44 protein-coding genes (1 of these 44 running past the window's edge) are annotated in these 57,671 nt (G+C 71.9%); 18 read left to right on the top strand and 26 right to left on the bottom strand.

Going from position 1 to position 57,671, the window contains the following annotated elements:
* From recF to D0D28_RS09835, 4 genes are all read right to left on the bottom strand, one after another.
* Positions 1–51, bottom strand: partial view of a DNA replication/repair protein RecF gene (recF, locus tag D0D28_RS09850; protein WP_116110421.1) — the start only. The gene continues 1,107 nt to the left of window position 1, outside the view; the window shows 51 of its 1,158 coding nt (coding positions 1–51); its start codon is at positions 49–51; the stop codon falls past the left edge of the window.
* A gap of 10 nt (positions 52–61) precedes the next feature.
* A complete protein-coding gene (gene gnd / locus D0D28_RS09845) occupies positions 62–952 on the bottom strand; it encodes a phosphogluconate dehydrogenase (NAD(+)-dependent, decarboxylating) (RefSeq protein WP_094003326.1) in 891 nt (296 codons plus the stop codon).
* A 31-nt stretch (positions 953–983) separates the two neighbouring features.
* A complete protein-coding gene (gene dnaN, locus D0D28_RS09840) occupies positions 984–2,117 on the bottom strand; it encodes a DNA polymerase III subunit beta (protein ID WP_094003325.1) in 1,134 nt (377 codons plus the stop codon).
* 587 nt (positions 2,118–2,704) lie between these two features.
* Positions 2,705–3,517, bottom strand: a complete 813-nt coding sequence (locus D0D28_RS09835; RefSeq protein WP_116110420.1) for an EamA family transporter — start codon at positions 3,515–3,517, stop codon at positions 2,705–2,707.
* Between the two features lie 74 nt (positions 3,518–3,591).
* On the opposite strand from D0D28_RS09835, the gene D0D28_RS09830 reads away from it, so the two are divergent.
* Complete coding sequence (locus D0D28_RS09830) at positions 3,592–4,512, top strand: LysR family transcriptional regulator (RefSeq protein ID WP_116110419.1); 921 nt, start codon at positions 3,592–3,594, stop codon at positions 4,510–4,512.
* Here the strand turns inward: D0D28_RS09830 and dnaA are convergent.
* On the bottom strand, positions 4,490–6,103 hold the full coding sequence (gene dnaA / locus D0D28_RS09825) for a chromosomal replication initiator protein DnaA (RefSeq protein WP_094003322.1): 1,614 nt from the start codon (positions 6,101–6,103) through the stop codon (positions 4,490–4,492). The genes D0D28_RS09830 and dnaA overlap by 23 nt on opposite strands.
* 521 nt (positions 6,104–6,624) lie before the next feature.
* Here dnaA and rpmH point away from each other — a divergent pair.
* The 8 genes from rpmH to D0D28_RS09785 all read left to right on the top strand — a co-directional run bounded on the left by rpmH (position 6,625) and on the right by D0D28_RS09785 (position 12,835).
* Entirely contained in the window at positions 6,625–6,768 is a 144-nt protein-coding gene (gene rpmH / locus D0D28_RS09820; protein WP_017985946.1) for a 50S ribosomal protein L34, read from the top strand.
* Between the two features lie 22 nt (positions 6,769–6,790).
* Entirely contained in the window at positions 6,791–7,210 is a 420-nt protein-coding gene (gene rnpA / locus D0D28_RS09815; protein ID WP_094003321.1) for a ribonuclease P protein component, read from the top strand.
* Positions 7,203–7,511, top strand: coding sequence for a membrane protein insertion efficiency factor YidD (yidD, locus tag D0D28_RS09810; protein WP_094003320.1), 309 nt, complete (start codon positions 7,203–7,205; stop codon positions 7,509–7,511). Before rnpA ends, yidD begins: the two co-directional genes overlap by 8 nt.
* Before the next feature lie 4 nt (positions 7,512–7,515).
* On the top strand, positions 7,516–8,601 hold the full coding sequence (gene yidC, locus D0D28_RS09805; protein ID WP_094003319.1) for a membrane protein insertase YidC: 1,086 nt from the start codon (positions 7,516–7,518) through the stop codon (positions 8,599–8,601).
* 29 nt (positions 8,602–8,630) lie between these two features.
* Complete coding sequence (locus tag D0D28_RS09800; RefSeq protein ID WP_017985942.1) at positions 8,631–9,167, top strand: protein jag; 537 nt, start codon at positions 8,631–8,633, stop codon at positions 9,165–9,167.
* Positions 9,168–10,190: 1,023 nt separating this feature from the next.
* Entirely contained in the window at positions 10,191–10,847 is a 657-nt protein-coding gene (rsmG, locus tag D0D28_RS09795; RefSeq protein WP_116110418.1) for a 16S rRNA (guanine(527)-N(7))-methyltransferase RsmG, read from the top strand.
* A gap of 90 nt (positions 10,848–10,937) precedes the next feature.
* Positions 10,938–11,840, top strand: coding sequence for a ParA family protein (locus tag D0D28_RS09790; protein ID WP_162830490.1), 903 nt, complete (start codon positions 10,938–10,940; stop codon positions 11,838–11,840).
* Positions 11,837–12,835 (top strand): ParB/RepB/Spo0J family partition protein, encoded by a 999-nt coding sequence (locus D0D28_RS09785; protein WP_116110417.1) that lies wholly within the window; start codon positions 11,837–11,839, stop codon positions 12,833–12,835. The genes D0D28_RS09790 and D0D28_RS09785 overlap by 4 nt, the downstream gene beginning before the upstream one ends.
* Before the next feature lie 96 nt (positions 12,836–12,931).
* On the opposite strand, the gene D0D28_RS09780 is transcribed toward D0D28_RS09785, so the two are convergent.
* Together D0D28_RS09780 and D0D28_RS09775 are read right to left on the bottom strand one after the other, a co-directional pair.
* On the bottom strand, positions 12,932–13,882 hold the full coding sequence (locus D0D28_RS09780; protein ID WP_094003315.1) for a D-alanine--D-alanine ligase family protein: 951 nt from the start codon (positions 13,880–13,882) through the stop codon (positions 12,932–12,934).
* Between the two features lie 51 nt (positions 13,883–13,933).
* On the bottom strand, positions 13,934–15,247 hold the full coding sequence (locus D0D28_RS09775; RefSeq protein ID WP_094003314.1) for a PLP-dependent aminotransferase family protein: 1,314 nt from the start codon (positions 15,245–15,247) through the stop codon (positions 13,934–13,936).
* A gap of 180 nt (positions 15,248–15,427) precedes the next feature.
* On the opposite strand from D0D28_RS09775, the gene D0D28_RS09770 reads away from it, so the two are divergent.
* A complete protein-coding gene (locus D0D28_RS09770; RefSeq protein ID WP_027933192.1) occupies positions 15,428–16,075 on the top strand; it encodes a GNAT family N-acetyltransferase in 648 nt (215 codons plus the stop codon).
* Positions 16,076–16,153: 78 nt separating this feature from the next.
* On the opposite strand, the gene D0D28_RS09765 is transcribed toward D0D28_RS09770, so the two are convergent.
* From D0D28_RS09765 to D0D28_RS09725, 9 genes are all read right to left on the bottom strand, one after another.
* The gene (locus D0D28_RS09765; protein ID WP_094003313.1) at positions 16,154–17,287 is read right to left on the bottom strand and encodes an N-acetylmuramoyl-L-alanine amidase; all 1,134 of its coding nucleotides are present in this window, start codon (positions 17,285–17,287) and stop codon (positions 16,154–16,156) included.
* 203 nt (positions 17,288–17,490) lie between these two features.
* Positions 17,491–17,817, bottom strand: coding sequence for a thioredoxin (trxA, locus tag D0D28_RS09760; protein WP_094003312.1), 327 nt, complete (start codon positions 17,815–17,817; stop codon positions 17,491–17,493).
* A 35-nt stretch (positions 17,818–17,852) separates the two neighbouring features.
* Entirely contained in the window at positions 17,853–18,845 is a 993-nt protein-coding gene (gene trxB / locus D0D28_RS09755; RefSeq protein WP_094003311.1) for a thioredoxin-disulfide reductase, read from the bottom strand.
* Positions 18,846–18,946: 101 nt separating this feature from the next.
* Complete coding sequence (locus tag D0D28_RS09750; protein ID WP_116110416.1) at positions 18,947–19,711, bottom strand: hypothetical protein; 765 nt, start codon at positions 19,709–19,711, stop codon at positions 18,947–18,949.
* Positions 19,708–20,343: an RNA polymerase sigma factor SigM gene (gene sigM, locus D0D28_RS09745; RefSeq protein ID WP_094003369.1), complete on the bottom strand. Its 636-nt coding sequence runs from the start codon at positions 20,341–20,343 to the stop codon at positions 19,708–19,710. The genes D0D28_RS09750 and sigM overlap by 4 nt, the downstream gene beginning before the upstream one ends.
* Positions 20,344–20,353: 10 nt before the next feature.
* Positions 20,354–21,943, bottom strand: coding sequence for a protein kinase family protein (locus tag D0D28_RS09740; protein WP_116110415.1), 1,590 nt, complete (start codon positions 21,941–21,943; stop codon positions 20,354–20,356).
* Positions 21,944–22,022: 79 nt separating this feature from the next.
* Positions 22,023–23,858 (bottom strand): murein biosynthesis integral membrane protein MurJ, encoded by a 1,836-nt coding sequence (gene murJ, locus D0D28_RS09735; protein ID WP_116110414.1) that lies wholly within the window; start codon positions 23,856–23,858, stop codon positions 22,023–22,025.
* Positions 23,859–24,213: 355 nt separating this feature from the next.
* Positions 24,214–26,343 (bottom strand): DUF6049 family protein, encoded by a 2,130-nt coding sequence (locus D0D28_RS09730; RefSeq protein ID WP_116110413.1) that lies wholly within the window; start codon positions 26,341–26,343, stop codon positions 24,214–24,216.
* Complete coding sequence (locus D0D28_RS09725) at positions 26,340–26,864, bottom strand: NUDIX hydrolase (protein WP_162830491.1); 525 nt, start codon at positions 26,862–26,864, stop codon at positions 26,340–26,342. The genes D0D28_RS09730 and D0D28_RS09725 overlap by 4 nt, the downstream gene beginning before the upstream one ends.
* A gap of 131 nt (positions 26,865–26,995) precedes the next feature.
* On the opposite strand from D0D28_RS09725, the gene D0D28_RS09720 reads away from it, so the two are divergent.
* From D0D28_RS09720 to D0D28_RS09710, 3 genes are all read left to right on the top strand, one after another.
* Entirely contained in the window at positions 26,996–28,429 is a 1,434-nt protein-coding gene (locus D0D28_RS09720; RefSeq protein ID WP_116110412.1) for a CCA tRNA nucleotidyltransferase, read from the top strand.
* 34 nt (positions 28,430–28,463) lie between these two features.
* Positions 28,464–29,753: a sensor histidine kinase gene (locus D0D28_RS09715; RefSeq protein ID WP_094003305.1), complete on the top strand. Its 1,290-nt coding sequence runs from the start codon at positions 28,464–28,466 to the stop codon at positions 29,751–29,753.
* A 72-nt stretch (positions 29,754–29,825) separates the two neighbouring features.
* Positions 29,826–30,218 carry a hypothetical protein gene (locus D0D28_RS09710; protein ID WP_116110411.1) on the top strand — a complete coding sequence of 131 codons (393 nt, stop codon included), beginning with the start codon at positions 29,826–29,828 and terminating at the stop codon, positions 30,216–30,218.
* Here D0D28_RS09710 and D0D28_RS09705 read toward each other — a convergent pair.
* The 8 genes from D0D28_RS09705 to D0D28_RS09670 are packed head-to-tail and all read right to left on the bottom strand — an operon-like array spanning position 30,215 to position 48,460.
* Positions 30,215–32,062: a TNT domain-containing protein gene (locus D0D28_RS09705; protein ID WP_240323147.1), complete on the bottom strand. Its 1,848-nt coding sequence runs from the start codon at positions 32,060–32,062 to the stop codon at positions 30,215–30,217. The two genes, D0D28_RS09710 and D0D28_RS09705, sit on opposite strands and share 4 nt — an antisense overlap.
* 5 nt (positions 32,063–32,067) lie before the next feature.
* Entirely contained in the window at positions 32,068–33,852 is a 1,785-nt protein-coding gene (locus D0D28_RS09700; protein WP_116110409.1) for an ADP-ribosylglycohydrolase family protein, read from the bottom strand.
* Complete coding sequence (locus tag D0D28_RS09695; protein ID WP_116110408.1) at positions 33,819–35,927, bottom strand: ADP-ribosylglycohydrolase family protein; 2,109 nt, start codon at positions 35,925–35,927, stop codon at positions 33,819–33,821. Before D0D28_RS09695 ends, D0D28_RS09700 begins: the two co-directional genes overlap by 34 nt.
* The gene (locus tag D0D28_RS09690) at positions 35,927–37,435 is read right to left on the bottom strand and encodes a TNT domain-containing protein (protein ID WP_116110407.1); all 1,509 of its coding nucleotides are present in this window, start codon (positions 37,433–37,435) and stop codon (positions 35,927–35,929) included. The genes D0D28_RS09695 and D0D28_RS09690 overlap by 1 nt, the downstream gene beginning before the upstream one ends.
* 28 nt (positions 37,436–37,463) lie before the next feature.
* Positions 37,464–46,250, bottom strand: a complete 8,787-nt coding sequence (locus tag D0D28_RS37310) for a toxin glutamine deamidase domain-containing protein (protein WP_116110406.1) — start codon at positions 46,248–46,250, stop codon at positions 37,464–37,466.
* Positions 46,251–46,252: 2 nt separating this feature from the next.
* Positions 46,253–46,585 carry a hypothetical protein gene (locus D0D28_RS09680; protein ID WP_167481520.1) on the bottom strand — a complete coding sequence of 111 codons (333 nt, stop codon included), beginning with the start codon at positions 46,583–46,585 and terminating at the stop codon, positions 46,253–46,255.
* The gene (locus tag D0D28_RS09675) at positions 46,582–47,166 is read right to left on the bottom strand and encodes a YbaB/EbfC family nucleoid-associated protein (RefSeq protein ID WP_116110405.1); all 585 of its coding nucleotides are present in this window, start codon (positions 47,164–47,166) and stop codon (positions 46,582–46,584) included. Before D0D28_RS09675 ends, D0D28_RS09680 begins: the two co-directional genes overlap by 4 nt.
* A gap of 55 nt (positions 47,167–47,221) precedes the next feature.
* The gene (locus D0D28_RS09670; RefSeq protein ID WP_116110404.1) at positions 47,222–48,460 is read right to left on the bottom strand and encodes an MFS transporter; all 1,239 of its coding nucleotides are present in this window, start codon (positions 48,458–48,460) and stop codon (positions 47,222–47,224) included.
* Between the two features lie 270 nt (positions 48,461–48,730).
* On the opposite strand from D0D28_RS09670, the gene D0D28_RS09665 reads away from it, so the two are divergent.
* On the top strand, positions 48,731–49,327 hold the full coding sequence (locus D0D28_RS09665) for a YqgE/AlgH family protein (RefSeq protein WP_275895895.1): 597 nt from the start codon (positions 48,731–48,733) through the stop codon (positions 49,325–49,327).
* 40 nt (positions 49,328–49,367) lie between these two features.
* On the opposite strand, the gene D0D28_RS09660 is transcribed toward D0D28_RS09665, so the two are convergent.
* Positions 49,368–49,769: an SdpI family protein gene (locus tag D0D28_RS09660; RefSeq protein WP_094003299.1), complete on the bottom strand. Its 402-nt coding sequence runs from the start codon at positions 49,767–49,769 to the stop codon at positions 49,368–49,370.
* Positions 49,770–49,835: 66 nt separating this feature from the next.
* On the opposite strand from D0D28_RS09660, the gene D0D28_RS09655 reads away from it, so the two are divergent.
* Positions 49,836–50,918 (top strand): esterase-like activity of phytase family protein, encoded by a 1,083-nt coding sequence (locus D0D28_RS09655; RefSeq protein WP_116110443.1) that lies wholly within the window; start codon positions 49,836–49,838, stop codon positions 50,916–50,918.
* Positions 50,919–50,949: 31 nt separating this feature from the next.
* Positions 50,950–53,805 carry a leucine--tRNA ligase gene (gene leuS / locus D0D28_RS09650; RefSeq protein WP_116110402.1) on the top strand — a complete coding sequence of 952 codons (2,856 nt, stop codon included), beginning with the start codon at positions 50,950–50,952 and terminating at the stop codon, positions 53,803–53,805.
* Here leuS and D0D28_RS09645 read toward each other — a convergent pair.
* The gene (locus D0D28_RS09645) at positions 53,802–54,545 is read right to left on the bottom strand and encodes a TetR/AcrR family transcriptional regulator (RefSeq protein ID WP_094003286.1); all 744 of its coding nucleotides are present in this window, start codon (positions 54,543–54,545) and stop codon (positions 53,802–53,804) included. The two genes, leuS and D0D28_RS09645, sit on opposite strands and share 4 nt — an antisense overlap.
* A gap of 282 nt (positions 54,546–54,827) precedes the next feature.
* On the opposite strand from D0D28_RS09645, the gene D0D28_RS09640 reads away from it, so the two are divergent.
* Both D0D28_RS09640 and ptsP read left to right on the top strand, forming a co-directional pair.
* Entirely contained in the window at positions 54,828–55,700 is an 873-nt protein-coding gene (locus D0D28_RS09640; protein ID WP_116110401.1) for a ribokinase, read from the top strand.
* Positions 55,701–55,743: 43 nt separating this feature from the next.
* Positions 55,744–57,375 carry a phosphoenolpyruvate--protein phosphotransferase gene (gene ptsP, locus D0D28_RS09635; protein WP_116110400.1) on the top strand — a complete coding sequence of 544 codons (1,632 nt, stop codon included), beginning with the start codon at positions 55,744–55,746 and terminating at the stop codon, positions 57,373–57,375.
* Positions 57,376–57,671: the final 296 nt, after the last annotated feature.

Genomic DNA, 57,671 nt, shown 5'->3' with positions numbered 1-57,671 from the left:
CGCGTGCTCCCAGGAACGGAAGTCGGTGACCTGCAGATGCCGTACGTGCACGGCGCAGTGCCTACTCGCCGACCTTCTTCACGGCGTGACCGCCGAACTGGTTGCGCAGCGCGGCGACCGCCCGCATCGCGGACGAGTCCTTCCGCCGCGAGGCGAACCGCGCGAACAGGGCGGCCGAGATGACCGGCGCCGGCACCGCGTGGTTGATGGCCTCCTCCAGGGTCCAGCGGCCCTCGCCGGAGTCCTCGACGTAACCCTCGAGGTCGTCCAGCTCGGGGTCCTCGTCCAGGGCGCGCACCAGCAGGTCGAGCAGCCAGGACCGGACGACGGTGCCGCGCTGCCAGCCCTTGATCACGGCCGGCACGTCCTCGACCACCTTCGCGGCTTCGAGCAGCTCGAAGCCCTCGGCGTAGGCCTGCATCAGGCCGTACTCGATGCCGTTGTGGATCATCTTCGCGTAGTGACCGGCGCCGACCGAGCCGGCGTGCGAGAAGCCCTCCTCGCGGGGACCGTCCGGGCGCAGCGCGTCGAAGATCGGCATGGCGCGCTCGACGAGCGCCTTGTCACCGCCGACCATCAGGCCGTAGCCGTTCTCCTTGCCCCACACGCCACCGGAGACACCGCAGTCGAGGTAGCCGATGCCCTTCGCGGACAGCACCTCGGCGTTGTGCTTGTCGTCGGTGAACCGGGAGTTGCCGCCGTCGATCACCAGATCGCCCTCGGCGAGCAGCTCGCCGAGCTCGGCCACCGTCTCGCGGGTCGGCCCGCCCGCCGGGACCATCACCCAGACGATGCGCGTCGCGTCCAGTTTGGACACCATGTCGGCGAGCGAGGTCGAGTCCGAGACCGCCTGGTTGCGGTCGTAGCCGACCACCTCGTGCCCGGCGGCGCGCAGCCGCTCGCGCATGTTGAAGCCCATCCGGCCGAGGCCGACCAGTCCCAGCTGAACCATGGAACTCCCCTTCGTGCTTTCTCCGTCGCGGTCAGCCGGGTAGGCGGACCGGCATCAGTAGATAGAGGTAACCAGGAACGACCTGGCCCTGCTCGTCGGCCGGCTTGATCAAAGCCGGACGGTTCGGGGTGGTGAAGGTCAGCTCGGCCCGGTCGTGGTGCAGCGCGCCCAGGCCGTCGACGAGGTAGCCCGGGTTGAACGCGATCGTGACCGGCTCGCCTTCGTACTCCACCGGCAGCTCCTCTTCGGCGCTGCCCTCGTCGTCACCGCCGGCCGACAGGCGCAGCGAGTTGTCCCCGAACTCCAGCCGGACCTGGGTACCCCGCTCGGCCACCAGCGACACGCGTTTGATCGCCTCGGAGAGCGGGGACACCTCGATCACCGCGCGGGAGGAGTGCTGGTTCGGGAGGAGCTGCCGGTATGGCGGGAACTCGGCGTCGAGCAGCCGGGTGGTCGTGTAGCGGCCGTTGCCGGACAGGCCGAGCAGGCCCTCGCCGCTGGCGAGCCCGACCGAGACCTTGTTGCCCGCGGTGCCGAGCGACTTGGCCGCCTCGGCGAGGGTGCGCGCCGGGACCAGGACCGCGGCGTCGGCCAGTCCCTCGACCGGTTCCCACGCGAACTCGCGCATCGCCAGGCGGAAGCGGTCGGTGGCCACGAGGGTGAGCGAGTTGCCGGAGATCTCCAGCCGCATGCCGGTCAGCATCGGCAGGGTGTCGTCCTTGCCGGCCGCGACGGCGACCTGGGTGACGGCCTGGCCGAACGCCTCACCGGCGACCTCACCGGCGAACGTCGGCTGGGCCGGGAGCTGCGGGTAGTCCTCGACGGGCATGGTCGGCAGGCTGAACCGGGCGCTGCCGCAGGTGATGGAGGCGCGGGAGCCGTCGACGGAGATCTCGACCGGCTGGGCCGGGAGCGCCTTGGTGATGTCGGCGAGTAGCCGCCCGGACACCAGGAGGCGTCCCCCGTCGGCGATCGTCGCCGGGACGCCGACCGTCGCCGACACCTCGTAGTCGAAGCCGGAGACGGTGAGGGCGTCGGTCGAGCCGTCCGATCCGGCGTCGAGCAGCACCCCGCCCAGGACCGGGACCGGTGGCCTCGACGGCAGGCTGCGTGCCACCCACGCGACGGCGTCCGCGAGCCCGTCGCGCTCGACGCGGATCTTCATGTGCCCATCCTTTCGACAGCCGAGCCCCTCATCGCGGCCCGAGAAGATCGACAAACGTCCCCGGGCAGGCCTCGAGCAGCGCGCTGACCAGGGATCTCACAGTGTGGTGTGGCCCGGTGCCGATGTCGCCAACGACGAGCGGGCTGGGTGTGGATACCCACGTTAGAACGTGAGCGGCACCGCCGTCACTCGGGGCACGCCATCGACTTGTCGACAAGACGATCTCGTCCGGAGCTCTGTCCCCATGTCCACAGCCCCCTGTTTTTCTCCGAAGGACTTCTTGAGAAAAAACCAAGGGCAGTGACAGTAATAGGGGCTGTGGATTCTGGGGACTACTGCCGTTGTCGCAGGTCCGCTCGCGCGGCGGGGTGTGGACAGCTGTGGAGTACTTCCGGTGGACAACTCGGGCGGTCCGTGGACAACTTCGGGCGCTCCCCAGATGATCCACAGTTGTCCCCAGCTGTCCACAGAACTGTCCCCAGTTGTGGGGATGTTCGTCCCCATGGCCGCGCACAGACGCGGTCGCCGCAGAACCCACCCAGTGGGTGACCGGGGTCGCGGCGATCGATGCGTTCTCGTTACGGGGATCACAGATTCCGCGTCGCAGCGCGGCCCGCCGCGGCCGCACTCGCTGTCACACAAGCGATTCCGGCCCACGCGACGAACGGCAGCCGCTCGCCGAGCACGAGCGCGCCGGCCACTCCGGCCACCGCCGCTTCGAGGCTCTCCAGCACCGCGACCGTGCGCGCTGGAACCCGGCGCAGTGCGGCGAGGTCGAGCGAGTACGGGATCACGGCCGACAGCACCGCGACGCCGAAACCGGCCAGCAGCAAGGAAGGTCGCCACACCGGGGCGGTCACGCCGAAGGGCAGCGCGAGGACCGCGGCCACCGTCACGGCGAACGCGAGCATCGATCCATCCGGGACACTCGCGCCGACTTTCCGGCTCAGCACCAGGTATCCGCCCATCGACGCGGCGGACAGCAGAGCGAACGCCACACCCGCCGCCGGAAGTGTCGTCCCGGACGGCGAATGGAACAGCCACACCCCGAAGGCGGCGACGAGCGCGAAGCCGACATCGCGCGCGCGGCGTGCCGTCGCCACCGCGACCGTCAGCGGACCGAGCAACTGCAAGGCGCTCGCCACACCCATCGGCAGGAAACCCAGCGCGGGGTAGATCAGGTTCATCCCGGCGATCGCGGCGCCGAAACCCAGCACCGGCGGCAGGTTCCGCCACGACGGCAACGCCGGACGGTGGATCGCGAGCAGGACGATCGCGGCGAAGACGAGCCGCAGCACGACCACCCCGCCCGGACCGGCCGCGGCGAAGAGCTGTTTGCCGAACGCCTGTCCGGTCTGCACGCTCACGACGCTGCCGAGGACGAGAAGTGCGGCTCCCATGCCGTCGAGTCTTGGCGCGGAACCGGTGCAGATCCATCGAGACTTCGTGCACGTGACTCTTTAGCCTCGGCTACATGATCGACCTCCGGCGCCTGAGCGTCCTCCGCGTCCTCGCCGAGCACGGCACCGTCACGGCTGCGGCGGACGCGCTGCACCTGACCCCCTCGGCGGTCTCACAACAACTCCGGTTGCTCGCCAAGGAAGTCGGCGTCGAACTGCTGCGCCGCGAGGGACGCCGCGTCCGGTTGACCCCCGCCGCGGTGGTGCTGCTCGAGCACGCGGATTCGCTGTTCGCGCAATGGGAACGGGCGCGCGCCGACCTGACCGCCGGCGAAGAGGTCGGCGCCGTGAGGCTGTGCGGTGTCTCCTCCGCGGTCGCCGCGTTGCTGGGGCCGGCGGTCACGCGGCTGCGCGTGGAGCACCCGCGGCTGACGGCGCGCGTAATAGAAGAGGAGAGCGCCGATTGCTACGAGCTGCTGCTCGCCGAAGCGGCCGACCTCGCCGTCGTGCTGCCCACGCCCGAAGCGCCGCCCGTCGACGACCCGCGCTTCACGCAGTGGCCGCTCCTCGACGACCCGCAGGATCTCCTTGTCCCGGCGGGACATCCGCTGACGCGGCAGGACGCGGTCGAACTCGCCGACGCCGCCCGGGAGCCGTGGATCGTCAAGCCGCGTCACAACGACACGTACCCACTTCTGCAAGTCGCCTGCGCCGCCGCCGGATTCACGCCGCGGATCGCGCACGAGGCCAAGGAGTGGTTCGCGGTGTCCGCGCTCGTCGCCGCCGGGCTCGGCGTGTGCCTCGTGCCGCGGCTCGCTCCCCTGCCGCCGCAGCACGACGTGGTGCGCATTCCCTTGCACGGCAACCCGCGTCCGTCGCGGCGCTTCGTCGGCTGCGTCCGTCGCGGCAGCGAAGAGCAGTGGCCGATCGCGCGCGCGATCGCGGCGGTCGAAGCGGAGTGCGCGGCGCGGGCTACTGGCGGGCGCGCTGTTTGATGCGCGCGGTGAGTTCCTGGACCTGGTCGTAGATCCGCCGCCGCTCGGCCATCTCCTTGCGGATCTTCTTGTCCGCGTGCATGACCGTCGTGTGGTCGCGGCCGCCGAACGTCTGCCCGATCTTCGGCAGCGACATGTCCGTCAGCTCGCGGCACAGGTACATCGCGATCTGCCGCGCCGTGGCAAGGGCTTTCGTCTTGCCGGGGCCGCACAGGTCGTCGACCGTCACGTCGAAGAACTCGGCCGTGGTCGCCATGATCGTCGGCGCGCTGATCTCCGGCGCCTGCGAGTCCGGGATCAGGTCGCGCAGCACGATCTCCGCGAGACTGACGTCCACCGGCTGCTGGTTCAGCGAGGCGAACGCGGTGACGCGGATGAGCGCGCCTTCGAGCTCCCGGATGTTCGCCTCGACGCGCGAGGCGATGAATTCGAGCACGTCACCCGGCACGGCCAGCCGGTCCTGCGCCGCCTTCTTGCGGAGGATCGCGATGCGCGTCTCCAGCTCGGGCGGCTGGATGTCGGTGATCAGGCCCCACTCGAACCGCGTGCGCAGCCGGTCCTCCAGGGTTTCCAGCCGCTTCGGCGGCCGGTCCGAGGACACCACGATCTGCTTGTTCGAGTTGTGCAGCGTGTTGAAGGTGTGGAAGAACTCCTCCTGAGTACCTTCCTTGCCCTCCAGGAACTGGATGTCGTCGACGAGCAGGATGTCGATGTCCCGGTAGCGCCGCTGGAACGCCACCTTCCGGTCGTCGCGCAGCGAGTTGATGAAGTCGTTGGTGAACTCTTCGGTCGAGACGTAGCGCACGCGCATGCCCGGGAACAGCCGCTGCGCGTAGTGGCCGACGGCGTGCAGCAGGTGCGTCTTGCCCAGCCCCGACTCGCCCCAGATGAACAGCGGGTTGTACGCGCGGGACGGTGCTTCGGCGACGGCGAACGCGGCCGCGTGCGCGAAGCGGTTGGACGCGCCGATGACGAAGGTGTCGAACGTGTACTTCTCGTTGAGCCGCGTCTTCGACGTCTCCGGCTGGGCCGGGGCGGTGTAGGGCTGGCCGGCGCTCGGCTGGCCGGAGAACATCGGCCAGATCTCGTGCGCCGCGGCCAGTGCCTCGCCCTCTTCGTCGACTTCCTCGTCACCGTCGTCCTCGGGCAGGACGGGCTTCACGGGTTCCGGGGGGTGGGAGCGCACCCGGCGCAGCGGCGGCAGCATGCCGTCGTCGAGCGGTGGCATCTTCGGCGGCATCACCGGCACCTCGGTGGCGGCGACAGGCGCCGTTTCCACCCGGGCGGGTGACGGGTACGGGGCCGGCGGTGGCGGCGGCGGGCTGACTTCGGCGGTGTCGACTTTCACCGCCAGCGAGACGGGGCGGCCGAGGCGGCGCGACAGCGCGTGCGTGATCGGGTCCCGCAGGGCGCGCTCGATCGCTTCCTTGGCGAAGTCACTCGGAGCGGCGAGCAGGGCCGTGCCGTCGAGCAGGCCGATCGGGCGGGTGACTCGCATCCAGGCCCGCTGCTGCGGCGACAGAGTGCCGTCCGACAGCTCCCGGACCACCTGGTCCCAGACCACGCCCAGATTCAACTGGTGCTCGGACACCTACTTCGTCCCCTCCCCTCGTCACCCCAGAAGACCCCACCGACCTGCGGATAATCACCGAGGCGGGCGGCCGGCTCACCCCGTCGAGCGGTATCGCGCGGGCCCCCTGGTCACCGCGCGCAGCAAGTATCCACAGAGTTGTCCACAACTGTGTACTAATGTACGGCGGCCCGCAGTCACTCCACCTGCGGGTGCGAACCTACGCCAGCCAGAGCCTCCACACCTTCCGACGGCGGCGCCGAGCACCTCGAACGGGTGACTCAAGAGGAGACACGCTAACAAAGGCCCGTGCCGTCCCACAAGGCACCGTGGGGGCCAGGATTCCATGCTTCACGCCGCGTCGCCACTCGGTCCCCCCGAGTGGTTCCGGGGGCCGGTTGCCGGGCCCTCGAGCGGGGTGCGTACTCTCGATAGGTCTCCCGCGCGCGACGGGTTTGTTCGCATGCGCGCGATTCGAGACACCCCCGAGCTGATCGGTGGCTCCAGCTTGCCGCCGAGTATGTCGAGACCAGGAGTAAGCAGTGAGCAAGGGTAAGCGCACCTTCCAGCCGAACAACCGTCGACGCGCCCGGACCCATGGCTTCCGGCTGCGGATGCGTACCCGTGCCGGTCGCGCCATCCTGTCGGCCCGCCGTCGCAAGGGCCGCGAGAAGCTGTCCGCCTGATAGCGCCGCTTCGAGGCGCGTCGTGCTGCCCCGTGCCGCCCGGTTGCGGCGCAGTGAGGACTTCCGCGAGGTCATGCGCAGGGGTGCTCGGGCAGGTCGGCGTCGCCTCGTGGTGCACGCGGTGCAGTCCACCGACCCGTCCGCGGGAACGCCGCGGGCGGGTTTTGTGGTGAGCAAGGCCGTGGGCAACTCGGTGGTGCGCCACCGAGTGACCCGGCGCCTGCGGCATCTCGTCCTGCAGCGCCTCGGAACCGTGCCGCCCGGCAGTTCGTTGGTCGTGAGGGCCCTGCCGCCGGCGGCCACCGCGTCCAGCGCCGAACTCGGCGCCGATCTGGACGCGGCGCTGAAACGGCTGAGCCTGCTCCCGGGTCGCCCGTCCGACGGCCCGGCGACACGCGGATCGGGAACGGCCGCGGAAACGAGGGGCCACGCCGGTGAATGACGCCACCACCGATGCATCGCAGACGGTCGAGCGCCCCGGGCCGGTCGCCCAGGTCCTGCTGCTCCCGCTGCGGTTCTACCGCCGTTTCATCTCGCCCTACCTCCCGCCGAGCTGCCGCTTCTACCCCAGCTGCAGCACGTACGCGGTCGAGGCCCTGACCCGTTTCGGCGCCGCGAAGGGCAGTTATCTGGCCCTCCGCCGGCTGTTGCGCTGCGGCCCGTGGACGATGCCCGGCCGCGATCCGGTGCCTGAGGTGTTCTCGTGGCGCCACCAGAGACCTGGTTTGTCAACCGAGGAGTAGCTCAGTGCTCGACTTCATCTACTACCCCGTGTCCTTCATCCTGTGGTGTTGGCACAAGGTCTTCGGGTTCGTCTTCGGGGCCGACAACGCGATCACCTGGCTCCTGGCGATCATCTTCCTGACCTTCACGGTTCGCGGCATCATGTTCAAGCCGTTCGTGAACCAGGTCCGGTCGATGAAGAAGATGCAGGAGTTCGCGCCGGAACTGAAGAAAATTCAGAAGAAGTACGCGAACGACCGCCAGCGCCAGGCGATGGAGATGCAGAAGCTCCAGAAGGAGCACGGCGTCAACCCGCTGGGCAGCTGCCTGCCGATGCTGCTGCAGATCCCGGTGTTCATCGGTCTGAACTGGGTGCTGCGTGCGTTCTCCATCCAGCCCGCGGACGGCAGCCCGAAGACGGAGAACTACTTCTTCGACCAGGCGGGCGTCGAGTCCTACGTTCACGCGAAGCTGTTCGGCGTCAACATCGGCGATGCCATCCACAACGCCACCATGCTGGGTGGCCAGGGTGGCGGCTGGCACTGGCACGTCGCGCCGGTCGCGATCCCGCTGATGATCCTCGCGGCGATCCTGACCCACCTGACGGCGCGGCACTCGGCGCAGCGGCAGAACCTGAACCCCGAGTCGATCACGCCGCAGACGCAGATGATGCAGCGGCTGACGATGTACATCTTCCCGCTCGGTGTGCTCGTGTTCGGTGCGTTCTTCCCGATCGGTCTGCTCGTCTACTGGCTGGCGAACAACGGCTGGACCCTGATGCAGCAGCGCCTGGTCTACACGCGGATCGACAAGGAAGAGGCGCAGAAGAAGGCCGAGGCGGCCGAGAAGCGCAACTCGCTGGCGCCGCGCCCGGGTGCGAAGCCGAAGCCGGGCCAGAAGCCGGTCCAGCAGAAGAAGGCGGACGACGAGACGGCGGCCGGTGACGGCAAGGCCGCCGGGCAGAACAAGCCGAGCTCGAAGGCCGGCTCGCCGCACCGCTTCCCGCAGCAGGGGCAACGCCCGCAGAACGGCTCGGCGCAGAAGCGCAAGAAGCCGGCGCAGGGCGGCAAGAACTCAGGACAGAAGGGCTCGGGGCAGAAGCGCCGCTGAGCGCTGGAGCCCGGTGAAAGGAGATGACGATGGCGGAGACGGTCGAAGCGATCGACGCTGACGACGAGGCGCCCGCTGCGGAGGCGACGGGGTCGTCGACGGAGGACTTGCTGGTTCGCGAGGGCGACATCGCGGGCGACTACCTGGAGCGGCTGCTGGACCTGCTCGACTACGACGGGGACATCGACCTCGACGTGGAAAGCGGTCGCGCGATCGTGAGCATCGACGGCGGCGACGACCTGGAGAAGCTGGTCGGTGGGCGCGGCCAGGTGCTCGAGGCGCTGCAGGAACTGACGCGGCTGGCGGTGCAGCAGGAGACCGGCACCCGGAGCCGGCTGATGCTCGACATCGCGGGCTGGCGGGCCGGCCGACGTGCCGAGCTGACCGAGCTGGGCCGCACGACGGCCGAGACGGTCAAGGCGACCGGCGAGAAGGTACGACTGCAGCCGATGAGCCCGTTCGAGCGCAAGGTCGTGCACGACGCGGTGGCGGCCGTGGGAGGCGTCAAGAGCGAAAGCGAGGGCGAAGAACCCAAGCGGCGCGTGGTGGTGATGCCGGACGCGTAAGCGATCCGGTCGAGGAGGCGGTCCACTTCGGTGGGCCGCCTTTTTCTATGCGCTGCGGTCGGGAGAGCGATGTGGCGGTTGTGGGGTGGCGGTGAGGTGAGGCGGGTGGTGATGCCCGAGGCGTGAGGGTTGCGGCCGCGAAGTCGGCCCGCCCGGTGACGACTTCTTCTTTGGGCGCTGGCAACGACGGTGGCTCGCGGAGTCGCGCGCGGTGTTGCAGTGCCGGATGCGCAGGCGTCCGGTTGAGGAGGCGGTCCACTTCGGTGGGCCGCCTTTCTCTATGCCCTGCGGTCCGGAGGGCGATGCTGCGGCGGCTGTCGCGGTGGGTGGTGAGGTAGGGCCGCTTGGTGGTGATGCCCGAGGCGTGAGGGTTGCGGCCGCGAAGTCGGCCCGCCCGGTGACGGCTTCTTCTTCGGGCGGCGGCGACGGCCGTAGCTCGCGGCGTGGCGCGGTGTTGTAGTGCGCAGCCGTTTAGTTGAGGAGGTGGCCCACTTTGGGTGGGCCGCCTTTTTCTTTGCCCCGCGGTCGGGAGGCTCGCGGCAGCGGCGGCGGTCGCGGTGGGTGGTGAGACGAGGCCGCGGCTGGTGATGCCGAGGTGCGACCGTTGCGGCCGAGAAGTCGGCCCGCTCGGCGACGGCTTCTTCTTCGGCGCTCGCGACGACCGTGGGGCGGGGAGCGGCGCGCAGTGTTGTAGCTCCGGATGGATTGGCGTTTGGTTGAGGTGACCCACTTCGGTGGAGCCGCTCGGGTGGCGATGCCCGAGGCGTGAGGGTTGCGTCCGGTGAAGCTGGCTCACCTCGTTGGACCCCCTCGCCGGACGGCGCGGCGGTGGCGAGTCGCGCGCGGTCTCGGCCTCCGGCCTGCCGGCGGGTGGCGCAGGATGTTTCACGTGGAACCGTCGCTGCGGGTGGGGGCAGTTTCACGTGAAACCGTCCACAGTTGTGGTCTGCCTCCCCGTGTTGATGTTCTCGTCGTGGAGAATTGGGGGCGTTGTCGTTTCACGTGGAACCCGAGGAGTGGCGAGTGGTGCCGGTGCCCGAGGTGGCGGGGCGAGTGTTCGGGGACGGGCTGGGGCAGGCCGTCCAGTTCGCGGAGATGCTCGAGCGGTACGGGGTCCAACGCGGGCTCATCGGGCCGCGGGAGGTTGAGCGGCTCTGGGATCGGCACCTGCTGAACTCGGCCGTCATCGGGGAACAGATCGGCGACGGCGTGCGAGTCATCGACGTTGGCTCCGGGGCTGGCTTTCCTGGGGTGCCGCTCGCGATCGCCCGGCCGGATCTCGACCTCGTTCTCGTTGAGCCGATGGCGAGGCGGGCCGACTGGTTGAACGAAGTCGCCGAGAGCATCAAGCTGGACGTCACCGTCGTGCGTGGGCGGGCCGAAGAGAAGGCGCTGCGGGAGCGTGTCGGCGCGGCTGATGTGGTCACCTCGCGTGCCGTGGCTCCCCTCGCGCGTTTGGCGGGCTGGTGCCTCCCCCTCGTCCGGGAGGGTGGCATGATGCTCGCAGTCAAGGGAGCTAGCGCCCGGGACGAAGTTGCCCGTGATGCGAAGGCGGTTGCCCGCGTCGGTGGGGGTGCTCCAACGGTCTCTGAGTGCGGGGTCGGCGTGCTCGAAACGCCGACGACCGTGGTGCGGGTGGAGCGCGTACGAAGTGCCCGTCGCCCGCGCCGTGCGGGATGACAGGATGGCTTGGAAAGGCCAGATCAGCATGATGCGACCCATGTTCCACGTGAAACCAACAGCGTCGATTGCGGAAAGGTGGCTCGGCCGGTGACCCCGCCTGCGTCAGACTGGACCCCCATTGCCGAAGAGGCCGAGCGCGCCGCCCGCGTGCTGCACCCCGACCCCAACTCCCTCCCCCGGCCCGATCAGCGCCGCGTCCTGACCGTCGCCAACCAGAAGGGCGGCGTCGGCAAGACGACCAGCGCCGTCAACCTCGCCGCGGCCCTCGCGGTGCACGGCCTCAAGACCCTCGTCATCGACCTCGACCCGCAGGGCAACGCCAGCACTGCGCTCAACGTGGACCACCGCTCCGGCACCCCCTCCATCTACGACGTCCTCCTCGGCGACCTCCCCCTCGGCGAAGCGATGGCCGTCAGCGAGCAGTCCCCCAACCTGTTCTGCGTCCCCGCCACGATCGACCTCGCCGGTGCCGAGATCGAACTCGTCGAGATGCCCTCCCGCGAATCGCGGCTCAAGGAGGCGCTCGCCGGGGACGTGGTCGATCAGCTCGGCATGGACTACGTCTTCATCGACTGCCCGCCCTCGCTCGGCCTCCTCACGGTCAACGCCATGGTCGCCGCCCGCGAGGTGCTCATCCCGATCCAGTGCGAGTACTACGCGCTCGAAGGCCTCGGCCAGCTGCTCAGCAACATCGAGCTGGTGCAGAAGCACCTCAACCCCGCCCTGGCCGTCTCCACGATCCTCCTCACCATGTACGACGGCCGCACCAAGCTGGCCGACCAGGTGACCGCCGAGGTGCGCGACCACTTCGGCGACGTCGTCCTCAAGACCGTCATCCCCCGCAACGTGAAGGTGTCCGAGGCGCCCAGCTACGGGCAGACCGTGCTGGCGTACGACCCGGGCTCGCGGGGAGCGATGAGTTACGTCGACGCCGCACGTGAGCTGGCCGAGCGCGGCAGCAGCAACGGATCGAGGAGGGGCACGTTATGACCGAACGCAGGGGTGGCCTGGGGCGCGGCCTGGCCGCGCTGATCCCGACCGGACCGCCCGCCGGCGAGAACACCCCCAGCCCGGCCCGTCCCGAGACGCCGTCCCGCAACGGCGACAAGGACTGGTTCGCCGCCAACAGCGAGGTCGTCCCCAGCGGCGAGGTGGCCGGTGCCGTCTACCGCGAGATCCCGACCAGCGCGGTCAAGCCCAACCCGAAGCAGCCGCGGCAGGTCTTCGACGAGGACGCGCTCGCCGAGCTGGAGCACTCGATCCGCGAGTTCGGCCTCATGCAGCCGATCGTGGTCCGCGAACTCGGCGGCGGCGAGTACGAGCTCGTCATGGGCGAGCGTCGGCTGCGTGCGTCCCAGCGGGCCGAGCTGGAGAACATCCCAGCCATCGTCCGGCAGACCGCCGACGAGGCGATGCTGCGGGACGCCCTCCTGGAGAACATCCACCGCGTCCAGCTGAACCCGCTCGAAGAGGCGGCCGCCTACCAGCAGCTGCTCGACGAGTTCGAGGTGACGCACGAGGAGCTGGCCTCGCGCATCGGCCGCAGCCGCCCGGTCATCACCAACACCATCCGGCTCCTCAAGCTCCCCCTCCCCGTGCAGCGCCGCGTCGCGGCCGGGGTCCTCTCCGCCGGGCACGCCCGCGCCCTGCTCTCCCTCGAAGACCCCGAGGCGCAGGAGGAGCTGGCGACCCGCATCGTCGCCGAGGGGCTCTCGGTCCGCGCGACCGAAGAGGCGGTGACCCTCAAGAAGAGCGAGGCGCCGGCCAAGCCCAAGGCCGCTCCCCGCAAGCCGATGCAGGCGCCCGGTCTCCAGGATCTGGCGAACCGGCTGTCCGACACCTTCGACACCCGCGTCAAGGTCGACCTCGGCCGCCGCAAGGGACGCATCGTCGTCGAGTTCGGCTCGATCGACGATCTGGAGCGGATCGTATCGATCATGGACCCGAATCGGGCAAATCAGGCCCCGAAAACCGATGAGGAATGACCCCAGGTCGTTTCGTCACGGTGATGATTTGATCTGACAACACCGAGGGCCACCTCCCGCTCGGGAAGGTGGCCCTCAGTGGTTTCCGGAAGCGCCTCAGGCGGATCGGCGGATCGCCCGCGCGACGAGATCGGCGAACACCGCCCCGAGCGACGTGCCCGCGGTCTCGATCGCCATCGGCACGGTCGACGTCTCGGTGAGCCCCGGCGAGGAGTTCACTTCGAGGAACTGGACCGTGCCGTCGGCGGCCACGATCGCGTCGGTCCGCGAGATGTCCCGCAGCCCGAGCAGCTTGTGCGCGGCCACGGCCAGCTCGCCGACCGCCTTCGCGGACTCCTCCGGCAGCCGCGCCGGGGCGAAGAAGTCGGTCAGTCCGGCCGTGTAGCGCGAGGTGTAGTCGTAGACACCGCTCTCCGGCACGATCTCCACCGCGGGCAGCGCCTCCGGCTCGCCGTCCCGCTGGACGACCCCCACCGCGACCTCGACGCCCTCGATCAGCCGCTCGGCCAGCACGGTGTCGCCGTAGGCGAAGCACCCGACCATCGCGGCCGGCAGCTCGGCGGCGTCCCGCACGACCTGGGCGCCGAGCGCGGAGCCACCCTGGTCGGGCTTGAGGATCAGCGGCAGGCCCAGGTGGTCGACGATCGCGTCCAGCACGCCCTGCGCGCCCAGCTCGCGGAACGTGCTGTGCGGCAGCACGACCCAGTCCGGCGTCGCGTACCCGGCGGCGGACAGCACGGCCTTCGCGGTCGGCTTGTCCCACGCCCGGCGGCACCCGTGCGAGCTGGTGCCCACGTACGGCACCCGCAGCATCTCCAGGACGGTCTGCACCGACCCGTTCTCCCCCTGACCACCGTGCAGCGCCACGACGGCCGCGTCGGGCCGCTCGGACCGCAGCCGGTCGAGCAGGCCCGCGTCGGTGTCCCACTCCACGACGGTCAGTCCCTGCTCCCGCAGCGCGGCGGACAGCCTGCGGCCGGACCGCAGCGAGACATCGCGCTCATGCGAAAGCCCGCCCGCGAGAACGGCGACGGTCGGCATAACCACGCCGGCACTCTCCTCAATCAACAGTCTAAATAGGACTCAGCAGCGCGGCGATCAGGCCGTGTCCGGCGCCGGCGTCTCCGGGCCGGGGATCGCGCGCATGCTGACGTTACCGAACGTGCGCACCAGGTCCATTTCGGACTCGAGCACCGCGGCCAGGCGCCGCACGCCCTCCTTGATCCGCTCGGGCGTCGGGTAGCAGTACGACAACCGCATCTGCCTGCTGCCGAAACCGTCGGCGTAGAAACCGGTCCCGGACGCGTACGCGACCCGGGCCGTGACGGCGCGCGGCAGCATCGCCTTGGTGTCGACACCCTCCGGCACCGTCACCCACACGTAGAACCCGCCGTCCGGGTTCGTCCAGCTGCAGCCGGCCGGCAGGTGCTGCTCCAGGGCGGACAGCATCGCGTCCCGCCGCTCCCGGTAGTTCTCGCGGAAGGTCTTGATCTGGCCCTGCCAGTCGTGCGTGGCGAGGTATCGCGACACGATCAGCTGGTTGAACGTCGGCGGGCACAGCGTGGCCGACTCGGCCGCCAGCACCAGCTTCTCCCGCACCGCGTGCGGCGCCAGGACCCAGCCCACCCGCAGGCCGGAGGCGAACGTCTTGGAGAACGAGCCCAGGTACACGACGTTGTCCGGGTCCAGCGACCGCAGCGCCGGGTAGGTCTGGCCGTCGAAGCCGAGCAGCCCGTACGGGTTGTCCTCGACCACCAGCACGCCGTGGGCCCGGCAGATCGCGAGGATCTCGGCCCGCCGCTCGACCGCCAGCGTGACGCCGGCCGGGTTGTGGAAGTTCGGGATCGTGTACAGGAACTTGACCCGCTGGCCGGCCTTCTCGGCCTGCGCGAGGGCCTCCCGCAGCGCCTCCGGCACCAGCCCCTGGTCGTCCATCACGACGTGCACGACCTTGGCCTGGTAGGCGGCGAACGAGCCGAGCGCGCCCACGTAGGAGGGGCCCTCGGCCAGCACGATGTCGCCCGGGTCGCAGAACAGCCGGGTGACCATGTCCAGGCCCATCTGGGAGCCGACCGTCACCACGATGTCGTCGGAGTGCGCGTTGATGCCCTCCAGCGCCATGACCTCGCAGATCTGCTCGCGCAGCACGGGCACGCCCTGCGCGGAGCCGTACTGCAGGGCGGCCAGGCCGTCCTCCGCGATGATCTCCCCGACCTGCGAGGACAGGCTGTCCAGCGGGAGCGCGGCGAGGTTCGGCATGCCGCCGGCGAGCGAGACCACCTCGGGGCGGCTGGCCACCGCGAAGAGAGCTCGGATCTCCGACGCCGTCATGCCGGCCGTGCGGGCGGCGTAACGGGCGAGGTGGGGATCGAGGTCTCGGCGGCCAGTGTGCTCGGGTGGATTCGCAGTCATCGCACTTCGCTCTGTCGGATGGTCAGTTTCCCGAGTGTAACCACTCGTCCTTGTGATGTTCCCGGCCTTTCGGCGTGGGTCACAGGCGCCTATCCTCGGATGCGGCCGAGCAGGCTGTGGCGATCCGCCACGCCCTGCCTCACCTCAGGCCGGCCGCCGCGAATCCGGGGAGGGGATCAGGTGTCGCGTCGAGTCGTGGGCGTCACCCTCGACAACCTGGAACACCTGCCCAAGAACTGCCGCCGGTGCGTGTACTGGGAGCTCGCGCCGCACCTGCGCGCGCAGGCGGAGGAGTTCGGCCAGACCGAGGTCGAAAAGGAGGCCTGGGTCTCCTCGGTGCTGCTGGAGTGGGGCTCCTGCGGCCGGATCATCTACAGCGACTCGCTGCCCGTCGGGTTCGTGCTGTACGCGCCGCCGAACCTGGTGCCGCGCTCGGTCGCGTTCCCCACGTCGCCGCCCAGCGCGGACGCGGTGCTGCTGACGAGCTTCCAGGTGCTGCCGGAGTTCCGCGGCGGCGGGCTGGGTCGCACGCTCGTCCAGGCGGTCGCCAAGGACATGACGCGCCGCGGGGTGCGGGCGATCGAGGCCTTCGGCGACGCGAGCCCGGACGACGCCGACAACGAGCTGCTCGGGCACACCTGTGTGGTGCCCGCCGACTTCCTCACCGCGGTCGGGTTCAAGACCGTGCGGCCGCACCCGAAGTGGCCCCGGCTGCGCCTGGAGATCCGCTCGGCGCTGTCCTGGAAGGAAGACGTCGAAGCGGCCCTCGAACGGCTCCTGGGCCAGGTGACCATCACGACCGCGGAGCCGAGTACCGCGCGCGCTTGAGCCGAGTTATCCACAGAAACCGTCCACAAGGCAGGGGTTGTCCACAGCTTCCTGTGGACAACCCCTGTGTGTCGGTGACTATTCGGCCTTGGCGAGCTCGTGCGCGAGCACGTCGGCGAAGGTGAAGGTGCCCGTCGGCTGGTCGCCCTCGCCGAGCAGGTACAGCCGCTTCACGGCGATCAGGATGCCCTCGGCGACGATGTCGCGGAACGCCGGGTCGGACAGCTTCGCGCGGTCGCCCGGGTTGCTCAGGTAGCCGATCTCCATCCGCACCGCCGGGCACCGGGTGAGCCGCAGGATGTCCCAGGTCTTGGCGTGCGTCCGGCAGTCCAGCAGGCCCGTGCGAGCGGCCACCTCGCGCTGCAGGTAGCCGGCCAGCAGCTCACCCACGGTGGACGTGGTGCCCAGCCCGTTGCCCCAGTGGAACGACGCGATGCCCTGCGCGTGCGGCGAGGAGTTGCTGTCGCAGTGCAGCGACAGGAACAGGTCGGCGCCCGCGTTGTTGGCGAACGCGGCGCGCTCGGCCTCGGCCGGACCGTGGTCCGGGCCGCGCGAGATCAGCGCCTCCATGCCGGTGGCCTTCATCCGGCCCTCCAGCCGGCGCGCCAGGTCCCACACGATGTCGGCCTCACGCAGGCCGCCGATCTCCACCCCGGCGTCGGCGCCGCCGTGACCGGGGTCGATGACGATGCGCTTGCCCCGCAGACGCGGACCGGACTGGCGGACCTGCTCCTGCTCACGCAGCAGCACCGGGCGGCCACCGCGGGCACGCGGCGAGAGCTGACGCAGCGCGCGGACCGTCGCCGGGCCGCAGATGCCGTCGATGACCAGGCCGTAGTCGCGCTGGAAGCTGCGCAGCGCCTGCTCGGTCTTCGGGCCGAACACGCCGTCGGGGCGGCCCGCGTCGTAGCCCAGCTCGGTCAGCCGGTCCTGCAGCGCGAACACGTCGTCGCCGTGCACCGGCGAGGAGATCAGGTAGGCCAGCGGGCGGCTGCCCAGGTGGAAGGTCGCGCCGCGCAGCACGTGGTAGGTGGCCGGGCCCACGACACCGTCGATGAGCAGGCCACGGCGCTGCTGGAAGCCGCGGACGGCCCGTTCGACCTCGTGGTCGAACAGGTTGCCGGCGTCCGGCCGGAGCAGTCCGATCGAGGCCAGCATCGACCTGATCTCAGCGACGTCGTCCCCGACGTCGCCGCGGCGGAGCACCCGCATGCACTCCTCGCTCTTTCCTTGGGCATCGATCGAAAACCGATGCGGCACAAACAGATATCGGGCTAGCCTCGGGTACCCATTCTGCCCTGAGAACTCTCCGTGACCGCGCAGGGCCGGTCGGTGCGTCATCCGGGCGGGTGGCATGGAAAAACCCGGGGGCCCGTCTCCAGAAGACGTTCACCCCCGGGTCGAGGTTGCCTGCGTCAGGCGAGCACGTCGGACAGGTCCGACAGGAGCGCGGCCTTCGGCTTGGCGCCGACGATCTGCTTCACCGGCTTGCCGCCCTGGAACAGGATCAGCGTCGGGATCGACATGACCTGGTAGTCGCGGGCGGTGCCCGGGTTCTCGTCGATGTCCAGCTTCGCGACGGTCAGCTTGTCCTTGTGCTCGGCGGCGATCTCCTCGAGCACCGGGGCGACCATCTTGCACGGCCCGCACCAGGTCGCCCAGAAGTCGACGAGAACCGGCTTGTCGCTGGTCAGCACGTCGTCGGCGAAGGACTGGTCGGTCACCTTGACGGTGTCGGACATTTCATCTCCCTAGTTCGGTACGGGCTTGCGGTCGGTCAGTTCGCGGAGCCGTAGCCGCCGCCCACCAGTTCGGGCGCGACCTCGGCGTCGGGGTTGCCGGCGTGCTCGGCCAGCCAGCGCTCGGCGTCGATGGCCGCGGAGCAGCCCGAGCCGGCGGCGGTGATGGCCTGCCGGTAGGTGTGGTCGACCAGGTCACCGGCGGCGAACACGCCCGGCAGGTTGGTGTAGGAGGTGCGGCCCTTGGTCAGGACGTAACCCTCCGCGTCCAGCTCGACCTGGCCCTTGACCAGGTCGCTGCGCGGGTCGTGGCCGATCGCGACGAAGAAGCCGGTGACGTCGAGCACCGACTCCTCGCCGGTGACCGTGTCCGCCAGCTTCAGGCCGGCGACGGTGGTGTCACCCAGCACCTCGACGACCTGCTTGTTCAGCGCCCACTTGATCTTCTCGTTGGCGCGGGCGCGCTCGAGCATGATCTTGGAGGCGCGGAACTCCTCGCGCCGGTGCACGATCGTCACCGATCGGGCGAACTTGGTCAGGAAGGTGGCCTCCTCCATCGCGGAGTCGCCACCGCCGAGGACGGCGATGTCCTGGTCGCGGAAGAAGAAGCCGTCACAGGTGGCGCAGGCGGAGACACCGCGGCCGAGCAGCTCCTGCTCACCGGGCACGTGCAGGTAGCGCGCCGCCGAGCCCATGGCGAGGATGACGGCCTTGGCCGCGTAGCGCGTGCCGTGGGCGGTGACGTACTTGACGTCGCCCTCCAGCTCGAGCTTCTCCACGTCCTCGGCGCGCAGCTCCGCGCCGAAGCGCTCGGCCTGCTTGCGCATCTCCTCCATCAGGTCGGGGCCCTGGATGCCGTCCCGGAAACCGGGGTAGTTCTCGACCTCGGTGGTGGTCATCAGTGCGCCGCCGAACTGGGAACCCTCGAAGACCAGCGGTTCGAGCTGGGCACGTGCGGCGTACACCGCGGCCGTGTACCCGGCCGGACCCGACCCCACGATGATGAGGTTCCGAACGTTTTCCGCTGCCACCCGTAGACCTCCGCTCGTCGTGACCTGCGTACCAGGCTCAACACGATCGTAGGGTCCGGTGTTCCCGAGGTGACACGCGTCGCCCGTGACGTAAAACGCGCCTACCCGATCACCTTGTCCACCAGCACCCCGGCGTCGTTCGCGCCGCAGGCCGGGGCGAACGCGACCAGCCGGAACTTCGCCAGCTGACCGGTGGTCAGCAGGGTCAGCACGGCCGGCTGCCCGTCGATCGAGCCCTGGCGGACCCCGATCGGCTTGGCGGTGTCGGCGAAGCCCGCGGCGGTCAGGCACGCCTGCAGCGCGTCGGCGTTGCCCAGCGGCCCGTAGTCGAAGGTGCCCTGCAGCTGGCCGACCGCGCTCGCGGTCTGGTCGCTGCGCAGGTTCAGCGGCGGTTGTGCGTCGCTCTGGCCCGGCGGCGGCGCGGCCACGTTGCCGCCCGGGGACGGCGAGGTGCCGCTCGGGATGGCGATCGCGACGGCGGCCACCGCGGCGGCGGCCACGGCCACCACCCCGCTGATCCAGCCGATGCGCTTGTTGCGGCGACGGCGGGCCGCGTCCAGGCTCACCACCGGCGCCACGCCGGACTGCTGCTGCGGGAACGCCCGCCGGGCCTCCTCGGCGATCGCCGCGTCCAGGCGGGCGGCGTACTCCGCGGGCATCGGCGGGACGTCCGCGCTCAAGCCGGCCAGGTCGGCGGTGGTCGCCTCCAGTGCCTCGATGATCGCGCGCGCCTCGGGATCGGCCTGCACCCGCGGCCACAACCGGGCGGCTTCGTCGTCGTCCAGGACGCCGGCGTGCAGGTCCGCGAGCAGGTCGACAGACCAGGGCGGGCCGGCGGCCTCGATCCCCCGACTCTCGTCCGTCATCGTCCCTCCCTCTCGCGCTGTGCCCCAGACCGGCCGCCGCGCTCCCGTTTGCTTTCGGAAGTTGGGACGTTCGCTATTGCATCCGGGTTCCGGAGATGGCCGAGAACTTTGGCGAGTTTGGCGCGGCCCCGGGCGCACCGGCTCTTCACCGTGCCCTCCGCGATCCCGAGCATCCGCGCGGTCTCGCTGACCGAGTACCCCTCGACGTCGACCAGCACGATCGGCATCCGCTGGTCCTCCGGCAGCTGCGCCAGCGCCTCCTTGATGACCAGCCGGGTCTCCCGGTCGGCCATCGAGTCGCGCGGGGTCGCCGGTTCGTTCACGCCGGTCTCGGGCAGTGGCACCGTCGGGCGGGCCTGCCTGCGCCGGACCCGGTCCAGGCACGCGTTCACCACGATCCGGTGCAACCAGGTGGTGACCTGGGATTCGGCGCGGAAGTTCGCGGCGGCGCGGAAGGCGGAGATGAAGGCGTCCTGGAGGGCGTCGGCGGCTTCCTCGGGGTCGCGCAGGGTGCGCAGAGCCACCGCCCACATGCGGTCCCGATGCCGCCGGACCAGTTCGCTGAACGCGTGCGGGTCGCCCGACGCGTGCGCCGCGATGAGGTCGGCGTCCGTTGGTGCAGCTGCGGTCACCCGCAGCACACTACTGGGCGGGCAGGAAGGTCAATTCGCCTATCTGGGACTGGTAGCCCTTGTCCGTGTCACTCAGCTGAGTGATCCAGATGATCACGTACTGCGCCTGCTGGGGCTGCGGAAGAGTGATGTCGGTGGTCTGCCCGTTCAGCGTGGCCGTGCCGACCACCCGGGTGTCGGCCAGCTCCGGGTTGCGCGAGTCGGCCACCCGGACCTCGATCGAGGTGCCCGGGCTGTCCGCGGCCACCGTGATCTTCGCCAGGTTGATCGGCTTGTCGAAGCTCGCGAGCAGCCCGACGCCCTCCTTGATGGCCGGGAACTGCTGCCGGTACTGGTCGGTCCGCCAGATCGTGCCCGGGTCGCCGTCCACGGTGTTGCGGGCGCGGCTGGTGTTGTCGCCGTTGCCGTCCGGGTTGTAGACCGTCACGCTCTCCGGCCCGACCGCAGCGCCGATCTGCGCCTGCCCACCGGTCGACGGGGGCGGGTTCGGCGACGGGTTCACCGACGCCGAGGCGGACGCCGTCGGGGTCGGGTTCGCCACGTTGATCGGCGGCCCGCCCGAGCTGGGGTCGTCCTGGAAGAAGCTGATCGCCAGCATGCCGAGCCAGGCCAGGATGGCGACCGCCGCGACGACCAGCACGGTGACGCCGAGCGCGAGCTTGCGCCGCCGCGCGCGGTCCTTGACCGGCTTCTTCGTCGTCCAGATCGTGCCGTCGCCGTCGGCCTCCATCTGGGCCTTGATCAGCTGGGTCCGCTCCTCGGCCTCGGCGGCCATCTCCAGCGCGCGCACGATCGCCGCGCTGGTGCGGATGCCGCCCGGGCCGCCGTCCTCGACGGTGCGCACCGCCAGCGACGACAGCTCCTGCGGCACCGACGGCTGCAGCGAGCGCGGCGGTACCAGGCGCCCGTTCGGGGCGTGCGGCGCGGCCGGGATCGCGGCCGGCCCGCCCGGCAGCGGCCAGCGACCGGTGAGCAGCAGGTACAGGATGCCGCCGATGGCCTTCACGTCGTCGCGCAGCGTCGCGTCCGGCAGCGGGCCGGGGAAGGCCAGGCGCAGCGAGCCCTCGGTGGTCAGGCGCAGGCGCTGCGGGTGGTCCAGGCCGAGCACGAGACCGGAGTGGTGGGCCCGCTCCACGGCCTCGGCGAGCCGCTGCACCATCCGCGCCGCGGCGAGCGGCTGGACCGGCCGGTCGGCGACCAGGTCGATCAGGTCGGTGCCCTTGGTCCACTCGGTGACCACCACGCCCAGCAGGCCCTCACCGGAGGTGATGCCGTTGCCGAGGGTGAGCACGTCGAGCACGCGGGCGACCGCTTCGTGGTTGAACTTGGCCGCGTGCGTGGCGCGCTCGAGCGTCTTGCGGGCCTGACGTGCGGCTTCGGCGTCCGCGGGGTCGCCGACGAGCAGCGTCAGCGCGACGTCCCGCCGCAGCTGGCCGTCCCGCGCACGCCACAGGTGGGCGCCCGCCCGCTCGTCGATGCCGAACTGGGCGAGCAACCGGTACCGGCCGTCTCCGACGACGCTGCCCGGCGCGAGGGAGCCTCCCCTCGCGCGGACGCCCGTCCGGATCGGACCGGACTGCTCGCTCCGCTTCTCGTTCACCCCACGCTCTCTCTCCCGCGTCTGAGATCGAGGGTACGTGAACACGTGGGGTGAGACAGGGTTATCCGTGAGTGGTTCGTTACCCGCGCTTGATCAAACGGGTGATTCTCTTCGTGGCCGGCGCCAGCTCGTCCACCTTGAGCAGCGCGAGTACGCCGAACGACACACCCAGGCCGACGATGCCCTGCAGGATCAGCTTGATCCACGCGGTCAGCCGCTCGCCGAGGTCCGGGACCACCCAGCCGACCGCGATCGCGGCCAGCACGCCCAGCCCGCTGGCCACGACGGTGAACAGGATGACCCCGAGCACGCGCCTGCTGCGCAGGTTGCCCAGGCTCACCCACAGCCAGACCTGGCCCATGATCGCGCCGACCACGAACGTCAGCGAGTTCACCATCATCGCGCCGAGCACGATGTTCTGGTCCGACAGCAGCACCGGGCACAGGTACAGCAGCGGGATCTTGACCAGGGTCATCACGACCATGATCAGCGTCGGCGTGCGGGCGTCCTTCATCGCGTAGAACACCCGCAGCTGCAGCATGACCAGCGCGTACGGCAGCAGGCCGAACGCCGAGATGGCCAGCGCCTCGCCCAGCCGCGACGCGTCCGCGGTCGAGTTCTCCCCGCCGCTGAACAACGCGACACCGACCGAGGTGCCGATCACCGACATCACCGCGGCGATCGGCACGAGCATCACCGTGGAGATGCGGGAGGCGTAGGACAGGTCGGCGACCACCTTGCGGGTGTCGCCGTCGGCGGCGTTGCGCGACAGCCGCGGCATGATCGCGGTCAGCAGCGAGACGCCGATGACGCCGTACGGCAGCTGGAACAGCAGCCAGGCGTTGGAGTAGATCGTCACACCGCCCGGGTCACCGCTGGTCAGCACGCGGGTGTTGACGGTGAAGCCGATCTGGCTGACCGCGACGTAACCGAGGATCCACAGCGCGAGCCCGCCGAACTCCTTCATGCGCTTGTCGATGCCCCAGCGCCACCTGAACCGGAACCCGGTGCGCAGCAGTGGCGGCACCAGCATGACGGCCTGCACGACGATGCCCATGGTTACGCCGATGCCCAGCAGCAGCAGCTTCGGCTGGCTCATCTCGACCGGGTTCCAGGTGATCTCACCCGGGGTGAGCATGAACACGGCCAGCGTGAAGATCACGACCAGGTTGTTCACCACCGGCGCCCAGGCCGGCGGCCCGAAGATCTGCTTGGCGTTGAGGATCGCCGACAGCAGCGCGAACAGGCCGTAGAACAGGATCTCCGGCAGCAGCAGCCGCGCGAACGCCGTGGTCAGCTCGGAGCTGGTCTTGCCCGGGTCGCCGTCCAGGTACAGCGAGGTCAGCCACGGCGCGGCGGCCACCGCGACGATCGTGCCGATCACCAGCAGCACGAACGCCACGGTCAGCATCCGCTGCGTGTAGGCCAGACCGCCGTCCTTGTCGTCCTGCGACCGCACCAGCAGCGGCACCACGACACTGCTCAGCACGCCGCCGAGCAGCAGCTCGAAGACGATGTTGGGCAGCGTGTTGGCGATGTTGAACGAGTCGTTCACCACGCTGGTGCCGACCGCCCAGACCAGCATGATCTTCCAGAAGAACCCGGTGATCCGGCTGATCAGCGACGCGATCGCGATCCGGCTGCTGGACCTCGCCGCCGACGGCGCGGCCGGCTTCTCCGGCGCCTCGACCGGCGGGATGAACCCGGTGGCGTCGAGCCCCGGCCCCTCGCCGAACGACGTCGACGGCGAGGTCGAGATCCGCGGCATCATCCGCGTCGCGAGCGCGTCGTACGGGCGCAGCACGTCCGGGTCTGCCACCGGCCAGCGGTTGCCGCCCTGCACGCCGCTGATCCGCGGGATCAGCATGGTCGCGTCCGGGTCGTTCGGCGGCAACGGCGGCGCACCGAACGGCATGCTGTCCTGGTGGCGCGGCCGCTCCTGACGCCACGGCCGCACCGGCTGGCGGCGGTCGGGCGGGGCCTGGCGGCCGGTCGGCGGCGGTTGCCTGCGATCCGGCGGCGGTGGCTGACGGCGTGGCGGCTGCGGCGGCTGCGGCGGTGGCAGCTGGCCCTGCTGGCGGTTCACCTGCGGGGGCCGTGGCTTGCCCTTCGCCGCAGGCGGGATCCGGCGGGTCTGCTCCTGCCGAGCGCGATCCGGCGGCGGGCGCCGTGGTCCGCGGTCGGCGGGACGCTCGGGTGGCCACCCCGGGTCTCTGTCCAACGCGCGCCCAATCCTCGCCGGTCCGGTTCTGGTGCCCCAGAGTAGTCGGTCAGGCCTTGCGGGCCCGGACGCGACGGTAGATCTGCCGCGCGGAGAGCAGCACCAGGGCCGCGGCGCCGGCGATGGTGAGGACCAGCGTGACCACGCCGTACTCGTTGGACCGCAGCTCGAAGCGCGCCGGGTTGCCCAGCGGCGTGCCGCCGGGGGTGGTCAGCGAGACGGTCAGGTTGAACACACCGGCGCGCAGGGCCTCCGCCGGGATCCGCTCGCTGCCGCCGAGGCCGGCCGGCACCAGGCGGTCCGGCACCTGCTCGACGCGCAGGCCGGGCGTGTTGCTCAGCTGGATCCGCACCGCGATCTGCACCGGCAGCCGGTTGTTGAACGACACCGGCAGCGGCGCCGACCCGGACGCCATCGAGATCGGCACCGGCGGGGTGTCCACCGTGACGCGGCCGAGCAGGCCGTCCAGCTCGGCGCGGGCGTCGGCGGCCGAGGCCTCCGCGGCGCCCTGCCACGCGCGCCAGGCCCCCGACGTGCTGCGGACCAGCGCGAACCGCAGCGGTTCGAGCAGCTCGGCCGGCTCCACCTGGGCGGCCGGGTCGATCTGCATCGCGCCCTGCAGGTCGGTCATCGTGGTCTCGATCGAGGACATCTCGTCGGTGACCGACGTCGGGGTCGCGGTGGCGAGGTCTTCGGAGTCGTAGCTCATCCGGGCACTGCCCGTGCTCGCGGTCGCCAGCAACGCGGGCAGCGGCTGCGGGGCCAGCATGTTCCGGTCCACGAAGTCGCCGACGTTGCGCAGGAAGCCGGTCAGCTCGTCCTGCGTCGCCGTCCACCGGCGGGGCGGCGCGACCAGCACCGGGCGGGACGTGCCACCGGCGAGGCCGCCGCGGAAGGCGAGCGCGGCCAGGCCGTTCTGGGTCGCGATGTCCGGGTCGTCCACCGGCGTGGCGGCGGTCACCTCGGTGCTGCCGGACGTGCCGGCCAGCCCGGACAGGACCAGCGAGTCGACCTGCTGGGCGCGCAGCGCGGTGCCGTCCAGCGTGACCGCGCCGGACGACTGGCTGCCGGTCGACGAGTCGACCGGGTCGGTGATCAGGGTGCGCACACCGGCGGCGCTCAGCGCGGTCAGCGTGCTCTGGTCCAGCGCGCCGTCGGCCCACAGCACGCCGTTCTGCGGCGTCACGCCGAGCAGCTCCTGCACCCGGGCGCCGGTGTCCAGCGCGAACGGCAGCAGGTCACCGCCGCGGACCTTGGTCAGCGCGGTCAGATCGGCGTCGGCGTAGGGCAGCTGGACCACGCACTGCCCGGTGACGAGCTCCCGCAGCGACCGCAGCCACGTCTTCGCGGCCTCCGCGCCCGTTCCGCCGACGGTCCCGGTCCCGGTGCGGACCTGGTAGCCGCGGGACATCGCGTCCACGGTGTCCAGCAGGTCGGGGTCGATGGCGTAGCAGAGCGCGCGGCTGAGCTGGGGGTCGTCGCGGACCGCGGCCGCCGACTCGACCAGCCCGTACAGCCGCCCGCCGGGACGCAGCTCGGTCGCCAGGACGTCGTCGGACAGCACCGCGGTGCCCCCCAGCGGCGCGGCCACGATCCGCGGCCGGGTGTCGGCGATCGGCCACAGCATCGTGAACGGGGCCGGCGAGCTGTTCTGGCCGGTCGCGCTCTTGCCCGGCGCGGACAGGACGGGCAGCAGCATGCTCATCGACGCCAGCCGGGCCGCGCCGCCGTAGGCCGGGGTGCCGTTGACGTTGACCAGCAGCGGGTACAGGCCCGCGCTGTTCACCCGCAGGTTGCCGCGCGTGCCGTCGAGCCGGACGGTGACGCTGAGCTGGGCGCTCTCCCCCGGATCCAGCGTCGCGGGCTCGACGTCCACCCAGTCGGTGCTCGACGCGGCGGCCGCGGCCGCGCCGCTCATCGCGGTGCGCACCTGGCGCTCGGTGGTGAGCCGCTCGCCCAGCTCGAGCCGGACCTGCAGGTCGCTGATCCGCCGGTCGCCCACGTTGGTGACGGTGCCGGTGACGTTGAGCGTCACCGAGTTCATGGTGATCACGCGCGGGTTGACCTGCGCCACGTCGAGCCGGAGCCGACTGGGTGCCTCGGTCTGGGCACTCCCCGTGACCGGGACGAACATCGCGAGGAGGAACGCAACCAACCCGGTGGCGGCGAACCGCTTCACTCCGACGCTCCTTCTGTCGCTCGCGTGTCGTCGTCGAACAGCTCCCGCGCCTTGCGCACCAGGGACCGCTCGTCGGTGTAGGCGAGCCGGGTCTCCAGATCGGCGATCGGCACCCAGGCCACCTCGGTGACCTCCGAGTCCTCGTCGGACAGCTCGCCGCCGGTGGCTTCCAGGAGGAAATGATGCACCGTCTTGTGCACCCGCCGTCGCTCGGCCACGAACCAGTAGTCGATGGTGCCCAGCGGCCGCAGCACGTCCGCGGAGATCCCGGTCTCCTCCTTCACCTCGCGCACCGCAGTCTGCTCGATCGTCTCGCCGTCCTCGATGTGGCCCTTCGGCAGCGACCACAGCAGCTTGCCGTGGCGGTCCAGCCTGCCGATGAGCACCGCGTTCTCCCGGGCGGGGTCGACCACCAGACCGCCGGCGGAGGTCTCCACGGAGGTCGTCATCCGCCGGCCGCGGCGGCGTCGCGACCGGCGTCGCGGCTTACCGCCGCCGGAGCGACCGGCCGATCCAGACATGCTGCGATGCTAGTGCGTGGCGGCCGATTCCGGCCGCTACTGCGTAGTTGACTGTTCACTCCTGGTCGATGGGTAGGCTGGTTCCTCGTGTCTGTCATGGTTGAGTCCACCCCCGAGGCGGTTCGATCCCGGTGAACGAACTGACCGCGAAGCGGAACGCGGTGACCGAGCTGATGCGGATCTCGCCGCTGGCCGACGAGCTGGCCGGGCTGTTCGCGAAGGCCGGGCACCGGCTGTACCTGGTGGGTGGCAGCGTGCGGGACGCGCTGCTCGGCCGCCTGTCCGCCGACCTGGACTTCACCACCGACGCACGCCCGGAGCAGATCCTGAAGATCGTCCGCGGCTGGGCCGACGGGGTGTGGGAGGCGGGGATCGCCTTCGGCACCGTCGGCGTCACCAAGCGCGGCTCGACGCTGGAGATCACCACGTTCCGCGCGGACGTCTACGACCGGGTCAGCCGCAATCCCGAGGTGACCTTCGGGGCTTCGATCGAGGGTGACCTCAAGCGCCGCGACTTCACGGTCAACGCGATGGCGATCGACTTGTCGACCAAGCAGTTCGTCGACCCCCACGACGGCATGGATGCGTTGCGCCGGAAGGTGCTCGACACCCCCGCGACCCCGGAGGAGTCCTTCGCCGACGACCCGCTGCGCATGCTGCGGGCCGCGCGGTTCGCCGCCCAGCTCGGGTTCGAACCGGCGCCGCGCGTGGTCACCGCGATGACCGAGATGGCCGGCGAGATCCAGCGCATCACCGCCGAGCGGGTGCAGGCCGAGCTGTCGAAGCTGCTGCTCGGCCGGTTCCCGCGGCGCGGGCTGGAGCTGATGGTGGACACCGGGCTCGCCGAGCACGTTCTGCCCGAGGTGCCCGGTATGCGGCTGGCCATCGACGAGCACCACCAGCACAAGGACGTCTACCAGCACTCGCTGACCGTGCTGGAGCAGGCGATCGCGCTGGAACGCCGGGACGACCCGGACGCCGAGCCGGACCTCGTGCTGCGGCTGGCCGCGCTGCTGCACGACATCGGCAAGCCGGCCACCCGCCGGTTCGAGCCGGGCGGCGGGGTGAGCTTCCACCACCACGAGGTGGTCGGCGCCAAGATGGCCCGCAAGCGTTTGCGCGCCCTCAAGTACCCGAAGCAGGTCATCGAGGACGTCGGCCAGCTGGTGTTCCTCCACCTGCGGTTCCACGGCTACGGCAAGGGCGAGTGGACCGACTCGGCCGTGCGCCGGTACGTGACCGACGCCGGTGAGCTGCTGCCGCGGCTGCACAAGCTGGTCCGCGCCGACTGCACGACCCGCAACAAGCGCAAGGCGGCCGCGTTGCAGCGCACCTACGACGAGCTCGAGGAGCGGATCGCGCGCATCCAGGCCGAGGAGGACCTCGCCAAGGTGCGGCCCGACCTGGACGGCAACGAGATCATGAAGATCCTCGGCCTGCCGCCCGGCCCGATGGTCGGCAAGGCGTGGAAGCACCTGAAGGAGCTGCGCCTGGACCGCGGACCGCTCGACCACGACGAGGCCGTCGCCGAGTTGCGCCGCTGGGCCGCGGAGAACGGGCTGTAACTTCAGGGGGCGTCGAGACGACCGGGAGGTCGTGATGTCCCCACCGCGAGCGGCGAGTTACCTGGGCACCCTGCTGCGGCGCGGCGCGCCCGCGATGGCCGGTGCGACCGGCGGGCTGGACGACGAGATCGCCGATCCGGCGCCGGTGTCCCCGCTGGCGCGGATGCGGCGCATGGCGGGGCCGGTCGACCTCGCGGCGCGGGACAACCTGCTGCTCCGCGCCACCCGGTACGTCGCGATGGTCCCGCTGGTGTACCGCGTGCTGGCGGTGGCCGGGTCGCTGGTGGCGTTCCTCGCGGCCGGGCACGGCGGGGTGGCGCCGGTGGTGGCGGTCGCGGTGTGCTCGATCGCCCTGAACCTGTACGGGCTGCGGTGGTTGTTCCGGTCGGCGCCGTTCCACGGTCGCGGTGCGGCGCGGCTGCTGGTGCTCGACGTGGTGTTCACCCTCGCGGCCAACGTGGTGGTCGCGGCGACGGTGCCGTCGCCGGCCTTCGCGACGGCGATGGCGGTGCCGGGCAAGCACCTCCTGGGTGGGGTGGCGCTGCTGACGCTGGCGTTGGGCCTCGGGTACGGGTTCGGGCTGATGCTGGTGAGCATCCCGCTCGCCGGGGTGGCGTGGTGGCTCAACAGCGGCGTGTTCAACGTGAAACAAGCCTTCGCCGGGGTCGGGACGATCGTCGGCGTTCTGGTGACGGCGACCGGCGCGCTGGTGCTGCTCGGCCTCGGCACGCGGCTGGCGCTGGCGTACGGCATCCGGCACGGCCGTGAGGCGGAGCGCGCGCGGCAGCACCGGATGCTGCACGACACGGTGCTGCAGACGCTGGAGACGATCGCCCTGCCCGGCTCCGGCAGCAGCGAACACCAGTTGAGCGAGGTGCGACGGCTGGCCCGCGCGCAGGCGATCGAGGTGCGGCAGACGATCGAAGGCGCGGAAGGCAGCGGCCCCCTCGGGGAGAAACTGGCGGCCCTGGCCGCGGAAATGGCCCGCGATGGCCTGCGCGCCCAGCTGGTCATGGCGGAGCTGGACGCGGACACCCTGACGGAGGTCCGGCAGGCCGCCATCCGCGACGCGGCCCGCGAGGCGCTGCGGAACACGTTGAAGCACTCGGGAACCGACCGGGTCGTCGTCCGGACCGAGGAGCGGGACGGCGGGGTGGCGGTGATCATCCGCGACCACGGCGCCGGCTTCGACGAGGCGGACCGCCCGCCGGGCTTCGGCATCAGCGAGTCGATCACGGCGCGCCTCGCGGAGGCAGGCGGCCAGGCGCGGGTGGAGTCGAGCCCGGGCAGCGGAACTCGCGTGACGCTCTGGATGCCGCGATGATTGACGGGGTATCGCGCGGTATGGCGCGCTCGCGCTGAAAGGGGCTGATTCCGGGTGGATAACTTGCCGCGCATGACCGAAGAACAGAAGGACACCCGGAGGCTCGCCATCGAAGCACTGGAGACCGCCCGCGAAGCCCGTGTGCTCGCCGTCGCAGCCTCGAAGGAAGTCGGCGACGTCTCAGCTCAGTTGAGAGGGCACATCACGGTGCTCCACGCGCTGCGCGAAACCCAGCTCGAGCAGGGCGCTCGGTTGGATCGACTCGAACGGAAGGTGGACGAGGGCTTCGCGCGGGTGGACGCGAGGTTCGAGCAGGTGGACCTGCGGTTCGAGCAGGTGGACGCGAGGTTCGAGCAGGTGGACCGGCGGTTCGAGCAGGTGGACCGGCGGTTCGAGCAGGTCGTCGACCAGATGAACGCGAGGTTCGACCAGCTGACTGCGTTGATCAAGAGCAGCAAGCGCTAAAGCCGCTCCAACCCGCCCGTCTCGACGTGGTGCCCGACGGGGTGCGGCAGGAAGTACGCCACCGCCCCGCCGGGCATCGTTCCCCACGGCTGGGTCACGCCGGTCAGCACGCGGACCGCGCGCGTCACCCGGTACCGCGCCCGCTGACCCTCCCGCTCCGGCAGCAGCGACGTCTCCGGGAACCGCGCCGTCTCGTCGTGCACCAGGTTTCCGGCCTCGCCGCCGAACCGGACCAACACCGTTCCGGCGGGCAGCGTGATCAGCCGCTTCGCGCGGTAGAAGGTCAGCGGCGGCTCACCGCGCAGCGGCGCGATCGGCCAGTCGCCCTCGTCGTCGACCACGCGCACCGGGTACAGCAGCAGCGATCCGAGCAGGAACCGCGCCGCCTCCTCGACCCGCGCGAACGCCGCCGGCTCCGCGCCGTCCGGGCCGGTGACCTCCCAGCTCGACTCCGTCCGCCGCAGGCTCCACGCCCCCTCGGCCCGCGCGCCGATCCGGTACGCCGACGGCGCGATCCCGTACTCCGCCAGCCGCCGCTCCAGCACGGCCAGCACCTCCGACGCCCGCAGCCCGTACGGCGGGTCGCCGCCGCGGTCGGTCAGCGTGACCGCGTCCACCTCACCGGCCTCGGGCTGCGGCGGCAGCGGCCTGCCCAGCAGCTCCGCCTCCGCCGCGGCGAGCACGTGCGCCGGCACGGTCGGCACCCGGTAGCCCTGCGCCCGCACGTGCGCGGCCAGCTCCGGCTGCGGCGGCAGACCGTATTTCCGCAGGTAGTGCGGCACCGCCGCGGCCCAGATCCACACCCCGTCGGTGTGGAAGGCGTCGGGCACGTCCGGCGGGATCGCCGGCGCGAACAGGTCGGGCAGCCGGTTCGGCCGGGCCACGGCCACGGGCGCCCGGTAGAGGTAGTCGAACAACGCGCGGGCCTCGTCCGGCGGCAGGGCCTGCCGGTTGACCACGGGCGGCTCGCCGGGCCCGTCGACGACGGCCGCGTGCCGGAACGCCACGTCCACCGGCAGCCCGGCCTTCGCGGCTGGCCAGTCCGGGACCTGCTTGCGGTCCCGTGGGAAGTGCTCCAGCTCCGCCTCGTACGCCCGGGCCGTCGGACGCCCCGCCGGTGACTGGCGCCAGTTCGGCTCGGCGGCGGAGTCGTAGTCGAACGTGAACTCGGCGGGCGCGACCAGCGTCAGCGTGCCCTTGAACCACGTCCCGACGCCCGGCTGGTACATCGCGGCCCGCAGGTCGCTGAACAGCTGCCCGAGCCGCGGCGACGCGGGCAGCGACACCGACTCGCCTTCGCCGGCCGCCCGGATCTCGATCTCCGCGTAGTCCCCGACCTGGCGGAACTGCGCGGCGATCCGCTCCCAGCCGTCCGGCACGACGTCCCGCAGCAGCCGCGCGATCTGGCGCACCAGCTCCTGCGGATCCCCGGCGCCGAGTTGTCGCGCACCGGCGGCGAAGTCGTGCCGCTCCTGCCAGATCGCGGTGATCTCGGCTTCCGTGGCCTCGACGCTGAACTCATGCAGGCCGAGCTGCTGCGCCCGCACCTCGTCGGTGCCGTTCCAGCGCAGCGTCAGCCCCTCGCCCGGGGCGACGCGGTAGATGTCGTCGTCGAACAGGCAGTGCGTCTGCAGGCTGAACGTCGCGGCGACCTCGGCCTCCGGCAGGACCTTCGCCGGGCGCCCGGAGTACTCCTCGTCGAAGTCCGGCGGAGCGTCCTCGCCGGGCGGGGTCACGAGCAGCACGGTGCCGTCCGCGCTGGAGCGTTGCGCCGGGAAGACGCGCCCCTGCCACACGGCGTACAGCCCGTCCGGCCGCTCCGCCAACTCCACTCGATACCGCACGACCGTCAGTCCTTCGGATACCGCTGCGGCCAGGTCTCCTGCAACGACCTGCTCCGCGCGACGCCGTACAGGTTGAAGTACAGGTAGACGTCGTTGGCGAGGTTGTCCAGCAGCCCCAGCGGCGTCAGCGCCCCGACCAGGTCCGCGGGCAGGCCGGGCACGCCGACGCGGGCGCCGATCAGCGCTCCGGTGAGCGCGGCGGTGAGCGGCGGGTCGGCCGACTGCAGGCCGGCGACCTGGATCGCGGCGAACGGGTCGTGGTGCCGCTTGGCGGCGGTGAACACGGCCCGGCCGGCCACCGCGAGCGGGCCGGCCGGGTCGCCGAGCGTCTCGATCTGCTCGGCGTCCGGGATGTCGCGGCCGTCGCGCAGCGCGAGGACGATCGCGGCGATCTCGTCGAACGGCGCCTGCCCCGACTTCCGCAACTCGCCCAGGACGGCGTGGAACGGCCACGGCGGCTCGCCGTTGACCAGCACCTTCCTCAGGATCCGCACGAGGAGTTCGATCGCGGTGGCGGTCTCGCCGTCGGCGCCGGTCAGTGCCCGCGCCACCGTCAGCTGGTACGGCAGGCCGGTGCTCTCCAGCTCCAGGCCGGCGGTCATGGTCGCGGCGAGCACGGCGGTGAGCGGGTTCGGCGGCGCCTCCGGACCGGCCCCGAGCGCGACCGCGAGCCAGCTGTCCGGCTTCGGCGCGGGCGGGAACCCGGGCGGCAGGTCGCCCGTGGCGTTCATGAACGGCAGGCCGCGCAGGACGGTTTCGGTGTGCCGCAGCATCTGCCGGGTCATCGGGCCGAGCACGTCACCGTTGCCCAGGGCGAGGCACTCCCCGACGGCGAACCCGACGTAGGCGCCGACGACGCGGTGCCACGCGAACAACCCCGACGGCGTGCCGGTGTCCTGGAACTTGCCCATCGTCCACGGCCGCGGCGCGGGCCGTCCGCTGTCGTCGTAGTGGTTGACCAGGCCGTTCCCGGCGAGGTCGGCGGGCCACTCGACGGGCTGGCCGTCGTGGCGCAGCCGCAGGTTGCGCACCCACCGGGCGTAGGCACGCGCGTAGCGCTCGCACTCGTCGGCGCTGAGTTCGTACCCGTTCTTCCGGGCCCAGCCGGCGACCGCCGTGAGCCGCTTCACGACCAGTTCGCCGCCCAGCTCGTACTCGGCGCCGAGGCGGGTGGCCAGCTCGGTGACGTGCGGCGAAACCTCGGGCGCGACCTCGTCGGCATATCGACCCGGCTCGGGCTCGATGCCGCTGATCTCCTCCGCGAAGTCGACGGCCATGGACAGGGCGTGCCCGGGATCCAGGTCCAGCCGGGTCTCTCCCGAGCCGGGCCGCAGCAGGTCACGCGGCCGGATCCGGCGCCACCGGTGGATGCCGGCCGGGATCGTGACCGTCGCGCTGTAGGCCGGGATGACGACCCGGTCGTCGCGGGTTCGGCTGCGGACGGGCTCGCCGTCACCGCCCAGCGGAACGAGGACCTCGCAGTCGAGCAGCTGCCGCCGCAGGGTCGCGTCGTCGATCCAGCCGACCCGGCGCATGCCCATCAGCTTCGCCGCGGGCGTGGTCGCCTTCGGACCGCCGAACCACTCCGGACCGGGCCGGTGCGCGGGGTTCTCCCGGACGTTGCCGGTCGGTTGCTCGCGCTCGTCGACCTCGATCCACCGCACGATCGCCGGCTCAGGTGTGGCGAGCCCGGGGAACTCGTTGCGCCGGAACTCGGGGTCCAGCACGGTCTTCCAGTCGGTGAAGTGCTGCACCGTCACGGCCGGATCGCCGGATAGCGCCGAAGCCATCGCTGTCCTTCCTCCCCCTCCGGGATCCCCTCGAACCGGCGGGTGACGTCGGTGACGACCCGCTCGATCAGCGGTTTGAGCTCCAGCTGGTCCACCCACTTCGGCGGCAGGCCGGGCACGCCGTTGCGGGCGCCGACCAGCGCACCGGCGATCGCCCCGGTCAGCGCGCTGCGCCCGGAGTGGTTCACCGCGCGCAGCAGCGCGACCTCGGGGTTGTTCTCGAACCCGGTCACCGCGGCGAGCGCGCGGCCCAGGACGGACGGGGTGTCGCGGCCGTCGCCGACCTCCTCCGGGTCGGGGAGGTAGTACATCCCCTGCTCCGGAATGGCGATCAGCGACCGCGCGGCCAGGTCACGCACCGCGTCCCAGCCGGGGCCCTCCCGGTCCCGCAGCACGGCACCGGCCGACACCCACAACGCCGGGCTGAACTCGCGCTCCAGCGAACGCTCGAACAGCAGGCCGAGGAAGACGGCGAAGGTCAGGTCGCCCTCGTCCGATTCCGGCAGCGCCGCGAAGGCCCGGACCGCCGCCTCGGACGCGCCGAAGGGCACCTCGCCCCGGCCGCCGATGGTCAGCACCCCGGGCAGGGCGCCGAGCAGGACCGCGGGGCCGGAGCGGAGGTCGGCCGGATCGGGGTCGCGGACGGCGTGCAGCTCGTCCAGGTTCGGCAGCCACCCGTCGATGCCCGGCACCGTCTCGCCCTGGGTGTGCAGCCACCGGGTGGTCGCCTCGCGGGCCGCGTCGGCGCCGCCGCGCAGGACGGCCTCGGTGAGGAACAGCAGCCGCTGGGTGAGCGGGCCGATCCGCCCCGGCGCGGAGAGATCGGTCAGCTGGTCCGGACCGTGCGCGCGCACGATCTCCTCGCGGCTGAGGCGGTCGACCGGCGCGCCGAGAGCCTCGCCGAGCGCGAAGCCGACGTACGCGCCGAGCAGCCGCTGCCAGCTGAAGTTGGTGTCCTGCCCGACGTCGGCGAACTTGCCGAACGAATCGACGCGCAACGTGGGCCTGCCGTCGTCGTCGTACCCGGGGGTGAGGCCGAACGCGGCGGGGTCGTATGGCGGCCGTGGCGGCAGCGCCATCGCCATGCGCCGCACCCAGGAGCGTCCCGTGACCACCCGGTAGCACTCGTCCCCGGTCAGCTCGAAGCCGTGGGCGCGGGCGCTGTCCCCGGCATCCACCGGCGGCTCGACGGGCTCGGGCAGGCCGATCCGCGCCGCGGTGTCGGTGGCCCACCGCGTCAGGTCCGCCGAGGCCTCCACGCACTCGCCGGTGACCTCGATCTTGTCGCTGTAGCGCGGGAACTCCGCGTGCGCCGCGCGGATCTCCTCGGTGGTGACCTCGACCGGCAGCTGCCACGGACCGTGGATGACCAGGTCGGCCTCCGGTACGTGGCTGAGGAGGGTGACCGGGTCCAGCCAGAACCACTCCCGGCTGCCCGGCGGGAAGAAGCGCGACGACGTCCACAGCTCGACCCGGCGGCGACCGTCCGTTGTGGACTGGTGGCGCACGCGGCCGTCGGCCAGCGGCACCAGCATGCTCTCCTCGAGCAGGCCGAGGACGAACTTCCGCTGGTCCAGCCAGCCGACGTGGCGGAACTCGACGAGGGAGTCGAGCGTGGTCCACGGCATCGGGTAGCCCCGGCGGCTCGGCCCCGTCCGGTACTCGGGGTTGGCGCGGGTCTCGCCGGTTTCCGTGCCGTCCGGCAGGTAGCGCCGCCAGCCCATGATCGCCGCCAGCGGCACGCCGAGGCGGCCGAGGCCGGAGCCGGCGTACTCGGGGTCGACCATCTCGGCCCAGTGGTCGCGGCCCGGGTACTGGGCGGGAATGCTGAGCCCGCCGAAGATCGGGGACGCGTGGCGCAGATCGCCCTCGGGGTCCCGCACGATCAGGGCCGGGGGCGGGACGATCCGCTCGCCGGGGTCGCCGCCGTCGAGGAACGCGGCCGAGTTGTAGGGGACGTACCAGCCTTCCGGGCGCCGGACGAGGTTCGCCTGGTCGACGCGCAGGTCCGCGCTCGGCCCGTGGACCTCGCGCAGCCACTCCTCGACCTTCGCGACCGCTTCTGCCGCTTCCACTACTCGATCCTTTCCAGGCTTCCGTCGGCCACGTGCTCGCTCAGCGGTTTCGGCAGGACGTACGCGACGCCCCCGCCGGGCAGGTTCGCCCAGGGGATCGCCACGCCGATCACGACCGCGAGCGTGCGCCGGAGCCGGTAGCGCCGCTCCTCGCGATCCCGCTCGATCGGCAGCGAGGTCGCGGCGAAGCGGGTTTCGTCGTGGTGGACCAGGTTGCCGCTCTCGTCGTAGAAGCGCAGCACGACCGTGCCGGCCGGCAGGCGGACCACGCGCTTGTTGCGCAGCAGGGTCAGCGGCGGGTCACCCTCGGCGGGCTGGATCGGCCAGTCCGCCAGTTCGGCGGAGGTCTCCAGCGGCGTCTCGGCACCGCCCGTCATCCGCGCCGGGTGCAGCAGCAGGGCGCCGAGCAGGTGCTGCGCCGCGTCCTCGGCGCGCTCGAAGTACTGCGGGCGCACCGGCGCCCCACCGGCGTAGCGCGCGACCTCCCAGCCGCGGTCGGTCGGGTTGAGGCACCACGCGCCGTCGGCCCGCGACGCCAGCCGGTAGGCCGCGGGCCACACGCCGTGCTCCGCGAGCCGCTGCGCCAGCACCACCAGCAGCGCGGGGTCCTCCAGCGCCGGATCGGTGCGGGTCTCCAGCTCGGCGGCGATGTCCCCGGTGGTCGGCAGCGCTTCGCCGGGATCGGCCTTGGGGCGGGACCGGCCGAGCAGGTGGTCGGCCGCGGTGCGCCGGGTCAGTTTGTCGACGTACGGCGGCTGGAAGTCCTGGTCGCGGATGTGCGTGAGGAAGTCCGGCTCGGGTGGCGTGCCGTACTTGCGCAGGTAGTGCGGCACCGACGCGTGCCAGATCCAGGTGCCGTCGGTGTGGTAGCTCTCCGGCACGTCGGATTCGGTGCCACCGCTGAAGATGTCCGGCCCGAGACCGCTGCCGACCAGCACCGCGGGCTGGCGTTCCAGGTACCGCAGGAGCGCGGGCACCTCGTCCGTGGGCACCGGCGGACGGCCCATGACGGGCGCGTCACCGTCGGCGTAGGAGTCGACCACGCGGGCGTGCCGGAACTTCGTGCCCAGCGGCAGTCCGGCGGCGCGGCGCCACCAGTCCGGCAGGTGCTCCGGGTCGCGGGGAAACGCTTTCAGTTCGGCCTCGAGCGCGGCGGCGAGGTCATCCGGCGGGGTCTGCCACCACGGTCGCGCGGTGGTGCTGACGTCCAGGTCGAACTCGCCGGACGGGTGCAGCGCGTAGCGGGCCTGCAGCCAGGCGCCCACGCCCGGCTCGTACATGGCGTCGCGCAACTCGCCGAACACCGCGGTCAGCTCGGCCGGTGCCGGGTAGGCGTGGCCGGAGCCGCGCGTGAACGCGATCGGCTCCAGCTCGGTGTGGTCGCCGACCTGGCGGAAGTGCAGCTCGATCCGTTCCCATCCGGACGGCGCGTCGGCACGGGCGAGCGTGCCGACGCGCACGAGCAACGGACGGTGCGGCTCCATGCTTGCCGTCGCCTCCCTGCGCATCTCCGTAGTGCCGCTCACTGTAACCAGCTCACGCGAGGATGGAGGTGCACGGGAAACCAGCCTGCTGCGCCTCCCACATGCCGAAGGTGCGCCGCTGCACCGAGGCGATGAAGGACTCCTCCTGCGCGGTCAGCGAGCGGCCCTCTTCCTTGGCCTGCTTGCGCATCCCGTCGACGGTGGCGTACAGCGCGAACACCGGGCCCTCGCCCCGCAGGTAGAAGGCGCGCTCCCGCTCGGTTTCGGCGATGAACTCGGATTCGGTCAGCGCGCGGAAGTTCGACGGCAGCTCGTCCTGGAGGACCTTCTCCAGGTGCGCGCTGTTCTCCTCGAACTGGCCGGTGCGCACGTTGAGCAGGAAACCGGTGAGGTTGCCGTCGCCGTCGCGGTCGACCTTGTAGGTCTTGTTGAAGCACTTGAAGTACTGCGGCGTCGGGATCTCGGCGACGTCCTCGACCAGGGGTTGCTGGGGCCCGTCGAGCTTGCGGTGACTGCCGCCCCGGCTCGTGCCGGCCGCGCCTGGTGCGGGCATGCCCGGCAGCGGCGGCATCATGCTCACCGCGCCGACCGTGCCGTCGGATGTGCGCACCTGCATGTCCAGCGGGCCACCCTGGGCGAGGCGGTCGTCGGCGGACAGGACCTCCAGACCCGGGGTGCCGGCGAGCTGCGCGGCGGCGCGGTAGGCGTCGTCGGCGCTGCCGACCTGCATGCCGGCCGACGCCAGCCCCGTCAGGCGGGAGGCGTCGCCGTCGAAGCCGGCGAGGTCGCGCTGGAGCTCGTCCCAGCTGGGCGAGGACGCGGGGACGGCGGTGCCCCCGACCGCGTTGGCGATCCCGCCCAGCGCCGAGTCCAGCTCCTGCCGGGCGGCCGCGGCCCGCGCGAGCTGATCGCGCAGGTAGGCGTCGGAGTAGGCGGGGTCGGCGGCGCGCGAGTGGTCGAAGCCGGGCTGCAGGTGGTCGCCGATGCCGGCGGTGCTGGCCGGGCTGCCCGGGGTGGCCGGTGGGTAGCCGGCCGGCTGGGGCTGCTCGGGTTGCTGCGGGTGGTCTCCCGGGGTGATGCCGAAGTTCGCCTGGACGTGGTCCGGGATGTTCGGCATCGGCAGCTGCTCTTCCCAGGCTTCCTCGACCACCGGGATCGCGTCCGGGTAGGTGATCAGGTTGACGAGGAGGCCCAGGTTGGTGAGCAGCAGGCGCCGGAGGCCCGGGTTGTTGTCGACGGCGTCCCGGAGTTCGGGGTGCTCATCCAGCAGCCGCCGGAACGCGTCGTCGATCCGCATGGTCTGCCCGTCGACGACGACGGTGTCATCGCCCGGCGCCAGATCGTCGGCGGTCCGGTCCGGCTCGTCGCTGCGCCGTTCCGGTTCGGGCGCGTCGTCCCGCGACGGTTCCGGCTCGGCGGGGGTGCCGTCGCGGGTGTGCTCGGGTTCGGCGGGGGTGCCGTCGCGCGACGGTTCGGGCTCGGCCGGTGTCTCGTCGCGGGCGGGTGCCGGTTCCGCCGGTGCGTCGTCGCGCCGGAGCTCCGGTGTTTCTCGCCGGTCGGGGTCCGGAATTCCGTCTTCCGGAAGCCCCGCGGCCTCGCCAGGTGCGTGCGGGCGTTGCGGGTTGACCGGCACGTCCGGCGCGGTCACCTGCGGCGACTGCCCATGGGCCACCCGCGGATCGACCGGCGGCTGCTGGTGCACCGGCGCCTGGGGCGGCTGCTGGACGGGCGGCTGGTGCTGCACGGGGGCCTGCTGAACCGGCGCCTGCTGCACCGGCGGCTGCTGCACCGGCGCCTGATGGGGCATCGGTGGCTGCTGCACCGGCGCCTGATGGGGCATCGGCGGCTGCTGCACCGGCGCCTGATGGGGCATCGGCGGCTGTTGCACGGGCGGCTGCTGGGGCATCGGCGGCTGTTGCACGGGCGGCTGCTGGTGCTGCACCGGCGGCTGCGGCTGCTGATGCACCGGCGCGACCGGCCCCACCGTGATCGGTGTGGTCGGCGTCGGCGCGCCGTGCTGCAGCGGCGTCGTCGGCGTGTGGTGGACCTGCGGGATCTGCTGCACCGGCGGGTTCGGCACGGTCGGGGCAGGCGTGTGCGGCGCCTGCGACGACCCGTACGGCAACGCCATCTGCGGGTTCGCCGCGACCCCGTTGCTGGTGGCGAGCGACCCGAACGGCAGGAGGCTGACGCTCGTCGGCTTGGTCGGCAGCTCCATCAGCCCGCCGTTCTGCGGGTCGATGAACGTGACGCCTTCGGGCGTGTTCACGGCCAGGGCGACGTGCGCCGCTTCCGAACCGTCCGGTTGCTTGAACGACACGTAGATCACGCTGTGGTCGCCGTGCCGCATGTTCGCCACGTGCGCGATGGCGTTGTCGTAGGTGCCGATCCCGTCCACCCACCTGGCGCCGAGCTGGTCCTCCAGCCACTTCATCCGGTCGAAGGCGCCGAGGTCCCTCGGCAGAACCGGATCGGCCTGCGAGTCGATCCCGATCAGCCGCTGCGCGTACGCCACGACACAGCGGCTGCAGTTGTGCCAGTAGCCCTTGTCGACGGCGTTCGGCACGTTGCGGTTCGGGTTGACGTTCGGCAACTCCGGGTGCCGCGCCGCGACGTAAGCGCCCTCGTGCGGGCCGGCCGTGCCGGCGTGGATGGCGGGCAGGCTGTGCAGCCCCGGCGTCGCGCCGGCCAAGTTCGACCAGGGCACCAGCTGGTTCTGCAGCAGCGGCACGTTCTGGTGCACCGGCGGGACGGGCTGGTGCTGGAACGGTCCCTGCTGCGGGTGCTGGAACGGCCCTTGCTGCTGGTAGGGCGCTTGTGGCCCCTGATGCTGCTGGGGCCAGCCCTGTTGCGGCGGCGCCGACTGGTAGGGGTTGTGCACGGGCGCCTGCTGGTGCGGTGCGCCCTGCCCGTACTGCTGCGGCGGCGCCGACTGGTACGGGTTGTGGACCGGCGCCTGCTGGTGCGGCGCGCCCTGCTGGTACTGCTGCGGGGGCGGTGCCTGGTTCGGGTGCGTGGGCTGCTGGTACGGGTTCTGCACGGGCGCCTGGTGCGGTGCGCCCTGCCCGTACTGCTGCGGCGGCGCCGACTGGTACGGGTTGTGCATCGGCGCCTGCTGGTACGGCGCGCCCTGCTGGTACTGCTGCTGGGGCCAGCCCTGCTGCGGCGGCTGGTTCGGGTGCGTCGGCGCGGGCTGCTGGTACGGGTTGTGCATCGGCGGCACCTGGTGATGCGGCGCGCCCTGCCCGTACTGCTGCTGCGGCCAGCCGTGCTGAACCGGCGGGCCGGCCTGGTGCACGGGTGCGCCCTGGTGGGGTGGCTGCTGCTGGTGCCCGTGCGTCGCGGGGGGTTCCTCGGAGCGGCGGAACGGGTTCCAGCCGCCGGGCCGCGGCCGTTCGCCGTCCAGCCGATTGCGCAGCGCGCTGCCGTCGCCGGCGTTCCAGACCGGCTCGGTGCGTGCGGGTCCCCCGCCGAGCAGCTCGCTGATCCGGTTGACCGGCGGTTCCGGCTGGGCGGCCGGCGTCGGCTCGCTCTTGCTGGACAGCGGCGTGCCGTCCCCGGTGTGGGTCTGCATCAGGTGCACACCGGACGGGTTCGGCGGCAGGTCGGCGAGCCGGTTCGTCATCGGGTCGACCAGCGCCACGCCGTGCTCGGTGTTGACCACGCTGAACGCGCGCTGACCATCCGGCGTGTCGACCGACAGCACGGCCCGCGAGCCGACCGGCTGCCCGGCCATCTCACGCACCACGCTGTTGTAGTCCGGCAGCTGGTGGAACTCGCCGCGGAGCTGCCGGGACAGGAAGTCCCTGCCGCGCGGGTCATCCGGCCTGCCCGGCTGTGCCTCGGCCTCGATGCCTTCCATCCGCAGCTCGAACGCGAGCACGGACTCGGCCGAGTTGTTCCGGTAGGCCTCCGGCATGCCGTCGGCGTAGTAGCCGCGGGTGTTGACGTCCGCGATCTCCGGCAGGTGCTCGCGGAGGAACCGCACCTCCTGGTGGGCGTTGCGGGTCGGGGCGCTGGGACCGGTGGTCTGGACGCGCGGATCCACGGGATCCGTGCTGCGCGCGTGGATCGCCGGCTCACCCACGACGTCGGACGACCGGCGGATGTCGCCCCAGCCGTTCGCCGGCTCGCCGATCTTCGGGGGTTCCGGCGTCTCCGTCTTGGGGCTGGTCTCCGGTTCGGACTTCGGCGGGGTGTCCGGCACCGCGGCCTCGCCGCCCACCATCCGCGCGAAGCCCCGCCTGGACGCGGCCTCGATCTCCGCTGCCTGGATTTCGGCCAGGTCGCGGTTGCGGTCCATGTGCTGCTTGGCGGCCTCGGGCGGGAGGTAGCGCGGGTCGTCCGGCGTGATCTCCTCGAGCCGGATCACCCACTTCTTGCCGCCGCCGGGGGTCTCGACCTCGATCTTTTCCTTGACGACGAGCTGGGTGCCGGGCTTGTACAGGACCTCGTGTTCCGCCTTGTTCGAGGCCATCGACTCGATGTAGCGACCGGTCTTGCCCTCGATGATCATCTCGACGTCGCCGGGCCACTTCGCGGGGCCCAGGTCGGCACGGCTCGAACTGAGGAACTGCGACTCGACCACGACGGCACCGAGTTCGTACCGGCTCGCGACGATGGCCGCCGCCTCGCCGCGCACGTTGACCCGGCGCACGGTTTCGCCCTGGTGGGTCGGCATTTCGTTCAGGCCGGAGACGAGCGCACGGACCATCGGCATGACCTCGTCGAGGTTCCGGCCGGTGCGCAGGGCCTCGTTGATCGTGGCGAAGACCGCGCTCGAGGTGTAGCTGTGCACGGCGTAGGCGCCGTTGTCGGTCATGTGCCGCAGAGCCGCGTCCAGGTCGCGCATCGCCAGCGCTTCGAGGAACTCGTGCTCGTGGGTGAGCCGGCCCGTGCGCTCGTCGACGATGCCGGTCTCGAGCTGGGCTTCGCCGAGGGCGTCGAAGTCGGCGCGGTCGTGGGTGCGGAAGTTCGGGTCCGCGATGTACGGCTCGTCGACCACCGGACGGTCGCGCTGGGGCGTCGCGTCGTCGGGAGCCCGGTCCGGTTGGGGTGCGCTGTCCTGGTAGGGCGGGCGCTGATCGGTGGGCGGCGCCTCGTCGCGAGGCGGGGCCGGGGCGTCCTCGGCCGGGTCGAAGGGGTTCCGCTCGGTGGCGGGTGTTTCGTCGCGGCGCGGGGTGGCCGTGTCTTCCGCGGGGTCGAACGGGTTGCGCTCGGAGGTGGGTGCCTCCTCGCGCGCCGGGGCGGCGGTGTCCTCCGCGGGGTCGAAGGGGTTGCGCTCGGTGGTGGGTGCTTCGTCGCGGCGTGGGGTGGCCGTGTCTTCGGCCGGGTCGAAGGGGTTGCGCTCGGTGGTGGGTGCTTCGTCGCGGCGTGGGGTGGCCGTGTCTTCCGCGGGGTCGAAGGGGTTGCGCTCGGTGGTGGGTGCTTCGTCGCGGCGTGGGGTGGCGGTGTCTTCCGCGGGGTCGAAGGGGTTGCGCTCGGTGGTGGGTGCTTCGTCGCGGCGTGGGGTGGCGGTGTCTTCCGCCGGGTCGAACGGGCTGCGTTCCGAGGTGGGTGTCTCCTCGCGCGCTGGGGTGGCGGTGTCCTGCGCCGGGTCGAACGGGGTCCGTTCCGAGGTGGGTGTCTCCTCGCGGGCAGGGGTGGCCGCCGTGTCTTGCGCGGGGTCGAACGGGCTGCGCTCGGTGGCGGGTGCCTCCTCGCGGCGCGGGTCCGTGTCGAGCGGGCCGCGGTCGGTCGCGGGCGTCTGCTGTGCTTCGGGGGTCCGCTCGGCGGGCAGCGCCGTGTCGCCCGGTGTGGGCTGGGGTGCCGGCGTCTCGGCGGGCGGACCCGCCTGGTGGACCGGCGCCGGCTGCTCCGGCGGGCGCGCCAGCATCCAGCGCGGATCGACGGGCGCGCCGGGACGGCCACCCTGCGGTGCCTGCTGCGGCGGCGGGCCGTACCCACCCTGCGGCGAGCGTGGCGTCGGAGGCCCGTACGCCGGCGGCTGCCCACCTCGCGGCGGTTGCTGCTGCGGCGGCGGACCATAGCCGCCCTGGGGCGGTCGCGGCGGACCACCGTTCGGCGGCGCACCCATCGGGCCCCGCGGGCCCTCGGGTGGCGTGTTGCCGTAACCGCCCACCGGCGGACGACCGCCCTGCGGCGGCTGCCCTTGGAACGGCCCACCCTGGACGGGACCGCCTTGCGGCGGACGGTTCGCCCCGCCCTGGACGGGGCCGCCCTGGGGTGGCTGCGCCGGGCCGCCCTGGAAGGGGGCGCCCTGCACGGGGCCGCCCTGGGGTGGCCGGTTCGGGCCGCCTTGCGTGGGGCCGCCTTGGAAGGGAGCGCTCTGCACCGGGCCGCCTTGTGCAGGGCCGCCTTGGAAGGGTGCGCCTTGGGGTGGCCGGGCCGGGCCGCCCTGCGTGGGGTTGCCTTGGACGGGGCCGCCCTGGGGTGGCTGCGCCGGGCCGCCCTGGAACGGGGTGCCCTGCCCGGGGCCGCCCTGGGGCGGACGGTTTGGCCCGCCTTGGGCAGGGCCGCCACCTTGGAACGGGGCGCCCTGCACGGGGCCGGCTTGCGGTGGCCGGTTGGGGCCGCCCTGGAAGGGGCCGCCTTGCGGTGGGCCGTACTGGGGGGCGCGGGGTGGCTGTCCGCCCGGCCCGTAGCCCTGTGGCGCGCCGCCGGGGTAACCCTGCATCGGCGCGGCGGGAGGCATCTGCGACTGCGGCGACTGCTGCTGGGGCCCTCGGTCGCCCTGCTGGGGGGCGCCGCCGGTCGGGCCGAAGCCGCCGGGGGTGTAGCCGGCGGCGGTCACGCCGTCCGGACGCGTCGGCGGCGGGTCGTTGGGCCCGTAACCGCTGCCCGGCTGCACCGGACCCGCGCCGGCCGGGACCGGCATCCGGTCCGCGCCGCTCACCGGAGCGCCGTCCGACGCCCCGGCCGAACCCCGCGCCGTCCCAGCTGAAGCCGCGGACGCGCCACCACTCGAGCCGAGCGGCGAACTCGCCGGGGATCCGGCCGAACCCGCGGAGCTTGCCGAGGAACCGACGGAGCCCGCCGAGGAGCCGGCCGCGCCTGCGGCCGAACCCGCCGAACCGGCGGAGGAGCTGGCCGCACCTGCGGCCGAACCCGCGGAGGATCCAGCCGAGCCGGCCGAGGAACCTGCGGAGCCGGCCGAGGAACCTGCGGAGCCGGCCGAACCGGCCGACGAGCTGGCTGAGCCTGCTGACGAGGCCGCGGATCCTGCCGAAGAACCGGCCGAACCTGCAGAGGAACCGGCGGATCCCGCAGAAGAACCGGCGGAACCTGCAGAGGAACCGGCGGAACCTGCAGAGGAACCGGCGGATCCTGCCGAAGAACCAGCCGAACCGGCCGAAGAACCGGCGGATCCTGCCGAAGAACCTGCGGAGCCTGCAGAGGAACCCGCCGAACCGGCCGAACCCGCCGAGCCGGCCGAAGAGACGCCGGCCGTTCCGGCTGGTGGGCCGCCGGCCTGGTTCGGCGTCGCGGTCGGTGGCGCAGTCGGAGCGGACTGGCCCTGCTGTCCGGAGCCGTCCGAAGTGGACCGTGGCGCGTCCGTTGTTCCGGGGGCCGGGCGGTCCGCCACGACGGCGGACTGGCCGCTCACCCGGTCGTTCGCGATCGCGTTCGAGACCGAACCGGACGCACCGTCCGAGTGGGATGACGACGCGCCCGCCATCGCCGGCTCACGGGCTGCTGACGAACCACCCGAAGACGAACCACCCGAAGACGAACCACTCGAAGACGAACCACCCGACGAAGAACCGGAATCCGAGCGCGACGAACCGCCCGAATCCGACGACGACCCACCCGACGACCCACCGGAATCCGACGAACCCGAATCCACCGGCGACCCGTCGACCTTGATGTTCCCCGCCCGCACGTCGGCGTTGAAGTTCTTGATCTCGTTGATCTGGTCCTTGGCGCCCCCGGTCGCGCGGTCCACGGCACCCGCCGACGCGCCCATCGCCAGGTCCTGCATCTTCAGGTTGCCGAGGTCACCGGTCAGCGCGGCCTGCCCGACCGTCGTGGCGACGCCTTCGACCGCGCCGCGCGCACCCTCGCGCACCGCCCGGTCCGCGATCTGCCCCGCGACGCTGTCCTGCAACCCCTTGGTCGCACCCTTCGGAATGGCGTGCCCGGCCGCCCCGGCGACACCGCCCGCCACACCGCTGGCCAGCGCACCGGCCGTCTTGTTGAAGTCCCAGTCCTCGAGCTTGCGGTCACCCTTGGCGACCTGCACGCCCTGGATACCCACGTCCAGCGCCAGGTTCATCGCGACGTTCATCGCGACCTGCTTGGCCAGGTGCTTCAGCAACTGCAGCGCGACCTTGCGGAAGCCCTCCTGCAGCATCTTCTGCACGAGCTGCCGGAAGACCATCTGCACGGTCATCCGCGTGGCCATCTGCGCCGGCACGATGCCCGCGGTCGACCCGCCGAACGTCACCACCGCGGCCGCGATCATGGCGGCGATCTGGATCGCCAGGATGATCAGCGACGCGATGATCATGTACTTCGTGTACTCGACGTCGAGCGCCGTCGAGTCCGCCGACTTCGCCAGCGCCTCGCACGCCTTGGTCAGGTTGACGAAGTACGCCTCGTCGCCGGTGACGAACTTGTCCCACATCTTCTGGAACTCGACCGCCGGCTGGCCGGTCCAGGTGCTCAGCACCTCCGAGGCGGCCCCGTTGGCCTTGTCGACGACGGGCCCGAGCGCGTCCCGCGCCGCCAGCCAGGCGTCGCGGACCTCGCGCAGCTTGTCCTCGTCGCCCTCCGGCCAGTGCTCGCCCACGACGATGGGCAGCAGCCACTTGACGTCCTCGGGGAACTCCATCCCCATGGCTAGACCTGACCCGCGGCGTTCCGCACGGCCTTCTCGGCGTCCTTGTGCGTGCCCTCGGTGGCGTCCGCGGCCTTCTTGACGGCCTTCGCGACGTCCTTCAGAGCCTTGTCGAGGTTGCCGAAGGCCGCGACGCAGTTCTTCGCCGCCGGCTCGTAGTCCTTGGCGAACGCCTGGCCGGACTCGTCATTGCCCCAGCAGGCGCCCTGCGCGTCGAGCGCGGCCTTGAGCGCGTCGCCGGCCGCCTTGAGCGCGTCGCCGGCTGGCGGGAACTTCCCCGCGCCGGTCCGGACCGTGTCCGGGTCCATGTCGTGGCCGGTACCAGGTCCGGTCATCGGTCACCCCGCGTCATCCAGGTGTCGGGCATCTCGTCGTCGTCGGTGGTTGGACGCGGGCGACGCGCCACCGGTTTCGGTGCGGGCGGCGGAGCCGGCACGTCCCGGCGCATGATCGACTGCGACTCCGGGTCCGGCGCGGGCGCGGGCTCCGGTTCGGGTTCGAGGAAGTCCGGGATGTCCGGCATCAGCCCGGCCAGCGACGGCGCGCCCTCGATGAACTCGGACAGGTCCGGCAGGTCCGCGGTCAGCGGCCGGAACAGCTCGGCCTGCTGCTGCTTGACCTCCAGCATCCCGCGGCGCACCAGATCGCTGATCGTGCGCGCGAGCGCCTCCGGCCGGGTGCGGTCGAACGTGGTCGGGGCGAGCTTGAGGTCGGCGAGCGTGCCCTGGGCGTCGATGGTGATCTTGACCAGACCGTCCGGCGAGGACAGTTCCGCGGTCAGCGCGGACGCGGCCTGTTGCGCCTCCCGCAACTGCGCGGTCTGCTGCTGGAACTTGTCCATCAACTGGTCGACGGTCTCACGCATCGCCGCGTTGCGGGCTTCCTTCTGCGCGCGGTCGTCCCCCGGGGTGCTCACCCGGGCCACTCTAGTGGGCCGCCTTCGTCCGGTCGGCGTAATCGGGCAAATTCCGTCACTCGGTACGCGTGCGCCGGGCGATCACCAGGTATCCGGCCGCGCCGAGCAGGTACAACGCGGTGGCGACGAGCAGCAGCGGCACCGACCGCCCGCTCAGCGGCACGATCGTGGCGGCGAGTGAGACGGCGATCACCTGGGTGATGTTGAACAGCGTGTCGTACAGCGAGAACACCCGTCCGCGGGCCTCGTCGCGCACGTCGTGCTGGATCGAGGAGTCCACGCACAGCTTCACCACCTGACCGGCCGCGGTGATCACGAACGACGCGACCAGCACGGTCGGCAGCTGCATCGGCAGGCCGAGCCCGGCCTGCGCGACCGCGGCGATCACCAGCGCTCCCGGGATCGCGCGGCGGCGGCCGAGGCCGCGCACCAGCCGCGGGGTGAGGAAACCGGCGAACAGGATCCCGGCGCCGGCCATCGCGGCCAGCTGCCCCAGCCCGGGCAGCCCGGCCCTGAGCAGCCCGTGGTCGGTGAAGCTGAACCGCAGCAGCAACACGGTGATCAGCAGTGAGATGCCGTAGGACGCCCGGTGCGCGAGCAGCGCGACGAACCCGGCGACGACGCTGGGCGCGCCCAGCGCGGCCTTGGCCCCGTCGACCAGGCCGCGGGCCACGGCGAGGAAAGCGTCAGTGGGCTCGTCGACCGTGTCCGGCCCCAGCGCGCCACGGGCGAACCGGCGGGCGATCGCGGCCGAGACCAGCGTGCCGAGCATCGCGACGGCCGTGGTCCAGCCGGACCCGCTGTTCCCGGCGCCGATCAGCGCCCGCACGCCGATCGCCACACCGCCGCCGAGGACCGCGACCAGCGAGCCGAGCGTGGTGGCCAGCGCGTTGGCCGTGACCAGCGTGCCCGGCGGTACGACGTGCGGCAGCGACGCGGACAGCCCGGACCCGACGAACCGGGAGATGCCTTCGACGATCAACGCGAGCACGAACAGTTCGAGCCCGGCGAACCCGAGCCCGACCGCGACCGCCGTCGCGACGATCGCCGTGCCGCGCAGCAGGTTGGCCACGATCAGCACGCGGCGCCGGTCCCACCGGTCCAGCAGCGCGCCGGCGAACGGCCCGATGAACGAGTACGGCAGCAGCAGGACGGCGAACCCGCCGGCGATGGTCAGCGGGTCGGCGCCGCGCTCGGGGTTGAACAGCACCGCCCCGGCCAGTCCGGCGCGGAACACGCCGTCGGAGAACTGGGCGGCGAAGCGGGTGAACAGCAGCGTCCGGAAGCCCGCCATCGCGAAGAACGCGCGCGGCGGGACCTTCCGGACGGGCTGTGCACTCGCTGTCACGGCTCACCAGCCTACGGTGCCGAAACGCGGGGAAGGAGGGGAGGATTTCGAGGCCGGCGCACTTGGTCGCCTCTCGGCGGCATTGCGCAGTGTGGCTCCTGCCGAACGGTATTCCACAAAGGCTTTTCTTCAGTGAGCCCGGGGGACACGGAGTGCGCCGGCCACCCAGTCCAACGGGTGGGGGCCGTCCCTTGTTCCCGGCGCCGTGGCCCGGTTTTGCGGGAGTGGGATCATGGGGGCGTGCCAGCGGACGCCGAGGTTGAACCGGGATCGCTCCTGGTCGCCGCTCCTACGATGTTCGATCCCAACTTCCGCCGCACGGTGGTGTTCATCATCGACCACCGGGAGGAGGGAACGCTCGGGGTCGTCCTGAACCGCCCGAGCGACGTGCCGGTCGACGACGTGCTGCCCAGCTGGGGGCGGCACGTGGTGGAACCGCAGTCGGTGTTCGTCGGCGGCCCGGTGGAGAAGAAGACCGCGTTGTGCCTGGCCGCGTTGCGGGCCGCGGAGACCGCGTCCGGCGTGCCCGGGCTGATCGGCGTGCGCGGGCCGGTGGCGCTGGTGGACCTGGACGCCGATCCGGACGCGCTGGTGCCGAAGGTGCGCGGCCTGCGCGTGTTCGCCGGTTACGCGGGCTGGGACTCCGGCCAGCTGGACGGCGAGATCGACCGCGGTGACTGGCTGATCGTCCCGGCGCTGCCCAGCGACGTGCTGGCCACGCCGGAGCGTGATCTGTGGGGTCAGGTGCTGCGCCGTCAGGGCGTGCCGACGGCGTTGCTGGCCACCCACCCCGGCGACCTGCAGCGGAACTAGGGCCAGCCCCTCGCCCGACCACCACCCCCCACGGAGGCTGTCATGCCTGCACGGCACACCCGCCGCACGCGCAGCCCGAGCAACCGGCCGGCACGGCGGGCGCGGGCGGCGGCACGGTCGCCGCGGCCCGGTGACCCAGCGCGCCACCACCGGCGACCAGCGCGAACATGCCGACCAGGCCGATCGCGGTGGCGATCAGCACGCCCGCGGTGCCCGGCATGAGCAGACCGGCGATCCCGGCGACGATCCCGACCACCCCGGCCACCATCGTGGGCAGCCCGGCGACCCGGTTCGCCAGCCGGAAGGCTTCGTCGGAACGCAGCGTCGCGGCGGTGCGCACGCCGGCGCCGCGGTCGCGCGGCAGCTTCTCCCGCCAGCCGAGCAGGCCACCCCAGCCGACGACGACACCGAGCACCAGAGGAATGAGCGCGACTACCAGCACGCTCACGAGGATAGGCGTGATCTGCGCGCTACCTGCTGGACACCCGCATCCGATGTGCTGCACGCCATGTCCTCCAGACTCCTCACCGGCGCCATCGCCGGCTGCCTCCTCCTGACCGCGGTCCCCGCCGAGGCCGCCCCGTCCCCGGTCCGTTTCCTCGGCGAGCAGCACGTGCCGAACGTGCTCGCGTTCGACGGGACGACCGTCGGCGGGCTGTCGAGCATCGACTACGACCCGCGCACCGGCCAGTACGTGTTCCTCAGCGACGACCGGTCGGCGCTGCAGCCGGCCCGCTTCTACACCGCGCGGTTCGACGTCACCAAATCCGGCGTCGGCCCGGTGACCTTCACCGCCACGCACCCGCTGCGCCGCGCCGACGGCACCACCTACCCGGCGCAGGGCGTGGACCCCGAGGAGCTGCGCGCGGACCCGTGGACCGGCGACTACTTCTGGAGCCAGGAGGGCGACCGCACCGCGACCGTGCTGGCCGACCCGTCGATCCGGGTGGCGCAGCGGGACGGCGACCACGTGCGCGACCTGCCGATCCCGGACAACGAGCGGATGCTGCCGGACTCGGGTCCGCGGCAGAACCTGGTGCTCGAGGGCCTGACCTTCGCCGCGGGCGGCACGCTGGTGGTCAGCGCGCTGGAGGGCCCGCTGCTGCAAGACGGCCCGGTGGCCACGGCCGAGCAGGGCGCGCTGTCCCGGATCACCGTGCAGACCCGCGGCGGCACGGTCCTCGCCCAGTACGCCTACCCGCAGGAGCCGGTGTTCGCGCCGGGCGCGGGCGGCAGCACCGGCGTCTCCTCGATCCTGGCCGCCGACCCGCTCGACCCGTCGCGCTACCTCGTGATGGAGCGCGCGTTCGTCTCCGGCGTCGGCAACAAGGTGCGGATCTACGAGATCGACACCCACGGCGCGACCAACGTCCTGCACACGGCTTCGCTGTCGGACGCGAAGGTCAAGCCGGTCCGCAAGAAGCTGCTGCTCGACCTGGCGGACCACCCGCTGTCCAAGGTCGACAACGTCGAGGGCATGACCTGGGGGCCGCGCCTGCCCAGTGGCGAGCGGACCCTGGTGCTGGTGAGCGACGACAACTTCTCGGCGAACCAGATCACGCAGGTCATCGCATTCGCGGTGCGCCGATAGCCGGGTGGGCCGGGCCGCTTACCATGGTTGGGTGAGTGAAGCAATCGAGGAAACGCCCGGCCACCGGTACAACGCCGACCTGGCCGGTCGGGTCGAGCTGCGCTGGCAGAACTACTGGGCCGATCACGGCACCTTCCACGCACCGAACCCGGCCGGCTCGCTGGCGACCGACTCCAGCGTTCCCTCGGACAAGCTCTTCGTGCAGGACATGTTCCCCTACCCGTCGGGGGCCGGCCTGCACGTGGGGCACCCGCTGGGCTTCATCGCGACCGACGTGTATGCCCGCTACCACCGCATGATCGGGCGCAACGTCCTGCACACCATGGGCTTCGACGCGTTCGGCCTGCCCGCCGAGCAGTACGCGGTGCAGACCGGGCAGCACCCGCGCAAGACCACCGAGCAGAACATGGAGACCTACCTGCGGCAGATCCGCAGGCTGGGCCTGGGCCACGACGAGCGCCGCCGGATCGCCACGATCGATCCGGAGTACTACAAGTGGACCCAGTGGATCTTCCTGAAGATCTACGACTCCTGGTACGACGAGAAGCAGGGCAAGGCCCGGCCGATCGTCGAGCTGGAGGCCGAGTACGCGGAAGGGCGCCGCGCTGTGCCTTCTCCGGACGGCCGGGCATGGAGCGAGCTGACCCGCGCCGAGCAGCTGGTGATCCTGGACGAGCACCGGCTGGCCTACATCTCCGAGGCGCCGGTGAACTGGTGCCCCGGGCTGGGCACGGTGCTGTCCAACGAGGAGGTCACGCCGGACGGCCGCAGCGAGCGCGGCAACTTCCCGGTGTTCCGCCGCAACCTGCGCCAGTGGATGATGCGCATCACCGCCTACGCCGACCGCCTGGTCGACGACCTGGACCGGCTGGAGTGGCCGGAGAAGGTCAAGTCGATGCAGCGCAACTGGATCGGCCGGTCGCACGGTGCGCGCGTGAACTTCGCCGCCGGTGAGCACGAGATCGAGGTCTTCACCACCCGGCCGGACACCCTGTTCGGCGCCACCTACATGGTGCTGGCGCCGGAGCACCCGCTGGTCGACGAGCTGACCACGGACGCGTGGCCGTCCGATGTGGACGAGCGCTGGACCGGTGGCGCCGCCACCCCGGCCGAGGCGGTCGCCGCCTATCGCCGCGCCGCGTCGCGGAAGTCCGAACTGGACCGCCAGGAGAGCAAGGACAAGACGGGCGTCTTCGTCGGCTCGTACGCGGTGAACCCCGCCAACGGCAAGGAGATCCCGGTCTTCATCGCGGACTACGTGCTGATGGGCTACGGCACCGGCGCGATCATGGCGGTGCCGGCGCAGGACCAGCGCGACTGGGACTTCGCGGAGAAGTTCGGGCTGGAGATCGTCCGCACGGTCCAGCCGAGCGAGGGCTTCGACGGCAAGGCGTTCACCGGTGACGGGGTCGCGATCAACTCGCGCCAGGAAAACGGACTCAGCCTGGACGGCCTGAACGTCGACGACGCCAAGAAGACGATGATCGCCTGGCTGGAGGAGAACGGCCACGGCGCCGGCACCGTGCAGTACAAGCTGCGCGACTGGCTGTTCTCGCGGCAGCGGTACTGGGGCGAGCCGTTCCCGATCGTGTACGACGAGGACGGCCGGGCGCAAGCGATCCCGGAGCACCTGCTGCCGGTCGAGCTGCCCGAGGTGGACGACTACTCGCCGCGCACCTTCGACCCGGAGGACGCCGACAGCGAGCCGTCGCCGCCGCTGTCCCGCGCGAGCGACTGGGTCGAGGTCGAGCTGGACCTGGGTGACGGCAAGAAGACCTACCGCCGCGACACGAACACCATGCCCAACTGGGCCGGCTCGTGCTGGTACCAGCTGCGCTACGTCGACCCGGACAACGCCGAGCGGTTCGTCGACCCGGGCAACGAGCAGTACTGGATGGGCCCGCGCCCGGCCGAGCACGGCGTGAACGACCCGGGCGGCGTCGACCTGTACGTCGGTGGCGTCGAGCACGCGGTGCTGCACCTGCTGTACGCGCGGTTCTGGCAGAAGGTGCTGTTCGACCTGGGGTACGTCAGCGCCGAGGAGCCGTACCGGCGGCTGTTCAACCAGGGCTACATCCAGGCCTACGCCTACACCGACGAGCGCGGCTTCTACGTCCCGGCCGAGGAGGTGGAGGAGTCCGACGGCAAGTTCTTCCACCAGGGCAAGGAAGTCAGGCAAGAGTACGGGAAGATGGGCAAGAGCCTGAAGAACGTGGTCACGCCCGACCAGATGGCGGCGGACTACGGGGCCGACACCTTCCGGTTCTACGAGATGTCGATGGGCCCGCTGGCCGACTCCCGGCCGTGGGCGACGAAGGACGTCGTCGGCGCGCACCGGTTCCTGCAGCGCGTGTGGCGCCTGGTGGTGTCCGAGCAGACCGGTGAGCCGCGGGTGTCGGCGGCCGAGCCGACGGATGACGACCGCCGGATCCTGCACAAGACCATCGCCGGTGTCCGCGACGACTACTCGGGTCTGCGGTTCAACACCGCCGGCGCGAAGCTGATCGAGTACAACAACCATCTGACCAAGGTCTACGGCGCCGCCGAGTCGACGCCGCGCGAGCTGGTCGAGCCGCTGGTGCTGATGCTGGCGCCGCTGTGCCCGCACATCGCCGAGGAGCTGTGGCACCGGCTGGGCCACGAGGGCTCGCTGGCGCACGGCCCGTTCCCGGTCGCCGACGAGAAGTTCCTGGCCGAGGACACCGTGGAGTACCCGATCCAGGTCAACGGCAAGGTCCGCGCGCGGATCCAGGTGCCCGCGGACGCGGCCAAGGAGGCCGTCGAGGCCGCCGCCCTGGCCGACGAGAAGATCGTGGCGCTGCTGGGCGGCGGCACCCCGCGCAAGGTCATCGTCGTCCCGGGCCGCCTGGTCAACGTGGTGCTCTAGGAGGCGTCGAGGCCGATCTCGCGGGCGAGGTCGGCCAGCAGCGCGTCGAACACGGCGTCCGGCTTGGACATCGGGATCGGGTAGTTGCCGAACACCTCGAGCGTCACGTGCCCGTAGAGGCGCGCCCAGAACTGGATCATCACGTACGTGGTGCCCAGGTCGAGCTTCTCCGGCGGGAAGTCGACGCCCGATTCGCGCAGGACCGCGAGCAGGTCGTCCTGGAACGCGGTCAGGTCGTCGTGCAGCTCGACGGGCACCGCCTCGGTCGGCGGGATCTCCAGCTGGAAGTTGGCCAGCAGGTGCCCGGCGGCGGTGAGGAAGATCCGGCCGAACGGCTCGTTGGCCCGGTTCAGGGTCGCCACGCTGCCGGCCGCCGAACCGACCTCGCCGGTCGGCGACGCGAACACCAGCGTGAACTCCTTGGTGTGCGTGAGCGCCCAGCGCCGGAAGCCGCGGCAGATCGCGAAGAGCTGCACCGCGCCGTCGTCGGGCAGGCCGGAGATCTCCTCGGTGAGTTCGGCGGCCAGGTCGGCGACGACGTCGAGGCGCAGGTGTTCGACGAGGTCGTCACGTGAGCCGTAGTACCGGTAGAGGGCGGGGGCGGTGATGCCGAGTTCACGGGCGATGGCCCGCAACGTCACGGCTTCCGGTCCGCGCTCGACGAGGAGCTTGCGTGCGGTCCGGCGGATGTCCTGATCGGTCGCCGCGCGCTCGCGACCCCGTCGGGTCGGCTTGTCCATTCCGGCATTCTAGAAGGTGAGCGCGCATTTCCGGCGGAATCGGGCGCCGCCGGTACCGATCGCTCGGGGGGCTACGCGATCGGTACCAGCGACCCGATGCCCGGCCTCCGGTGGCGCAACCGGTGCCGGACGCCAAGTGAGAGCCCGCGTGAACCCTGGTGGGACGCCCCGATGTCGAGATTGCCCCAATCGGGTGAACGCCGCGGACGCTCACCTTAGTGTCGCACCATTCGCCCCAGAAGTTACAAGAATCTTCACGTTTGCATAGGAAAGAATGCCCGGATGGCTTGCGACGTTCTGGTGGTCGGCTCCGCCAACGCTGATCTCGTGGTCCCCGCCGAGCGCCGGCCCGGGCCCGGCGAGACCGTGCTGGGCGGCGACACGGTGGTCTCCCCGGGCGGCAAGGGGGCGAACACCGCGGTCGCGGCGGCCCGGCTCGGCGCCGAGGTCGCCCTGCTCGGTGCGGTCGGCGAGGACTCCTACGGGGATCTGCTGCTCGATTCGCTGCGGGACGCCGGTGTCCGCACCGATCTGGTGCGGCGGGTGGCGCGGCCGACCGGCATCGCCTACATCACCGTGACGCCGGACGGCGAGAACTCGATCCTGGTCTCCCCCGGCGCGAACACCGCGCTCGAACCGTCCGTGGTGGACAGCGCGCTGGACGGGGCGAAGGTGGTGGTCGCGTCGATGGAGATCCCGCTCGCGACGGTCGAACGGACGGTCGCGGTCGCCCAGGAGCAGGGCGTGTGCAGCCTGCTCAACCTGTCCCCGGTCGCCGCGGTGAGCCCGGCGACCCTGGCCGCGCTCGACGTGCTGCTGGTCAACGAGCACGAGGCCGCGTGGCTGCTCGGTGACGGGGTGCCGCCGGAGCGGCTGCTCGACCTGGGGCCGTCCGCGGCGGTCGTGACGCTGGGCGCGCGCGGGGCGCTGGTGATCACCGGCGACGGGACCACCGAGGTCGCCGCGCCGAAGGTGACGCCCGTGGACACCACCGGCGCGGGCGACGGGTTCACCGGTGCGCTGGCCGCGGCGATCGCGGAGGGCAAGCACCTGGAGACGGCGGCGCGGCGGGCGGCGCAGGTCGCGGCGATCTCGGTCACCCGGCCCGGCGCGCAGCCCTCCTACCCGACGGCTGCGGAAGTCGCGGGTTCGTGAAACGCTGGTCCGGTACGGATCCGGAGAGGGTATGGTCTAGACCATGTCGGAAACGAGGCTGTCCGGGGTGCCGGTGAGCCCGGGTCGCGCGAGCGGTCCGGTCGTCGCCGTGGCCGAACCCGCCGCCGCGCCCGCGAGCGGGCCCGCGCCGTCCGATCCGCAGGCCGAGGCCGCGCGGATCGCGCCGGCCGCGCAGGCGGTTGCCGCGCGGCTGGAAGCGCTTGCCGGCCAGGCGACCGGCGACGCCGCCACGATCCTGCTGACCACCGCGGCGATGGCCGGTGACCCGGCGCTGGTCAGCGAGGCGGAACGGCTGGTCGTCGCGGAGGGCAAGCCGGCCGCGCGGGCGGTCTACGAGGCGGCGAACGGCTTCGCGAAAGCGCTTGCCGCGGCCGGTGGGTACATGGCCGAGCGGGTCCGCGACGTCGAGGACATCCGGGACCGCGTGATCGCCGAGCTGCAGGGCGTGGCGCCGCCCGGGGTGCCGGACCTGGCCGGTCCGAGCGTGCTCGTCGCGCGGGACCTGGCACCGGCCGACACGGCGGGCCTCGACCCGGCGCGGGTGCTGGCGCTGGTGACCGAGGAGGGCGGGCCGACCAGCCACACCGCGATCCTGGCCCGGTCGCTCGGGATCCCGGCGGTGGTGGCCGTGCGCGGGGTGCTCGGTCTGCGGGCGGAGGCGCTGCTGGTGGACGGCGACACCGGCGTGGTCGAGGTCGTCGCGGCGGACGCGCCGGTGGTGGCCGCGGTGCGCGAGGGCGCGGCGGAGTGGAACGGGGTCGGCGCGACGGCGGACGACCACCGGGTCAAGGTGCTCGGCAACGTCGGCTCACCCGCGGACGCGACCGCCGCGGCGGAGGCGGGGGCCGAGGGTGTGGGCCTGTTCCGCACGGAGTTCTGCTACCTGGACGCCCCGGCCGAGCCGTCGGTCGACGAGCAACGGGCCGCGTACGCCGCGGTGTTGGCGCCGTTCGCGGGGAAGCCGGTGGTGGTGCGGACGCTGGACGCGGGCGCGGACAAGCCGCTCGCGTTCCTGTCCCCGGAGGCGGAACCGAACCCGGCGCTGGGCGTGCGGGGCGTGCACGAAGCGTTCGACCGGCCGGACGTGCTGGACCGGCAGCTGGAGGCGATCGCGGGCGCGGCGGCGGATTCGGGCGCCGAGGTGTCGGTGATGGCGCCGATGGTGGCGACCGCGGCGGAGGCGGCGTGGTTCGCCGAACGCGTGCGGGCCGCGGGAATCACGCGGGCCGGGGTGATGATCGAGGTCCCGGCGGCGGCGTTGGCGGCGGAGGAGATCCTGGCGGCGGTCGACTTCGTCTCGGTGGGCACGAACGACCTGGCGCAGTACACGTTCGCCGCGGACCGGCAGCTGGGGGCGGTGGCGGGCTTGAACGACCCGTGGCAACCGGCGCTGCTGCCGCTGATCGCGCTGGTCGGCAAGGCCGCGCGAGCGAGCGGCAAACCAGCGGGCGTCTGCGGCGAGGCGGCGGCGGACCCCCTGCTGGCGCGCGTGCTGACGGGCCTGGGAATGACGAGCCTGTCGATGAACGCGAGCGCGATCCGCACGGTGGGGGCCAGCCTGGCGCAGGTGGGTCTGGCGGACTGCCAGCGGGCCGCGGAGGCCGCCCTGGCGGCCCCGACTCCCGCCGAGGCACGCACCGCCGCACGCGGCTGACCGGGAGCCCGCCCCACCCACGGATGAGGCACCTGCTTTGGACGAGCGCATCTCTCGCGACGGCTGACCGAGGGCGCCCCGGCCAAGCGGCTCCCGCGGCCCGAGATCACCAGTGGTCGCGCGACTCTGCGCCTGCGGGCGAGCGTGCCTCACTCCCGCACGTGTACCCGGTCCGCACGGGTTCGCCACCGCTGCGGCGCTTGCGCGCCCGCCAGCGCCTGCCGCCCCCGCGCCCCGGGGCGGGGGTTCTTCGGCCATTAGGGGCGCGGCTGGGGGCGCCGCGGGGCGCCCCCAGC

The organism is Amycolatopsis ruanii, assembly GCF_003385175.1.
Lineage (GTDB): Bacteria > Actinomycetota > Actinomycetes > Mycobacteriales > Pseudonocardiaceae > Amycolatopsis_E > Amycolatopsis_E thermalba.
Note: the sequence above shows the minus strand (reverse complement) of the source record. Positions and strands in the feature narration are given on the sequence as shown.

Coding starts and splice junctions, on each gene's coding strand:
- gnd (WP_094003326.1), bottom strand. CDS start 952: ATGGTTCAGCTGGGACTGGTCGGCCTCGGCCGGATGGGCTTCAACATG.
- D0D28_RS09750 (WP_116110416.1), bottom strand. CDS start 19,711: ATGACGGACGAGAGTCGGGGGATCGAGGCCGCCGGCCCGCCCTGGTCT.
- D0D28_RS09715 (WP_094003305.1), top strand. CDS start 28,464: ATGTCCCCACCGCGAGCGGCGAGTTACCTGGGCACCCTGCTGCGGCGC.
- D0D28_RS09640 (WP_116110401.1), top strand. CDS start 54,828: ATGGCTTGCGACGTTCTGGTGGTCGGCTCCGCCAACGCTGATCTCGTG.
- D0D28_RS09645 (WP_094003286.1), bottom strand. CDS start 54,545: ATGGACAAGCCGACCCGACGGGGTCGCGAGCGCGCGGCGACCGATCAG.
- D0D28_RS09655 (WP_116110443.1), top strand. CDS start 49,836: ATGTCCTCCAGACTCCTCACCGGCGCCATCGCCGGCTGCCTCCTCCTG.
- D0D28_RS09700 (WP_116110409.1), bottom strand. CDS start 33,852: ATGGCTTCGGCGCTATCCGGCGATCCGGCCGTGACGGTGCAGCACTTC.
- ptsP (WP_116110400.1), top strand. CDS start 55,744: ATGTCGGAAACGAGGCTGTCCGGGGTGCCGGTGAGCCCGGGTCGCGCG.
- D0D28_RS09765 (WP_094003313.1), bottom strand. CDS start 17,287: ATGCGGGTGCTCCGCCGCGGCGACGTCGGGGACGACGTCGCTGAGATC.
- D0D28_RS37310 (WP_116110406.1), bottom strand. CDS start 46,250: ATGGGGATGGAGTTCCCCGAGGACGTCAAGTGGCTGCTGCCCATCGTC.
- dnaN (WP_094003325.1), bottom strand. CDS start 2,117: ATGAAGATCCGCGTCGAGCGCGACGGGCTCGCGGACGCCGTCGCGTGG.
- D0D28_RS09835 (WP_116110420.1), bottom strand. CDS start 3,517: ATGGGAGCCGCACTTCTCGTCCTCGGCAGCGTCGTGAGCGTGCAGACC.
- D0D28_RS09830 (WP_116110419.1), top strand. CDS start 3,592: ATGATCGACCTCCGGCGCCTGAGCGTCCTCCGCGTCCTCGCCGAGCAC.
- D0D28_RS09800 (WP_017985942.1), top strand. CDS start 8,631: ATGGCGGAGACGGTCGAAGCGATCGACGCTGACGACGAGGCGCCCGCT.
- D0D28_RS09725 (WP_162830491.1), bottom strand. CDS start 26,864: ATGTCTGGATCGGCCGGTCGCTCCGGCGGCGGTAAGCCGCGACGCCGG.
- trxA (WP_094003312.1), bottom strand. CDS start 17,817: ATGTCCGACACCGTCAAGGTGACCGACCAGTCCTTCGCCGACGACGTG.
- murJ (WP_116110414.1), bottom strand. CDS start 23,858: ATGCCGTTCGGTGCGCCGCCGTTGCCGCCGAACGACCCGGACGCGACC.
- D0D28_RS09690 (WP_116110407.1), bottom strand. CDS start 37,435: ATGCGCAGGGAGGCGACGGCAAGCATGGAGCCGCACCGTCCGTTGCTC.
- D0D28_RS09775 (WP_094003314.1), bottom strand. CDS start 15,247: ATGACTGCGAATCCACCCGAGCACACTGGCCGCCGAGACCTCGATCCC.
- D0D28_RS09785 (WP_116110417.1), top strand. CDS start 11,837: ATGACCGAACGCAGGGGTGGCCTGGGGCGCGGCCTGGCCGCGCTGATC.
- D0D28_RS09670 (WP_116110404.1), bottom strand. CDS start 48,460: ATGGCGGGCTTCCGGACGCTGCTGTTCACCCGCTTCGCCGCCCAGTTC.
- D0D28_RS09710 (WP_116110411.1), top strand. CDS start 29,826: ATGACCGAAGAACAGAAGGACACCCGGAGGCTCGCCATCGAAGCACTG.
- D0D28_RS09680 (WP_167481520.1), bottom strand. CDS start 46,585: ATGACCGGACCTGGTACCGGCCACGACATGGACCCGGACACGGTCCGG.